Genomic DNA, 56,400 nt, shown 5'->3' with positions numbered 1-56,400 from the left:
AGCGCGCTGGCGTTGCCGTCGATGATGTGCTCGTGCTGCGCGGCGCCGCTCGCGGTCGGGCTGCGCCGGCGCGCCGCGGGGCTCACCGCGACCCTCGCCTACTGGCTCGGGAACCCGGCGCTGAACCCGGTGGTGCTCGCGTTCTGCGCGTTCGTGCTGCCGTGGCAGTGGACGGTGCTGCGGGCTGCGTCCGGGGTGGCGGTCGTCGTCGCGGCGGTGGCCCTGGGCCGGTGGTGGGCGCGGCGGTCGCCGCCGGGTGCCGGGTTCTCCGAGGTGGCCGTCGAGGACGAGCCGGTGGACGACCGGCCGCTGCTCGTGCGCTTCCTCGCGGCGCTGGGCGGGCTGTCGGTCCGGTTGCTGCCGGAATACCTGCTGCTGGTGGTCGCGCTGGGTGCGTTCCGCGGCGTGCTGTTCCCGGTCGGGGCGTCGTGGCTGACCGGCACCGCGGTCGTGCTGGGTGTCCTGGTGCTGGCCGTCGCGGGGACGTTGCTGCCGATCCCGACCGGCGCCGAGGTGGCCGTCGTCGCCGCGCTGCTCGCCGTCGGGGTGTCCGGCCCGCTCGCGGCCGCCCTCCTGATCACGTTGCCCGCGCTGAGCCTGCCGTCGCTGCTCATGGTCCGGAACGCGTTCCCGCGCCGGCTGCTGGTGTCGGTGACCGGGGTGGTCGTCGGTGTCGGGGTGCTGACGTCGATGGGGGCGTGGGCCGTCGGTCTCTGAGCGCTGTCTTGTCGCGCTGTCTTCCCGTGCAGCCCCGGAGCGCACAATGGCCCGGTGGACGACGACCCGCGGCGGCGCGTGCCGCGCACGGACACGGTGCTGGCCGACGCGCGGCTGGAGCCGGCGCTCGCGACGCTGGGCCGCGCGCGCGTCAAGGAGGTCGTCGTCGCGGCGCAGGGCCGGGCGCGGGCCGGGGAGATCACGCCGGAGGCGGTGGCGGACGAGGTGTTCGCGACCCTGCCGCCGACCGCTGCGTCCCTCCGGTCGGTCGTCAACGCCACCGGGGTGCTGCTCCACACGAACCTGGGTCGCGCGCCGCTCTCGGCGGCGGCCCGTGACGCGCTGGGCGTCGCGGCGGGGACGACGGACGTGGAGCTGGATCTCGTCTCCGGCGAGCGGGGTCGGCGGGGGGCGGGCGCTCTGGAGGCGCTGGCGGCGGCGGTTCCGGACGCCGGGGGCGTGCACGTCGCCAACAACGGGGCGGCGGCGCTGATCCTGGCGGCGACGGCGTTGGCGGGCGGAGACAGTCAGGAGAGCACGCCGACCGGGGAGCGGAGCTGGACCGGTCGGGGCGGCAAGGAGATCGTCATCGCGCGCGGCGAGATGGTCGAGATCGGCGACGGCTTCCGGCTGCCCGACCTGCTCGAGTCGACCGGCGCGCGGCTGCGCGAGGTCGGCACCACCAACCGCGTGCACCGGGCGGACTACGCGGACGCGATCGGGCCCCAGACCGGGATGATCCTCAAGGTCCACCCCTCGAACTTCGTCGTCACCGGGTTCACGTCGACGGTGCCGGTGTCCACGCTGACGGACCTCGGCGTCCCGGTCGTGAGCGACATCGGCTCCGGGCTGCTCGCGCCGCACCCGCTGCTGCCCGACGAGCCCGACGCGACGAGCGAACTGCGCGCCGGGGCGTCGCTGGTCACGGCGTCGGGCGACAAGCTGCTCGGGGGCCCGCAGGCCGGGCTGCTGCTCGGGGACGCCGACCTCGTGCACGGGCTGCGTCGCCACCCCCTGGCGCGGGCGCTGCGCGTCGACAAGCTGACGTTGGCCGCGCTCGAGGCGACACTGCGCGGCCCGGTGCCGCCGGTGCGTGCTCTGCTCGAGGCTCCGGTGGCGTCGTTGCGTGCCCGGGCCGCCGACGTGGCGACGCGGATCGGGCCGCCGGCGGAGGCCGTCGACTGCGTGGCCCAGGTCGGCGGGGGCGGCGCGCCCGGGGTGGAGCTGCCCAGTGCCGGGGTGGCGCTGCCGTCGGCGCTGGCCGCGGCGTTGCGTCTCGAGGCCGACCCCGTGGTGGCGCGCGTCGAGCAGGGCCGGTGCGTCCTGGACCTGCGCTCGGTGCCGCCGGAAGCCGACGCGCAGCTGGTGTCGGCGGTACGGGCGGCGCTGGCGTGAGGGTCGTCGCCACCGCGGGGCACGTCGACCACGGGAAGTCGACGCTGGTCCGCGCGCTGACCGGGATGGAGCCCGACCGCTGGGCCGAGGAGCGCCGGCGGGGCATGACGATCGACCTCGGGTTCGCGTGGACGACGCTGCCCGGGGACGACGAGCCGGTCGCGTTCGTCGACGTCCCCGGGCACGAACGGTTCGTCACGCAGATGCTCGCCGGCGTGGGCCCGGTGCCGGCGACGATGTTCGTGGTCGCGGCCGACTCGGGCTGGATGCCGCAGTCGACCGAGCACCTCGACGCGCTCGACGCGCTCGGGGTGCGCGACGGTCTGCTCGTCGTCACCCGCAGCGACCTCGCCGATCCGGAGCTCGCGCGGGACGAGGCGCTGGAACATCTCGGGGAGTCGTCGCTGGGACGGCTGCCGGCGGTGTGCGTGTCGGGGGCGACGGGCTCCGGTCTCGATTCCCTGCGGACGGCCCTGCTCGAGCTGGTGCGCGGTCTCCCCCGTCCCGACGTGGACGCGGACGTGCGGCTGTGGGTCGACCGCGCGTTCACGGTGCGGGGTGCGGGCACGGTCGTCACCGGCACCCTCGGGGCCGGGACCGTGCGGGTGGGCGACGAGCTGGCGCTCGGCTCGCGGGTCGTGTCCGTGCGCGGGTTGCAGGCGCTGGGCGAGTCGGTGGACCCGGTGCGCGCGGTGGCGAGGGTGGCGCTGAACCTGCGGGGGGTCGGGCTCGACGAGGTGGGGCGCGGGGACGCGCTGACCACGCCGGGCCGATGGCTGCGCAGCGACGTCGTCGACGTCCGGGTGGGGCCGCCGCGGGGTTCGTCGGCGGCGGTGGATCTTCCGCGGCAGGTGATGCTGCACGTCGGGTCGGCGGCGGTGGCGGCGCGGGTGCGGCCGTTGTCGCGCTCGGACGTGCCCGATTCGGACGTCACCCGGACCGTGCGGCTGACCTTGCGCGAACCGTTGCCGCTGCGTCCCGGTGACCACGCGCTGCTGCGCGACCCGGGCGCGCACCGGGTGCTGGGCGGGGTGACGGTGCTCGACGTCCGCCCGCCCGCGCTGCGGCGGCGGGGCGCGGCGCGCGTGCGCGCCGAGGAGCTGTCGGCCACGGACGGGGCCCCGGACGCGCACGGGGAGCTCGCGCGCCGGCGGCTGATGAAGCGCGAGGAGCTGGTGGCGCTGGGCGTCGACGTCCCCGACGACCTCCCCTCGGTGGCGGGGTGGTTGGTGGACCCGTCCTGGTTGTCGACGTCGGCGCCGCGTCTCGTGGAGGCCGTGACCGCGCACGCCGCGGAGCAGCCGCTGGACGCCGGGCTGCCGGCGAAGGCGGCCGCGCAGGCCCTCGGCCTGCCCGAGCCGCGCCTGCTCGACCTCGTGCTCGCCGAGTCCGGGGCCTCGTCGCTGGTGGCCGCCGACGGGCGGATCCGGCCGCGCGAGGCCGGCGGGCTGCCCGACGCCGTGCGCGCGGCGGTGGCGACGGTGCGCTCCGACCTGTCCGACGCGCCGTTCGCAGCCCCCGAGGCGGGTCGGCTCGCGGAGCTGGGCCTGCGGACCCGCGAGCTGGGCGCGGCGGTGAAGGCCGGGGCGCTGCTCAAGGTCGGCGACGGGATCTACCTCGGGCCGGATGCCGTGGAGGTCGCCGTCGCCCGGCTGGCGGACCTGCCCTCGCCGTTCTCGCTCTCCGAGGCGCGCCAGGCGCTGGGCACCACGCGCCGCGTCGCGGTCCCGCTGCTCGAGTACCTCGCGCGCCAGGGCCGCACCCGCCGCGACGACGAGGGCCGGCACGCGCTGCGGTAGTGCGAGCGCTGCGGTAGTGCGAGCGCTGCGGTAGTGCGAGCGCTGCTGCGGTCGTGCGAGCGCTGCTGCGGTAGTGCGAGCGATGCGGCATCGCTGGCGTCTGACGCCAGGATCGCCACAGCCTCGCTCGCGCGACACGCCGACTGAGGTGTCTCAGCGTGGCGGCCACGCTGACGAGTCCAAGACAGCACGCCGAGAGGGTCAGGAAATCCGCCCCGATCACGAGGGTCCCCTCGCTACCGGTGAGCGGGCCAGGATCGGGTGATGGACCTGCGGCGCGACGTCAGGCTGGGCATGCGCCTGGCCGTCGCGCGCGCCGGCGGGTTTGGCGACGGCGCTGGCCGGCGCGACCCCGTCCTGCGTCTGCTCTGCCGGCCCTGGCTCGACGACCCGCGGCCCGTCCAGCGACAGCTGCGCGAGCCGCACCGGCGTCCTCGTCGTCGCCACCCACGCGATGTGCCGCGACCTCGTCCGCGACCGCCACCTCAGTGCGGACCCGCAGCGGCGGCTCGCTCGGCGGCGCTGTCGAGGGCGAGCGGGACCGCTGCTCGAGCCCGTCGACCTGTCCTTCCTCGGGATGGACTCGCCCGAGCACACGCGCCTGCGGCGCCTCGTACCAAGCTACTTCGCCCCGGCCCGCGTCATCGGCTACGAGCGCTGGTCGTCGCGCTCTCGGAACGGCTGGCCGACGACGCTGCCCGGCGGGGGCGGTTCGACGTCGTCGCCGACGTCGCCAGTCGCCGTCATCGCCGTCATCCTCGGGGGGCCGGACGCCGACGCGGGGGCGTTCGCCCAGTGGGGCCGCGCCGTGGCCGCCGGTCTCGGCGGGGTGCGCTCCCTGCGCGCACTGCACGGACTCGAGGTCGCGATCGGCGAGCTCCGGACGCTGCTCGGCGACCATCTGGAGAAGCGCCGCCACGACCCGGCCGACGACCTCGTCAGCCACCTCGTCGCCGAGGACGCCGACGCGCAGGAGACGATCAGCCTCGCGGCTCTGCTGCTGCTCGCCGGGTTCGAGACGCCGAGCACACTGCTGCCCAACGCCGTCGCCGCGTTGACCGACGCGCGCGACCCGTGGGCACACCTGTCCGCCGATCCGGGCCGCACCGCCGACGCCGTCGAGGAGAGCCTGCGGTTCGACGCACCGATCCAGTTCACCGCGCGGACGCCGCACGAGACGCTGCGCCTCGGTGACCGCGCCGTCGCGCCGGACACGGTCGTCATGGCCATGCTGGGTGCCGCCGGCCGCGACCCGGCCGTGCACGCCGACCCCGACGTCGTCGACCTCGACCGCCCGACGCGCGGCGAACACCTGGCGTTCTCCGGCGGCATCCACTACTGCCTCGGCGCGCCGCTGGCCCGGCTCGAGGGGCGGATGGCACCGGCGGCGCTCGCGGAGCGGATGCCGACGCTGCACCGGGAGGACGGCGCGGTGCGCCGGCGCTCGCTGCTGCTGAGCTACCAGCGGCTACCGGTCGCCGTGTGAGGGTGCCTCGGCGTGTCGCGCCGGCGAGCATGTGGCGATCCTGGCGTCAGACGCCAGCAACGCCGCATCGCTCGAAACAGCCGCCTACGCAGTCGGCGGGTCCGAGAGGTCGGCGCGCAGGGTCGCGAGGGTCCGGGTGAGCAGGCGCGAGACGTGCATCTGCGACACACCGACGCGTTCGGCGATCTGGGTCTGCGTCATGCCGCCGAAGAACCGGAGCATGACGATCGTGCGCTCGCGTTCCGGGAGCTTGCGCAGGGCGGGCTGCACGGTCTCCCGGTGCTCGACCTGCTCCAGTTCCGCGTCCGCGGAGCCCAGGACGTCGGCGAGGCGCCCGCTCGACGGGTCGTCGACGAGCATGTCGTCCAGCGAGCTCGACCGGTACGCGTTCGCGGCCTCGAGAGCCTCGAGCACCTCCTCGCGGCTGCGCTGGAGGTGCTCGGCGAGCTCGCCGGCGGTGGGCGCGCGGTTGAGCTCCTGCGAGAGCAGCGGCATCGCCGACCCGATGGCCAGGCGCAGGTCCTTGAGCCGCCGGGGCACGCGCGTCGACCAGGCCTTGTCCCGGAAGTAGCGCCGCACCTCGCCGGTGATCGTCGGGACCGCGTAGGACAGGAAGTCCGAGCCCCGCTCCGGCGAGAACCGGTCGACGGCGTGGATGAGCCCGACGGTCGCGACCTGCTCGAGGTCCTCCTGCGGCTCGCCCCGCTGGGCGAACCGGCGCGCGATGTGCCGCGCGAGCGGCAGGTAGCCCTCCACGAGACGGTCGCGCAGGACCTCGCGGCGCGGGTCGTCGGTGGCCAGCCCGGCGTGCTCGGTGAGCATCGGGACGAGGTGATCGTACGAGTCCTCGTTGCGGGACCGCCGCGACGACGACTCGTCCGGCGACACGTCCTGCGGCATGTCCTGCGATGTGCCCTGCGACGTCTCCTCGGCGGCGTCCGACAGCGCGCGCGCCGGCTCGCTCACGGGTCGAGCCGTTGCTTGCGCAGGTGGATGCCGAGCCAGTCCGGGTCGGCGTCGAGCACCTGCGCGTCGTCGGTGAGCGTGGTGAGCACCCGCCACCCGAAGGTGTCCTGGCGCAGGGCGGCCTCGCCCGTCACCGGGACGCGGCAGATGACGTCGATGCGGCCCTCGGAGACCGCGAAACCGCAGCGCAGCTGGCCACCCTCGCGGGCGAGCGGGACCAGGGCCGAGCAGGCCTCGTCGACCGCCATCCGCAGGTCGGACACGGCGTCGAGGTCGAAGTCGGCCCGCGCGGCGAGATCGGCCGCCACAGCACGCACCGACGGGATCAGCGCGGGATCGGCGTGCACACGGACCTCGACCGGGGTCGGGGTCTCGGCGAGCCCGTGCGGTCCGGCGCCCGGATCGGTGGCGGTGGACGAACGATCACGCTGCTGCGGTTCCGGCGTCTGCACGGCTGCTGATCTCCGTTTCGCGGCAGGTGAGGAGGACGGTGGTACGACCACCGTATCGGCGCAGGCGACGCGGACGGCAGGGCCCCGCGCCGGTCATCCGGCCAGGGCGGCCTCGACCGACGGGTAGAGCGCGAACAGGTCGGTGAGGCCCGTGGCCTGCAGCGGTCGGCTCACCGGCCGCGAGTTCGCCACGAGGCGCAGCGCCACGTCGCGGTTGCGGGACTCGTCGAGCGCCTCGACGAGCAGCGCGAGGCCGCTCGAGCCGAGGAACTCGACCGAGAGCATGTCGAGAACGAGCACCGTGGGCTTGCCCTGGAGCTCCTCGTTCACCTTGGCGCGCAGCGCCGGCGTCGTCAGCATGTCGATCTCGCCGGCCAGCCGGATCACCGACGCGCCGTCCGATCGCTGGACGTCGACGCCGAGCGGGTCCTCCGCGGTGAGGTCGTCATCGGTGGCCACGGCGTCTGGTCCCCCTCCGGTCAGGTCGGGCGTGCGCTCGAGTGTGTCGCGAGCAGTCCCTGTCAGTCCCCCGGCAACGTACTTGCCGTCCCGCCGAGCCTACTCGTCACCCCCCGTGGGCACCTGTTCACGGCGCGGGCGGCACGTCACAGTCGTGCGCAGGCCGAAGACCCCTCGATCGAGCGTCGGACTGGGCCGTTCAGGGGCGTTTGCCGTCTCGGTCGGGAGGGGATACCGCCGTCGTCACTCCGATTCCGGGGAAACCAACTCCCCCGGTCGGACGCCCCGACTGGGAGGACCGCCATGGCCGACATCCGACTCCTGCCCGGCCCCATCATCGACGAGTGGGACTGGCAGCTCCACGGGTCGTGCCGCGGGATGGACTCGAGCTTCTTCTTCCACCCCGACGGCGAGCGCGGACCCCGTCGTGAGCACCGGGCGGCGGAGGCCAAGAAGGTGTGCGCCTCCTGCCCGGTCATCGAGCCGTGCCGGCGCCACGCCCTGGCGACGCGCGAACCCTACGGCGTCTGGGGCGGACTGACCGAGGACGAGCGGCGGGTGGCGCTGCGCACCGGCGGCCGCGCCACCGGCACGGTCGTCTACGAGGCGCGCTGACGATCTAGAGGTACTGACCGCTCCCGTCACCGCTCGGCGCGGGCCGCCCCCGCCCCTGCCGCATCTGCTCGAGCTGCCCTCGCGCGGCCATCTGCTGCGCGAGCACGGCGCTCTGGATGCCGTGGAACAGCCCCTCGAGCCACCCCAGCAGCTGCGCCTGCGCGATCCGCAGCTCGGCCTGCGACGGCGTCGCGTCGGAGGAGAACGGCAGCGTGATGCGCCGCAGCTCCTCGCGCAGTTCCGGCGCGAGCCCCTGCTCCAGCTCCCGGATCGACCGCTCGTGGATGTCCGCGAGCCGCGAGCGCCCGGCCTCGTCCAGCGGCGCCGCCCGAACCTCCTCGACGAGTTTGCCGACCATCCCCGCGACCCGCATGACCGCGCCCGGCGAGGCCACCAGGTCACCGGTCCCGGCGCCCTCCCCCGCCCCTGACGCCGCCGCGGCGGCCAGTGCGGACGAGGGCCGTTCGTCCTGATCGCTCATGGCTCCATCATGGCGCCCCGGCGACCGCCCGGCGCGTCCGGCGATCCGACCGACGAAGCGCGCATGGGGGCACCGGGGCGGGGGTAAACACCGGCCCGAGGTGAGTCGTGGACACAAGGATCGAGCTGCCCCTCGAGAACACGGGGGGCGGCGGGACCGGCACGTCGCCGGAGGCTGCGCAGACATCGGAGCGGGCCCTCGGCCCGCCGGTCGTCGTCACGCTGAGCGGACCACTGTCCGTGACGAACGCCCACCCTCTCGTGGAGCGGCTCACCGGTCTGCTGCGTGAGCACGGCGCCGTGGTCGCCGACGTGTCCGGCATCGAGCTCACCCATTCCGGCGCGGTCCACGCGTTCACCGAGGCGGCGTCGCGCGCCGGCGAGTGGCCCGAGGTCCGGCTCGCCGTGGCCGCGCCCGACCTGACGACGGCCGCGGTGCTCGTGAGCTCCCGGGTCGCCGAGCGGGTCCCGGTGCACCCCGACGTCCCCACCGCGCTGTCGCACCTCGACGAGCGCCCGGAGCTGGTGCGCGGATGGTGGCGCTTCGGCATCGACCCGCGCGCCCCCGGTGACGCCCGGCTGCACGTCCGCCGCGTCTGCGGGCGCTGGGCCGTGGACGAGGACACCCGGGAGGCCGCCGAGATCGTCGTCACCGAGCTCGTCACCAACGCGGTCGAGCACGCGGTGAGCGCCTCGGTGGTCGAGATCGAGCGCCGGGCGCACTCGCTGCGCCTGACCGTGCGCGACTTCGACCTCGCACCCCTGCCCGAGGCCCGCCTGCCCGAGCCGACGTCACCGCGCGGCCGAGGCCTCGCGATGGTCGCCGCCGTCGCGACCCGCTGGGGGGTCGACACCCACCGCGACGGCAAGACCGTCTGGGCGGAGATGACGACGGTCTGAGGCGCTACGCCGGGCGGACAGGTCCGTCGCCCGCTGCTCGAGCAGCGCCAGCACGGCGCGCTCGCCGTGTCGGCGCATCGCGTGGCCGGCGGTCCGGGAGAAACACCTGCTCGCCCCGGTGTGATCGTCACGTTTCGCGGGGGGCGGCGCGACCGATCCCGACGGTGACGACCTCCACGAAAGGTGACCGTGCTCCGCGAACCCAGCACTTCTCCCCTGGCCCCGCCGGCCGCCGTCCCCGCGTCCCCGACCACCCCCGAGGAGCGTCCGGCGGTGCCGTCGGATCTGCGCACGCTCGCGCGCCGTGCCCGCCGCGACACCGTCGCCGCGCGGGAGCTCGCCGCCACGCTGCTCGTCCGCGGCTGGAGTGCCCGACGCGCGGCCGCCCTGACCGGGCTGGCCGTGAGCTCGGTGGCCGCCCTCGCCGGGGTCCGCCGTCCCGGGACGGCCGCGCGCTCGGTCGCCGACGACGTCGCGGCCCGCGCCCGGCGGCGCGCGGAGGGCACCGAGGAGCTTCCGCCCGCGCCGCGCCGCCCGTCGGCCTGACATCCTGCGCGTCCCTCCCCCTGTCCTTCGAGACCGTCCCAGGAGACGCCGGTGATCGAGTCCGAGCTCGCCGAGCTCGCCACCGCCCACGGCGTCGCGGTGCGCTACCGCGACAGCAGCGAGCAGGAGGTCGAGGTCGACCGCGGCGTCGTCCTCGACGTCCTGACCGCCCTGGGCGTGGACGCGACCACCCCGGAGGCGCTGGCGGCGGCGGTGGAGGCGGTGCGGGCGGTCGATCCGGAGACGCTGCCGGCCACGGTCGTCGTGGACGTGGGTTCCGTTCGTCCGCTGCCCGCCCCGGGGGTGGTGACCCTCGAGGACGGCACCGAGCGCTCCGTCTCGGAGGTGCCGGGCGACCTGCCCGTCGGCTACCACCGGCTGGCGTGCCGCGGCCAGGACGTCGCGCTGGTCGTCGCGCCGCCGCGGCTGGAGGCGCCGCCGCCCACGTGGGGCTGGACGGCGCAGCTCTACGCGGTGCGGTCCGACGAGTCGTGGGGGTGCGGGGACTACGGGGACCTGGGGGCGCTGCTGTCCGGGAGCGCCGCGCAGGGTGCGGGGGCGTTGCTGGTCAACCCGCTGCACGCGCTCGCGCTGGCGCCGGAGGTCGAGCCGTCGCCGTACTCGCCGTCGAGCAGGCGGTTCCTGCATCCGTTGTATGTGCGGGTGTCGTCCCTGGCGGCGTACGCGGCGGCCCCCGAGGCGGTCCGGGCGGCGGTGGACTCCTTGCGGCCGCCCGAGGGCGACCTCGTCGACCACGACGCGGTGTGGGCGGCGAAGCGCGCGGCGCTGGAGCTGCTGCGGCCGTACGACGCCGCCGCACCGACCGACGTGGACGCGCTCGAGCCGGAACTGCGCGACGTCGCGACCTGGTACGCGCTGGCGGAACGGCACGGGAGCGATCTGCGGTCGTGGCCGGCCGGGTTGGGGCACGTGGGGGACTCCTCGGTGGTGTCGGCGCGCCGGGAGCTGGCCGACCGGGTGCTCTTCCACGCGTGGTGCCTCCAGCTGGCCGACGCGCAGCTGGCGGACGCGCACGCGCAGGCCTCCGGGATGGCGGTGGGGCTCATCGCCGACCTGGCCGTCGGGTGCTCGGCGGGCGGTGCGGACGCGTGGACGCTCGCGGACGCGCTGGCGCCGGGGGTGTCGGTCGGCGCGCCGCCCGACGACTTCAACCAGCAGGGCCAGGACTGGGCGCTGCCGCCGTGGCGCCCGGACGCGCTCGCGGCGTCGGGGTACGCGCCGCTGCGCTCGATGATCCGCGGGGTGCTGCGCCACGCCGACGGGCTGCGCGTCGACCACGTCGCGGGGCTGTGGCGGCTGTGGTGGATCCCGCCGGGGCGCGGGGCGCGCGAGGGCGCGTACGTGCACTACGACGCGCGGGCGATGCTGGCGGTCGTGGCGATCGAGGCGTCGCGGGCCGGTGCGGTCGTGGTCGGCGAGGACCTGGGGACGGTGGAGCGGTCGGTCACCGAGGGGCTCGCGGAGCACGGGATGCTCGGGTGCGCGGTGCTCTGGTTCCAGCGGGACGCCGACGGGGCGTTGCTGCCGCCGCGGCGCTGGCACCCGGAGACGTTGGCGAGCGTCTCGACCCACGATCTGCCGACGGCGGCGGGGTTCCTCGCCGACGAGCACGTGCGCGCGCGGGCCGAGGCCGGGGTGCTGACCGATGTCGACGCCGCGTACGCCGATGCCGAGCGGGACCGCGCCGAGCTGCTGCACCTCCTGCGCGCCGAGGGCTTCGAGGACACCGACGACGTGGTGCTCGCCATGCATCGACTCCTGGCGACCGCCCGCTCGCGCATCGTGCTCGCGGCGTTCACCGACGTGCTGGGCGACGTGCGGCAGCCGAACCTGCCCGGAACGATCGAGGCCTACCCGAACTGGCGCATCCCCCTCTCCCGCCCCCTCGACGCCCTCCTCACCGACCCTCGCGTCCTCGCGGTCGCCTCGGCGCTCCGCGACCGGCCGCGGTGAGCGACGTTCCCGGCGATCGCCGCGAACGTCGCTCACGAAGGGCGTCGACGGCGGAGATGCCGCGGTCGGGGAGGGCGGTCGGCGACTCCTGGTGGTACGCGCCGGGCGGGAGGATGCCCGCCGCGCCCGACCGCGCCATGACCTGCTGCTGCGAGTACACGTCCTCGCCGTGCGCGTCCTCGGGCACGTCACGCCAGAACTCGAACCCGCCGGCCTCGACCAGCCGGGCCCGGTCGAACAGCACGCACCCCGCGACCCAAGCCACCTTGTAGGGCACGTAGCGCTCGGGCGGCGGCGTCGGGGCCCCCGGCCCGTCGAGACCCACCGACTCCGCGAGGTGCAGCCCGTTCGCCGCGTTGTGCAGGCGCCAGCGGTCCCAGCCGGGCCCGTCCTTGACCAACGTCTCGGGTCCCACCGGCCCGGACCACGGGACGAACGACTCCACCTCGGCGGGCCGCCGGTCGTCGGCGTGCCCGAGCGCCTGCATCGCCGCGCCGACCATCCCGCACCCCAGCTCGCCCAGCGCCCGGTGCAGGCGCGCGAGCGCGCCGGGCTCGAGCCACACGTCGTCGTCGAGGTAGAGCACCGCCGGCGCCGTCGCGCACGACAGCAGGAACGCGCGCTGCTCGGCCATCCCCCGCGGCGGCAGGTGCCGGTGCAGCGCCACCTCGACGCCGCGGCGGCGCAGCCACCGGATCACCGTCCACGCCGACGGCGTCTCCCACGAGGCGTCGCCGTCGGACTGGTCGGAGATCGTCAGCGAGAAGTCCACCCCGGTCTGCGCGGCGAGCCCGGCGAGCGTCGTCGCCAGCTCGACCGGCCGGCTCCGGGTGGGCACGAGCACGTCGATCACGAGGGACCACCCCGGATCCGCTCGACGATCGCGCTCGTCGACCGGTCGGGCAGGTAGTCGAGGATGACCACGCGTCCGCCGTACGCGCCGACCGTCGCCGACTCGCGCAGCATCTCGGGCGTGTAGTCGCCGCCCTTCGCGTACACGTCGGGCGCCAGCAGCTCGAGCAGCTCGGCGGGGGTGTCGTCGTCGAACACCGTGACGTGGTCGACGCAGCTCAGCGCGCCGATCACCGCCGCCCGGTCGGCGAGCGAGTTCACCGGTCGCGACGGGCCCTTGAGCCGGGCCACCGAGTCGTCGGAGTTCAGCGCCACGATCAGCACATCGCCGAGGCGCTTGGCCTGGTTCAGCGAGGCGACGTGCCCGCGGTGCACGACGTCGAAGCAGCCGTTGGTGAACACCACCCGCCGGCCCGCGACGCGCTGCTCGTCGACGATCGCGGCCAACGAGGCCGCGTCGAGCAGCGGGCCCTCCGCCGCCGCGACCCGCTCGGCGAGCTCGCCGGTGCCGCACACCGAGGTCCCGGGCCGGCCCACCACGACGTCCGCGGCGGCCTGCGCCAGCTCGGCGGCGGTGGCGGCCGGGGTACCCGCGGCCAGCGCGAGCACCAGCGCGGCCGTGAACGTGTCGCCCGCGCCGCAGGTGTTGGCCTCCGACGCCGGGCGCGCGAACGTCCGGTGCGCCGGGGCAGGGCGATCACCGACATCGGGCAGCAGCAGCGCCCCGTCCCGGTCCAGGGTGACGACGACGGCGCCGGCCCCGGACCGTTCCCGCAGCTCGGCGCCCGCGGCCTCGGCGGCGGCCACCCGGTCGGGCCCGCCGAGGTCGCGGCCCAGCATGGTCGCCGCCTCCCCCGCGTTCGGGGTGACGACGTCGGGGCGCGCCGGCGCCCAGCGCGCGGGGTCGTGGGCGTCGACGACGAGCCGGAAGGTCCGCTCCCCCGGGCGTCCCAGGAGGTCGACGACACCGTCGAGCGCGCCGCCGTCGTAGTCGCAGACCACGACCGCGTCGGCCCCGTCGACGGCCCGGCGCAGCGCCGCGTGCAGCGCGTCGCGGGTCTCACGACCCAGCGGCGCGCGCGACGACGTGTCGAAGCGCGCGACCAGCGCGTCGTCCGCGAGCACCCGGCGCTTGGCCGCGGTCGGTCGGGTCGGGTCGGTGACCACGCCGTCGGTGTCGACGCCGTGGGCCGCGAGCAGCTCGCGCACGGTGGCGGCGTCGGCGTCGTCACCCAGGACCGACACCAGCTCGGTCCGCGCCCCGAGCGCGGCGAGGTTGGCGGCGGTGTTGGCGGCGGCGCCCGGCGAGCCGCGGGTGTGGTCCACCTCCACGACCGGCACGGGCGCCTCGCGCGAGAGCCGCCGCGACGGGCCGGTCAGCCACTGGTCGAGCACGGTGTCGCCGAGCACGACCACGCGCGGGGCCGCGGCGGCCAGCCGGGCGGGGAGATCCGCGGCGAGCGGGGCGGCGTCGAGCGGCGCGGCCGAAGGACGCTCGACCTCGGGCGCGGCCATCAACCGTCCGCCCTTCCGGGGGAACCCGCACGGGTGCGATCGGCGGCACGCGTTCCCGCCGCACGGCGCTGCAGCAGCGACCTCGGTACTGTCGCTCCCCGCCCCGTCACCGACGGGGTGACCCGTGCTTCCCGGGAGTGCCGATGGCCGACGAGCAGCTCACGCCCGACTCCGCCGACGTCTCGGCGAGCCTGGTCAGTCCGGAGATCGCGGTGGTGCGCCCGGTCGGCGACGTCGACACGGCCACCGCGACGCCCCTGCGCGTGGCGATCCAGGAGCAGGTCACGGCGGGTGCGCGGCACGTGGTGCTGGACCTCTCGGGCGTCGAGTTCATGGGCTCGGCGGGGCTGGCGCTGCTGATCGCCGAGCGCGAGGCCGCGATCGCTCGCGAGGGTGAGCTGCGTCTGGCCGGCGTGCCGCGCACCGCGGGCCGGGCGCTGAGCCTCACCGGGCTCACCGAGCTGTTCGACACCTATCCGGACGCGGACGCGGCGGCGGCCGGCCTGCGCTGACGTCGAGCGGCTCACGGGTACGAGCCCTCCTCCGACGAGGTCACCACGAGCTCCCGCACCTCGCTGCCCGCGGGCCGGGTCAGCGCGTAGAGCACGGCGTCGGCGGTCTGGACGGGGTCGTTGAGCTGGGCGTCGGCGCCCGGCTTGTACTGGTCGGGGCGGTCGTCGAAGAAGTGGGTCCACATGCCGCCGGGGACCAGCAGCGTCACCCCCACGCGGCCGGCGGTCTCGGCGGCGAGCGCGCGGGTGAAGCCGACGACCCCGAACTTCGACGCGCAGTACGCGGTCGCGTCGGACACCGCCTTGACCCCGAGGGTCGAGGAGACGGTGACGACCTTGCCGTGCCGCCGCTCGAGCTCCGGCAGTGCGGCGCGGACGACGGCGGCGGTGCCGAGCAGGTTCACCGCGACGACACGGTCCCACTCGCCGGGGTCGACCTCGACGAGCTTGCCGCAACGGTCGATGCCGGCGGCGGTGACGACGGCGTCGAGCCCGCCGACCTGCTCGCTCGCGCGGGCGACGGCGCCCTCGGCGGCGCGGGGGTCGGCGAGGTCGACCTCGACGAAGGCGTGCCCGGCGTCGGGTGTCTTGAGGTCGAGCACGACGGGGGTGCCACCCGCGGCGACGACGGCGTCGGCGACCGCGGCGCCGAGGCCGGACGAGCCGCCGGTGACGAGGACGGTGCCGGGGTTGCTGGTCATGAGGTCCCTCCAGGGGTGACGGGGTCGTCCAGGCGCGCCAGCAGCCGTGTCGACGAACGGCCGGCGTGGTACGGGACGGCGACGACCTCGCCGCCCCAGCTGCGCACCAGCGGGGTCTCGAGCAGCTCGTCTCCTGCGTAGTCGCCGCCCTTGACCCAGACGTCGGGGCGCAGGCGGTCGAGCACGGCGCGCGGGTCGTCCTCGGCGAACACCTCTACGGCGTCGACGGAGGCGAGGGCGGCGAGCATCTCGGCGCGGTCGGCCTCGGCGACCACGGGCCGGCCGGGCCCCTTGAGTCGGCGCACCGAGGCGTCGGAGTTGAGGCAGACGACGAGCACACCGTCCTCGCCGGCGAGCTGTCGCGCGGCGGCGAGGGTGCGGGCGTGCCCGGCGTGCAGGAGGTCGAAGCAGCCCCCGGTGGCGACGACGGTGGCGCCCCGGGCGCGGGCGGCGACGACGGGGTCGTCCGCGATCGGTGCCGCGTCGTCCAGTCCGGCTGCTCCCCCGGCGGCGACGAACGCGGCGGCGTCCGCGACGCCCCGGCGCACCGCGTCGTCGACGGCGGAGCCCTCGGCGAGAGCGACCGCGACGCTCGCGGCGAACCGGTCGCCCGCGCCGCAGGGGTCGCCGCCGGCGGCGGGGGCGGCGGGGGTGACCGACGTGCCCGTGGCGCTGCGCAGGACCGCGCCGGCGCTCCCGGCGGTCACGGCCACGGCGTCGGCACCCCAGTGCTCGCGCAGCGCGTCCCCCAGCTCGGCCGGCTCGCCGGGGAACCCCTGTGAGCGAGCGTCCCGGCGAGAGCCGGGAAGCTCGCTCACAGAGCCCCGGGCCTCGGCGAGGTTCGGGGTGACGAGGGTGGCGCCGGGGACGGGCGGCGCGCCGTGGGGGTGCGGATCCCAGACGACCGGGACGCGCGCCGCCGCCTCGGTCAGCGCCGCGCGGATCGCCGGGTCGGCGGTCATCCCGCGCCCGTAGTCCGACACCAGCACCAGGCCGGCCCCGGCGATGGCGTCGACCATCGGCGACGACGCCCTGAACGACCCCAGCCCGCCGGAATCCACGCGCAGCAGCACTCGGTCGTCGGCGAGCATGCGGGTCTTGGTCGGCGTACTGCCCTCGGCGGTCACGGCGACGACATCGACGCCGGGCACCAGGGCGCGCGGCCCGTCCGAGGGACCCAGCGCCGTCACCAGCCGCACCGGGTGCGGCGTGCTCCGGGACGCGAGCAGGGCGGTCAGGCCCGCCCCGCCGGGACGTTCCCGACGGGAGGACTCCGACAGCACCGGCGCCGGCGCGTCCGGGCACAGCCGCTCCACGGCGCCGACCACGTCGACGTCGCGCAGGCAGTCGCCGACCACCACGATCGGGGCGCGCGTCCGCGGGCTCACGGGACGAGCTCCTCGGCTCCGGTCGAGAACCGCGGCGCCGGCGCCAGCACCCGGTCGACGACCTCGCACAGCAGGTGCACGGTCACGAGATGCGCCTCCTGCACCGACGGCGTCTCGCCGGGCAGGCACAGCGCCTCGGTCGCCGCGACCGCGAGCGGGTTGGGGCCCGGGCCGGTCAGCGCCCAGACGGTCAGCCCGAGCGCGCGGGCGGCCTCGGCCGCGGCGACGAGGTTGGGGCTGCGCCCGCTGGTCGAGAGCAGCACGAGGACGTCGCCGGGCCGCCCGTGCGCGCGCACCTGGCGCGCGAAGACCTCGTCGTAACCGTAGTCGTTGCCCAGCGCGGTGACCGCGGAGGTGTCGGCGTGCAGCGCGATCGCCGAGAGCGGCTCTCGCTCCCCGCGGTAGCGCCCGACGAGCTCGGCGGTGAGGTGCTGCGCCTCCGCGGCGCTGCCCCCGTTGCCGGCGGCGAGCAGTCGCGAGCCGTGACGCAGCCGGGTGGCGAGCTCGACGCCCCAGCGCTCGAGGCGCTCGGACTCGCCGGCGAGACCCTCGAGCGTGCCCCGCAGCCCCCCGAGGTGGCGGTGGACGATCTCGTGGCTCATGCGGGGCTCCCCGTCGTCAGGGCCGGGAGGACGGGCGTCACCTCGCCGTAGACGCGCTCGTGCGCGCCGGCCACGTGGTCCCAGCCGTACTCGGTCTCGGCGCGTCGGCGCCCGGCGCGGCCCAGACGGCGGGCGCGGCCCGGGTCGGCGCGCAGCCCCTCCAGCGCCGCGGCCACCGCGCCCGGGTCACCGGCGGGCACCTGGTGGCCGGTGACGCCGTCGACGACGGTGTCGGCGAGCCCCCCGACGGCGGCCGCGACCACGGGGCGGGCGCAGGCCATCGCCTCGAGCGGCACCAGGCCGAACGGCTCGTAGGCGGGCACGCAGACCACGGCGTCCGCCGAGCGGTACAGCTGCGGCAGCGCGTCCTGGCCGACGGCGCCCAGGAACCGCACGCGGTCCGCGACGCCGAGCTCGGAGGCCCGCGACCGCAGCCGTGCCACCTCCGGGTCGCCGTCCAGCGACTCGGGGGAAGGACCACCGGCGACGACGAGCTCGGCGTCGCGGTCCAGGTGCGCCAGAGCCGAGATCACCGTGTCGACGCCCTTGCGCGGCACGAGCCGGCTCACCGAGAGCACGCGGAACCGGCCGCGGCGAGGAGCAGCGCCGGTCCCGACGGTCGAGCTCCGCTCCGCCGCGTCTCCTGCCGTGAAGTGCCCGACGTCCACCCCGCACGGCACGACGGTCGCGCGGTCGGCCGGGACGCCGAGCGCGACGAGCTCGTCGACCTCCTCGCGGCACGTCGCGAGCACCCGGTCGACCGATGCGCCCAGGTCGCTCTCCACCGCGACCCGGCGCGCGGGGCTCGTGTCGTCGGCGCCCTGGTGACGGCGCTTCACCGAGCCGAGCGCGTGGAAGGTCTGCACGACCGGCACCCCCAGCGCGCGCGCCGCGGGCAGCGCGGCCAGGCCCGACATCCAGAAGTGCGCGTGCACGACGTCCGGCCGTTCCAGACGCCAGCACGTCGCGAGCTCGGCCGAGAACGCGTCCATGTGGTCGACGAGCTCGTCCTTTCGCAGCTCGCACGGTGGGCCCGCGTCGACGTGGTCGACGGCGACCCCCGGCGCCATGGCGACACGCCGCGGCACCGACGGCGAGGTCCGCCGGGTGTGGACGACGATCTCGTGGCCGGCGTCGGCGAGGGCGAGCGCGAGCGCGCGCACGGCGACGTTCTGGCCGCCGGCGTCGGCGCCGCCGAGCCCGCTCGAGGCGGCCAGCGGACTGGCGTGCTCGGACACCATCGCGATCCGCATGCGCACTCCTCCCTCGGCGCGCGCGACGGCACACCGGGGTTGCTTCGATGGACGGCGCCCACGCGCCACGGAGACGAACAGAGAGGACGGGCCGGGACCGGGCCGGCCCGTGGTTTGGACCGGTCCCTCACCCCGTGGGGTTCAGACCGCGGCGGTCAGCGCAGCTCGATCGGAGGCGTCCGCGGCGCGCCCCGCGATCACGTCGGCGAGCAGCCGCTCCCAGTCGTCGAGGAAGCGGTCCACGCCGTGCCGGGTCAGCGCCGCGGCGCGGGCGGCCCTGCCCGCCTCGCGGGCGAGGCCCGGGTCGTCGCCGTAGGTGCGCAGGCCCTCGTGGAGGACCTGCCGGTCGGTGGCGACCACGCCGGCGGCGGCCGGGACGTCGACCGCGACCTCGGTCGTGGCGAGCGCGACCACCGGCATCCCGAGCATCATCGCCTCGATCAGCGACAGGCCCAGCGACGTCCACCGCACGGGGTGCAGGTAGACGCGGTGGCGCGCCATCTCGGTGTGCAGGCGGTCCTGGGGCAGGTCGCCCCCGATCCCGACGTTCGGGTGGGTGACGGCCTCGCCGAGGCGCTCGCTGCCGATCCCGTAGACGTCGAGACCGACGGTGTCGGCGAAGCCGGGCAGCAGGTCGGTGCCGGTGACGCGGTTCCGTCGCACCGGCTCGTTGACGACGACCGCGGCACGGTCGAGCTCGCCGGTGTAGCGGTCACCGGGGTCGAGCACGCCATGTTCGATCACGCGCACCGGCGCGCGGCCGGTGTCCCACATCAGCGCGTTGAAGTGGGTGACGTGGACGACGGGGATGTCGTCGCGGTCGGCCAGCGGGTGGACCGACGTCGGCACGTCGCCCTTCGGTGTGTTGTGCTCCACGAACACCGCTGGGAGATCCACACCCGGGCGCCGTCCGGTCCAGCGCTCGACGAGCTCGATCTCCTCCGGCCGCTGGAGCACGACGGCGTCGATCTCGTCGGCGCGCTCCCGCAGCTGGTCCGGGGTGGCCTCCTCGGCGTGGGCGGGCCAGTCCCAGGCCGCCGGCCGGCCCCCGCCCCACGGCCCGCCCTCCGGCAGGACCGGCAGCAGGCACGTGTGGCGACCCTGGAGGAACGCCGTCGTCCAGGAGCCGTGCACGTGCCAGTGCAGGACGGTCCGCGCCGGGGACGCGGAGGCATGAATGGTCACCGGCCAGGTATTGGTTTCCGGCTCGACCCCATAAACTCCGCCGGACGAACTACTACTCTCCGTCGACCAGCCGGGCGACGGCGTCGACGACGTCCTCGCTGCGCACGCTGTCCAGACAAGGGTGACCAGGCACGGGGCAGGTCCGGGCCCGCGTTCCCCGGCACGCAGCGCTCTGATCACCGAGAAGAATCCGTCGCACTCCGTGAGGAGCCCACCGTTCCGGGGGCACGACGGGGGCGAACAGCGAGACGACGGGCACGCCCACCGCGGCCGCCAGGTGGGCGGGTCCTGTGTTGCCCACCACCATCGCGGCCGCCCCCGCGAGGACGGCCGCGAGCGCGCCGAACCCCGTCCGACCGCCGAGATCCACGCCGTCGCGCCCGGCGACCTCCTTCGTCAGGGCCGTCTCCCCCGGCGCTCCCGTCACCACCACCCGGTGCCCGGCGTCGGCGAGCGCCGCGACGCCCTCGGCCGCGCGGTGCGGCGACCACGCGCGCGCGGGCACCGAGGCGCCGGGGTGCAGCACGACGTAGTCGCCGGTGACGTCGTGCGCCGCGAGCACGTCGGCGGCCTCCCGGCGCGCGTCGGCGTCGACGGTGACCGCGAGGCGCCCGTCGTCACCCAGCGGCAGCGGGTAGCCGGCGCGCTCGGCGATCTCCAGCGCGCGCTCGGCCTCGGGGAGGTCGTCGGGCAGGTCGACGGCGGCGTCGAGCGCCGGGTCGCCGGGGCGGAGCCGGACGTCGAGGAGGCTGCCGGGGTAGTCGACCGACGCCGCCGTGATCCGCGGGACGCCGGCCAGGCGCAGCACCAGGGCGGTCGGCAGCGGGGACTGGTGGAACGAGGTCAGCACGACGGCCTCGTCGGCGTGCAGGGCGGCGAGGGCCTCGACGAGCGCGGCGGTGTCCTCGCGCGTCACCGGCGGCGGCTCGGCGTCCACCCACGCACAGCGCCACACCGCGACGGCGTCGACACCCGGGAGCAGCCCGGCCGCCTGCCGCCCGCGCGGTCCGACGACGGCGATCACGTCGTCCGCGCCGGCGGCGACCGCGCGCACCGCGGGGCCGGCCAGCAGGACGTCGCCGTCGCTGTCGAGGCGGACGACCAGGACTCGACCCGGCGTCACGGGAGACGGAGCCTGCGGAGCTCGACCCGGCGTCACGGGAGACGGAGCCTGCGGAGCTCGACCCGGCGTCACGGGAGACGGAGCCTGCGGAGCTCGACCCGGCGTCACGGCGCGAAGCCCAGCAGCGTCACGGCGCCCAGGAGATCCTCGGCGAGGCGTCCGCGCGCGGCGGCGTCCGCGACCTCCTCGCCGCGGGTCGCCGCCGTCGGGACCAGCACCGCGCGCCCCCCGGCGGCGTCGGCGGCCCCGACGTCGGCGGCGATGTCGCCGATCACCGCGACCTCGCCCGGCGCGACGCCCAGCGCGGCGGCGGCGTCGAGCACCATCCCGGGCGCGGGCTTGCGGCGCGCGCAGCCGTCGCCGTCGCCGTGCGGGCACCACTGCCACACCGCGAACGGCCCGAGCAGCTCCTCGATCCGGGCGTTGACCGTGTCGACCTGAGCGGGGTCGAGCAGTCCGCGGGCGACGCCGGACTGGTTGCTGACCACGCCGACCGGCACGCCCGCCGCCCGGACGCGGTCCAGCGCCGCCGCGGCCGCCGGCAACGGGGCGACGGCGGCCGGGTCGCCGTTGTAGGGGACGTCGACGACGAGGGTGCCGTCGCGGTCGAACAGCACCGCGCGGGGCAGGGCGCTCACGGCAGGGCAGCACACCACGCGGACGGGACGCCCGCAGGGGCACGACCCTGACCTGGGCCTCGGTTTGTTGGTCAGGGCCCCGGGTACACGCCGGGAGACCGGAGCCTCGCCGGTCCGTCCGACGCCCACCCCGGGCGTGACCGACCAGGAGGAACCCCCGTTGATCCGCCCCCAGCCACCCGATGACCGGGGACCGGGAGCGCCGCGTGACGTCGAAGTGCGCGTCCTGCCGGTCCCGGAGGCGCTCGTCACCGTGCGCACCGTCGCCGGCGACCTCGCGGCACGTTCCGAGTTCCCGCTCGACACGGTCGACGACCTCCGGCTGGCCGTGGACGAGGCGTGCACCTGCCTCGCCGCGCTCGCCCGGCCCGGGACGACGCTGACGGTCACGTTCACCGTCGACGACGACCGGATCACGATGACCGCCTCGGTGCTGACGACCGGGCCGACGTCGCTGCCGACCGACACGTTCGCGTGGCGGGTGCTGTCCGTCCTCGCCGACGACGTGCGCGTGCTCGCCGAGGCACCGCCGGCCTCCGGCGAGGCGCACCGGCTGGCGCTGCGAGTGATCGTCGAGCGCACGACCGACGTGCCGCTCGAGGACGTGCTGCCCGAGACCGGCGCCGCCGAGTCCGTCGGCGACGGAGCCGCGGTGGCGTTGCTGGCCGACCGCCGCTCCAGGTCTGCGGGCCCGTGACGCCGCCCCCTCCCCCTGCCTCCGCTCCCGACTCCACGGATGTGAGCTCGATCCACGCCATGACCGACACCCCCGGCGCGACCGGTGACAGGGCCGCCGACGGTGCCGAGACGGCGAGGACCGACACCCACCGGGCCGACGGCGACCAGTCGGGACGCAACGGCAGGCGCTCCGGCTCGCGGGGCGAGTACGACCACCTCATGCCCAAGCTCGCCGAGCACGCCGCGCTCGAGCCCGGCTCGCCGGAGCGGCTGGCGCTGCGCGACGAGCTGGTGCGTGGGCACCTGCCGGTGGCCCAGCACATCGCACGCCGGTTCTCGCGGCGCGGGGAGCCCGAGGAGGACCTCGAGCAGGTCGCGACGCTCGGGCTGATCAACGCCGTCGACCGCTACGACCCGGAGCGCGGCGCCGACTTCCTCTCCTACGCGGTGCCGACGATCACCGGCGAGGTCCGGCGGCACTTCCGCGACCAGGCCTGGTCGATGCGGGTGCCACGCCGGCTCAAGGACCTCAACGTCACGCTGTCGGCGGCGATGTCGCAGATGTCGCAGACGCTCGGCCGTGCGCCGAACGCCGCCGAGCTCGCCGAGCACCTGGGGATCGGCAAGGAGGAGGTGCTCGAGGCCCTCGAGGCGTCGAACGCCTACCGCAGCGGCTCGCTCGACGAGATGCTCGTCGACGACCCCGACTCCGGCACGGTGTCCGACCTGCTCGGCGAGGCCGACGCGGCGCTCGAGCAGGTCGAGTACCAGCAGTCGCTGGCCCCGCTGCTCGAGAAGCTGCCGCCGCGCGAGCGCACGATCATCAAGCTGCGCTTCTTCGGCAACCTGACGCAGTCGCAGATCGCCGAGCAGGTCGGCATCTCGCAGATGCACGTCTCGCGGCTGCTCGCGAAGACGCTGGTCCAGCTCCGCGACGGGCTCGGCGACGCACGGTGAGGACGCACGGTGAGGCCGTGACCTCGCCGACCGCCGTCGTCCTGCGGGACCTCGGCCTCGGGGACCTGCTCGTCGCCGTACCGGCACTGCGCACGCTGCGCCGTGCGCTGCCGGACCACGAGATCGTCCTCGTCGCCCCGGACGCCCTCGCCCCCGTCGTCTCCCGGATCGCCGCGGTGGACCGCCATGTGAGCAGTTTCCTGCCCTATAGCGCCGGAAACCGCTCACATGGGCCGGACGTCGCGGTCAACCTCCACGGCCAGGGGCCGGCGAGCCACGCGCGGTTGGAGGCGCTCGCGCCGCGGCGCCGGATCGGGCACGCCGCGCCCGGCTGGGACGGCCCCGCCTGGGTCGACGACCCGGCCGTGCCGGAACGCCGACGGTGGTGCGACCTGCTCGTGGCCGCCGGACTCGCGGCCGGTGCCGACCCCGACGACCTCCACCTCCCCGGCCGCCGCGCGGTGACCGGTGGGCCGGTCGTCGTGCACCCCGGCGCCGCGTACGGGTCGAAACGCTGGCCCCCCGCGCGGTTCGCGGTGTGCGCGGCCGTCCTGCAGGCCCAGGGGCACGCGGTGGTCGTCACCGGCTCCGACGAGGAGCGCCACCTGACGGCCGAGGTCGTCGCCCGCGCCGGCCTGGCGCACGACGCCGACCTCGGTGGGCGCACCGACCTCGCCGGCCTGCTCGACCTCGTCGCCGCCGCGTCGCTCGTGCTCGCCGGGGACACCGGCGTCAGCCACGTCGCGACCGCGTTCGGGACCCCGTCGGTGACGCTCTTCGGTCCCGTCGCGCCGACGCGGTGGGGGCCGCCGCTCGGGGGGCCGCACGTCGTCCTCGGCGACGACACCGTCCGGCGCGGCGAGCGCTTCGCCGACGACCCGGACCCCGCCCTGCTCGCCGTCACCCCGGAGGACGTTCTCGGCGCGCTCCCCTCGCTGCTCGGCATCGTCCCCGCCTAGCATCACCCTGCGTGAGGGTGCGCTACGAGCTCCTGGGCTGCTCGCTGCACGGTCACGCGCTGGTCGGCACCGAGGCGGCCACGGTGCGTGCCCAGGACGCGCAGCTGGTGCGCCAGGACCCCGACGGCCTGCGCTGGTACCGCTGCCTGCGCTGCGACGCCTGGGAGCCCGGCCCGACGCCGGCCCATCCCATGCGCGACACCGTGCCCGGTCCCGACGAGATCGAGGTGCCGCTGCGCGGGCGCCCGCTGCGCGACCGTTTCGTGCTGCGTCTGATCGCGCTGGACCGCGCCCTGCACGTCGTCGCCCTCACCGTGCTCGGTACCGCCGTGCTGCTCTTCGCCGCCTACCGCGAGGCGTGGGGACCGGTCGCCGGGCAGATCGTCGCGGTCCTGCAGGCCGCGGTCGGCGGGCCGGTCGGGCACGGCGGTCCGACGCTGCTCGTCGAGGTCGAGCGCGCCTTCGAGGTCCCCGAGGCGACGCTCTACCAGCTCGCCGCGGGTCTCCTCGCCTACGCCGCGCTCGAGGCCGTCGAGGCCGTCGGCCTCTGGTACGCCCGCCGCTGGGCCGAGTACCTGACCTTCGTCGCCACCAGCGTGCTGCTCGTGCCCGAGGTCTGGGAGATCAGCCACGGGCCGACGCCGACGAAGGTCGTCGCCTTGGTGATCAACCTCGCCGTCGTCGTCTACCTGCTCGTCGCCAAGCGCCTGTTCGGGTTGCGCGGCGGCGGGCGCGCCGAGGCGGCCGAGCGGGCGCACGACACCGGGTGGCCGGCGGTCGAACGCGCCGGCCCGGGCGTCGACCGGCTGTCCGCCGGCTGACATCACGCGACATCACGCGACATCACGCGACATCACACTGCCGTCGCCGCCCCTGGGGTATAGGACGGAGCGGTGACGTCCTCGCCGGTCGGCGCCCCGCGCGGTCTCCCGAGAGCTCCCGACCCCGACCGGCACCGCGACGAGCACGACGCCCCCGGTCACTTCTCGGAGGCGCTCGGCCGCGTCGGTCTCGGCGCCTACGGCGTCGTCCACCTGCTGCTGGGCTGGCTCGCCGTGGCCATCGCCATGTCGGGCGAGCGCTCGCCGGTCGATCAGCGCGGCGCCGTCGCGATCGTCGCCCACGGCGGTCTCGTCGGCCGGTCCCTGCTCGCGCTGGCGACGGTGTGCCTGGTGACGTTCGCGGTCTGGCAGCTGCGCGCGTGCGCGGTCGGCTTCCGCTGGGTCGACGAGCGGGGCCTGCGCTTCCGCAAGCGCTTCGGGGCGTTCGCGAAGGCTCTCGGTGTCGGCGGCGTCGCCTACTTCGCCGTGCGGGTGATCGTGTCGCCCGTCGACAACGCCTCGGAGCTGCAGGTCGTCGCGCACGAGACCTTCGCGCTGCCGTACGGGCGGCTGCTCGTGCTCCTCGCCGCGGTGGTCGTGCTCGTCACCGCGATCTCCACCGCCTTCACCGGCGTCGCCGCGACCTTCCTCGGCGACCTCGTCCCCGAGAAGCTCACCCCGCACCTGCGTCTGGCCGCCCGCTGGCTCGGCGGGGTCGGCAACCTCACCCGCGCGGTCGTCTTCGGCGCCATCGGCGTGCTCGCGCTCGAGGCCGTCGTCGACGACGACCCGGCCGAGGTCGGGGGCCTCGACGTCGCACTGCGCGCGCTCGCCGACCACACCCTGGGCACCTGCGTCCTGGTCGTCGCCGGCGTCGGCTTCGCCGCCTACGGGCTGTACTGCCTCGTCGACGCGTACGCGCGGCATCCCTGAGCGTCCGGCGCGCACGGCGGGCGGGTCACGCGGGCACCGCGCCGCCCACCGGCCGGGGTGCCGGCACAAACGCCCCCGCGACGGCCCCGGCGGCGACGATCGCGGTGCACACCCAGATCGCCGGCACGAACCCCGCCAAGAAGTCCGCCGGGCTCGCGTAGCCACCGTGCGGCACGAACACCGCGACCAGCACCGCGAGCCCGAGGACGCCACCGAGCTCGCGCAGGGTGCTGTTGACGCCCGCTGCCTTCCCGACGTCATCCGGCGCGAGCCCGCCGAGCACGGCGTTCGCCGCGGCCGGCATCGCCAGCGAGCCGCCGATGCTGGCGACGACGAACCCGGGCACCAGCTCGGCGTACGACAGTGCCGGCGCCGCGGTCGCCACCCACGCCGTCCCCACCGCCGTCAGCCCCAGCCCACCGGCGAGCGGGAGCCGGTTGCCGATCCGGTCGGCGAGCATCCCGCCGAGCGGGCCGAGCACGACCAGCGACGACGTCCACGCCATCAGCCCGAGCCCGGTCTGCAGCGGGGAGAACCCGAGCCCGACCGCGAGCAGCTGGCTGAAGAAGAACAGCCCGCCGAACACCGAGACGAACAGCGCGGCGGTGGCGAGGTTGCCCGCGACGAACCCGGGCGCGCGCACGAGGCGCCCGGGCAGCAGCGGGGTCCGCGCCCGGCGCTGACGTCCCACGAACGCGACGGCCAGCGCCGCCGACAAGGCGAACGACCCCAGCACCTCGACCGACACCCAGCCCGCGACATTGCCGACCGTCAGCGCCCACACGACGCCCAGCGCGGCGCCGGCGAGCAGCGCGACCCCGGGGGTGTCCAGGGTCGCGTCACCGCCCCGCGACTCCGGGATGACCGCCAGCGACAGCGGCACGACGACCAGCCCGATCGGCACGTTCAGCCAGAACACGAACTCCCAGCCGACGAGATCGGTGACGACGCCGCCGAGCCCGGGGCCGGCAAGCACCGCCAGCCCCGCGACGCCCTCGAGGATCCCGAGCGCCCGGCCGCGCTGCTCGGGCGGATAGGCGGCGGCGACCAGCGTCAGCGCGAGCGCCGTCACCGCCGCGGCACCGACGCCCTGGACGGCGCGGGCGACCACGAGCGTTCCGACGTCCGGAGCGAGCGCGCACGCCGCCGAGGCGATGGTGAAGATCACGAGGCCGACGACGAAGCCCCGCCGCCGCCCGAAGCGGTCGCCGAGCGCGGCGGCCGGCACGAGCAGGACGGCCAGGGTGAGGTTGTAGGCGTTGACCGTCCACTCCAGCGACTCGATGCTCGCGCCGAGGTCGTGGCGGATGGTGGTCAGCGCGGTGGACACGACGAGCGTGTCCAGCGCCCCCATCAGCGAGGTCACCGACGCGAGGAGGAGCACGGCGGTGCGCTGTCGCGAGTTCACGAAGCCTCCCGACGACGTGGCGGGGCCTCTCCCCGCCCTCGTCAGGTAGGACTCGGTTGCATCATAGAACTCATCGGTCCTACATAAGAATCTTTCGGCGTCACTGTTCCCGGACCACGTCGGCGGGGTCCTTGTCGATGCGCAGGCCCTGGTAGCGGGGGTGGCGCAGGCGCCCGTCGGTCGTCCACTCGCCGAAGCCGACCGCGCACACGAGCTCCGGGCGCACCCAGTGCTGACCCTTCTCGCGCACGACGTCGGCGAAGGGACTCTCGTCGGCCGCGAGCCCGTCGAGACGGTCGCGCAGCATCGTCAGCGTCGCCGCGTCGTAGCCCGTCCCGACCTTCCCGGCGTACCGCAGCTCCCCCGCGGACCAGTACCCGACGAGCAGCGCCCCGAGCCCGCGCCGCGAGCCGGACGGGTCGGTCCAGCCGCCGATGACGAACTCCTGGTCGCGGACGCACTTGAGCTTGAGCCAGTCGCGGCTGCGCCCGCCGACGACGTACGGGGCGTCGCTGCGCTTGGCGATCAGCCCCTCCCAGCCGTCGCCGCACGCCTCGGCGAGCAGGTCCGAGGGGTCGCCCTCGAGCACGGGGCTGCGGAACAGCGGCGCGTCGAACGACACCACCGCGTCGAGGATCCGGTGCCGGGTCGACTGCGGCAGCCGAGTCACGTCGATCTCGTCGAGCACCAGGATGTCGAACAGGTGCGCCTCGATCTCGACGCCCGTGCGGCGCGCACGGTTCGGGTCCTGGAGGTGCATGCGCGCCTGGAGGCTCGAGAACGTCCCGTCGACGGCGGTGATCTCGCCGTCCAGGACGAACCGGTCGGGCCCCTGGTCGCCGAGCGCCTCGACGATCTCCGGGTAGCTCCCGTCCATCGACTTCTGGTTGCGCGACCACAGCCGCGGCGTCGTGCCCCGCTCCCGCGTGGCGATGACGCGGACGCCGTCGAGCTTGCGCTCGAACACCCACCCGGCGCTGCCGAGCTCACCCACCCGCCCGAGCTCCTTCGACAGCGTCGCGAGCATCGGCGCGCGGAACCTGACACCGTCGGCCTTGCGCAGCGCGCGCCGCTGCTCGTCGGGGAGGTCCCACACGTCGTCCGGCACGTCGTCCTCCTACCCGAACACAGCCCGCGAGGATGCGGGTCTCCTGACGTTCGACCTCAGCGTGGCCCCCACGCTGACGAGAGGCCCGGCGGGTCGCGCGACCGAGGATGTGGCGATCCTGGCCCTATCGGCGTGCTGTACTGGATTTGCCAGCGATGCCGCATCGCTCGCACTCCCCTACCGTCGTCGGGCATGAGCGAGCAGCGCAACGAGGCGGCGGACATCGAGCAGCGCTACGTCGCGGAGTACAACGACGAGGAGGAGCTGGTCGAGGGTCTCGATCCGGCGAAGCCGCGCGAGAAGAAGACCACCGACCAGGTGAAGGCCGCCGGCGACGACGTCGAGGAGCAGGTCGACGAGATGGCGGATCCCGAGCGGTGACCCGCCCGTAGGCGGCCACCCGTGGCCTGTGCCACGATCCAGCGCCATGCGGTATCTGGTGACCGGCGGTACCGGGTTCTTGGGCCGGATGGTCCTGACGAGGCTGCTCGCCCGCGACGACTGCGACGCGGTCCACGCGCTCGTGCGCGCGGGCTCACGCGACCGGCTCCTGCGCCGCCTGGCCGACACCCCGGGCCACGAGAAGGTCGTGCCCGTCGTCGGCGACCTGACCCAACCGAGGCTCGGCCTGCACGACGCCGAGATCGACGGGCTGCGGGGCCGCGTCGACCATGTCCTGCACCTCGGCGCCGTCTACGACATCACCGCCGACGACGACACCAACCGCGCCGCCAACGTGGACGGCACCCGCGGCGTGGTGGAGCTGGCGGCCCGCCTCGACGCGAAGCACCTCCACCACGTCTCCTCGGTCGCCGTCGCCGGCGAGTACGAGGGCAGGTTCACCGAGGACGACCTCGACGTCGGGCAGCGCTTCGGCAACCCGTACCACCGCACCAAGTACGAGGCCGAGCGCATCGTCCGCGAGGAGTCGACCACCCCGTGGCGCGTCTACCGCCCCGCCGTGGTCGTCGGCGACTCGCACACCGGCGAGATGGACAAGGTCGACGGCCCCTACTACCTGCTCACGGCGATCTCGCTGCTCGGTCGACTCGCCCCGAACCGTTGGCTGAGCGCGCTGCGGTTCGCCGTCCCCGAGCTGGGCGCCACCAACGTCGTCCCGGTCGACTTCGTCGCCGACGCGATGGTGCACCTCGTCCACGAGCCCGGCCTCGACGGCCGCGCGTTCCACCTCGTGCACCCGCGCCCGCAGCCGCTCTCCGAGGTCTACAACGCGCTGGCCCGCGCGCTCGGCGCGCCGCAGGTGCTCGCGACGATGCCGGACGCGGTCGGCGGGCTGCTGAAGAAGGCCACCCGGGCGGCCGGGACGGTCCCGGCGTTCGCCGCCACCCGCGACATCGCCCTCGCCGAGCTCGACATCCCACCCGAGATCCTGCCGCACCTCACCTTCCCCACCCGGTTCACCGCGGAGAAGACCGCGCAGGCGCTCGCCGGCACCGGCATCGCGAGCCCCGAGATCGGCGACTACGCGCCCGCGCTCGTCGCCTGGTGGCGCGAGCACCTCGACCCCAACCGCCACCGCCGTCCCCGCGAGGGCGGTGCGCTGCAGGGCCGCCGGGTCGTCATCACCGGTGCGTCGTCGGGGATCGGGCGCGAGACGGCCCTCAAGGTCGCGCGGGCCGGCGGGGTGCCGCTGCTCGTCGCGCGCCGCACCGAGGAGCTCGAGCTGGTCAAGGCCGAGATCGAGCGCGCCGGGGGCCAGGCCTGGGTGTACTCGTGCGACATCACCGACGCCGAGTCGGTGGACGCGCTGGTCAAGGCGATGCTCAATGACCACTCCGGGCCGGACACCGGCATCGACATGCTGGTCAACAACGCCGGGCGCTCGATCCGCCGTGGGGTGCGCCTCGAGCTGGAGCGCTTCCACGACTTCGAGCGCACGATGTCGATCAACTACTTCGGGGCCGTGCGGCTGACGCTCGCGCTGCTGCCGCACATGCTCGAGCGCCGGTTCGGCCACGTCGTCAACATCTCGTCGATCGGCGTCCAGACCGGCCCGCCCCGGTTTTCCGCCTACGTCGCGAGCAAGGCCGCGCTCGACGCGTGGACCTCGATCGTCGCCACCGAGACCCTCGGCGAGGGCGTCACGTTCACGACCGTCCACATGCCGCTGGTGCGCACCCCGATGATCGCCCCGACGCGCATCTACGACGCCTTCCCCACCGACTCCCCCGAGGAGGCGGCGGACAAGGTGCTGCACGCGCTGATCGACCGCCCGAAGCACGTCGGCACGCTGCTGGGCACGCTCGGCGCGGTCGCCGGAGCGCTGACGCCGCAGATCAAGGACGGTGTCATGCACGTCGCCTACCGCGTCTTCCCGGAGTCAGCGGCGGCGCGTGAGGGTAGTGCTCCCGACAGCCACGGCGACGCGCGCACGCTCGACACCGGCCCGCTCTCGCGTGGCGCCCAGGCCATGGCCCGACTTCTCCCTGGAGTGCACTGGTGAAGACCCCGTTCGGCACCCCCACCGAGCTCGCGACCGGGCTGCGGCTGCTGACCGGAGCCGGGGTCATCACCCCGGTCGCGCCGCACCGGGCCGCTCTGTTCCCGACCGCGCTCTACCGCTACGGGTTCACGCCCACCACCGCCTACGTGGTCTCGCGCTGGCGCCACCCGGACCGCCTCGCGATCATCGACGACCGCGGCACGGTGACGTTCCGCGAGATCCACGAGCGCACCGACCGGCTCGCGCGCGCCCTCGCCGACCGCCGCGTCGGACCGGGCAGCCGCGTCGCGGTGCTCTGCCGCAACCACCGCGGCCCGATCGAGACGATCCTCGCGGTGAGCAAGCTCGGCGCCGACGTCGTCCTGCTCAACACCGGGCTCTCGCCGGCCCAGATGAAGGCCGTCGCCGGAGAGCAGGAGATCTCGACGGTCGTCGTCGACTCCGACCTCGCCGACCGGCTCGACGAGGTCCCGTCCGACGTCCAGCGCCTCTACGCCTGGACCGAGGGCACCGGCTGCTGGGGCGACGACACCCTCGAGGGCCTCATCAGCGCCGACGGGTCGCAGGGCCTGCCCTCCAAGCCCCCGATCGGCAAGACGATCGTGCTGACCTCGGGCACCACCGGCACGCCCAAGGGCGCCGAGCGGCCCTCGGTCGGCGGCATCGCGCCGGTCAACGCGATCCTCTCCCGTATCCCGCTGACCGCCCGTGAGCCCGCGCTCGTGTCCGCGCCGCTGTTCCACACCTGGGGCTTCGCGGCGTTCCAGATCGGCTCGCTGATGGGTTCGACGCTGGTGCTGCGACGCAAGTTCGACCCCGAGGACGCGCTCGCCCAGATCGCCCAGCACCGCTGCACGTCGATGTTCGCGGTGCCGGTGATGCTGCAGCGCATCCTCGAGCTCGACGAGGAGGTCATCGTCCGCTACGACGTCTCCGCGCTGCGCACCGTCACGGCCACCGGGTCGGCGATGCCGCCCGCGAAGGTCACGCAGTTCCTCGAGACCTTCGGCGAGAAGCTCTACATGCTCTACGGCTCCACCGAGGTCTCGTGGGCCTCGATCGCGAAGCCCGAGGAGCTGCGCAGCGAGCCCGGCACGGCCGGCCGGCCGCCCGCCGGCACCGTCGTGAAGATCCTCGGCGAGGACGATCGCGAGGTCCCGGCCGACGAGACGGGTCGGATCTTCGTCGGGAACGAGATGCTCTTCACCGGCTACACCGGCGGCCGCGGCGAGACCGAGCTCGTCGACGGGATGCTCGGCACCGGCGACCTCGGGCACTTCGACCGCTCCGGCCTGCTGTTCATCTCCGGCCGCGCCGACGACATGATCGTCTCGGGCGGCGAGAACATCCACGCCGGCGAGGTCGAGGGCCTGCTCGCCGACATGGACGGGGTGAAGGAGGCGGCCGTCGTCGGTGTCGACGACGAGGAGTACGGCCAGCGCCTCGCCGCCTACCTCGTGCTCGAGCCGGGCGCGAAGGTCGACGCCGACAGCGTGCGCGACCACGTGAAGAACAACCTCGCCCGTTTCGCCTCGCCGCGCGACGTCGAGTTCCTCGACGAGCTGCCGCGCAACACCACCGGGAAGATCCTCAAGAAGGAGCTCGGCTCGTCGGCGTCGTGATGTTGGGCAGACTGGTCGGGTGACGACGCCGGAGACGGGCGAACCCCGCCTGCGCACGCCGGCGCACCGCGTGAGCCCGCGCGCGAAGCACTGGTGGGCGCTGCGCTCGGCGCTGGGCACGCTCGTGGCGCTCGTCCCCCAGGTCGCGGTCGCCGGGTTCTTCCCCGACTTCACGCAGCTGATGCTGGTCACGGGCGTCCTGACGGTCGTGGTCAGCGTCGCCCATCTGATCGTCGTGCCGCGGATGCGCTTCGCGCTGCACCGCTGGGAGGTCACCGACGACGCCGTCCACACGCTGACCGGTTGGCTGCGCCTGGAGTGGCGCATCGCCCCGATCTCGCGCGTCCAGACCGTCGACACCGACCGCGGGCCGCTGCAGCGCGCGTTCGGACTGTCGTCGGTGACGGTCACGACGGCGTCCTCGTCCGGTGCGCTGACGATCGACGGGCTCGCGGCCGACGACGCCGTCGCCCTCGCCGACCGGCTCACCCGCGCCACCGAGCACCTCGGCGGGGACGCGACGTGAGCAGCAGCGTGACCGGCCCCGACTGGCAGCGCCTCGACCGCCGCATGCTCGTCGTCCACCCCGTGGTCGACCTGGCGAAGCTGGTGCCGGTACTGCTCGTCATCGCGATCACGGGCGGGTCGGCCGACGACCGGTGGCGGCTCTGGGGCGGGCTCGCGCTCGCCGTCGCGGTGCTCGCGTTCGGGGTCTCGCGCTGGTTCACGACGACCTACCGCATCGGCGCCGACCGCGTCGAGCTGCGCACCGGCCTGCTGCGCCGCCACCACCACTCCGTGCACCGCGACCGCATCCGCACCGCCGACCTCACCGCCAACCCGGCGCACCGCCTCTTCGGCCTCGCGGTCGTGCGGGTCGGCACGGGCCGTCGCGAGGGCGGCGACGACGCCGAGCTGACCCTCGACGCCGTCGGGCGCGGGGAGGCCGAACACCTGCGGGCGCTGCTGCTCGGCGAAGCGGTGCCCGGCGCGCCCGAGGCCCCCGTGCTGGCGCGTCTGCGCTGGTCCTGGGTACGGTTCGCGCCGCTGACGTTCTCGGCGCTCGCCGTGGTCGGCGCGGTGTGGTTCGGCCTGCTGCGCCTGGCCGAGGAGTTCTCGCTGCGTCCGGGCCGGCAGGTCTTCGAGGAGACCGCCGGGCGCGCGCCGATCTGGCTCGGTGCCGCGGCCCTGATCGTCACCGCCGTCCTCGGCGCGGCCGTCGTGTTCGTGGAGGGCTGGTGGGGCTACCGGCTCACGCGAGCCGGCGACGGCGGGCTCGTCGTGCGCCGCGGGCTGTTCACCCGCCGCACGCTCTCGCTGGAAGGACGGCGCGTGCGCGGTGTCGAGCTCGACGAGCCGCTGCTGCTGCGCCTGGGACGCGGCGCGCGCCCGCTCGCCCTGACCACGGGCCTGCACTCCGACGGCTCCGGCGAGCACGTCGGCGCGGTCGGGCCCGCCATGCCCCGCCGCGAGGCGCATCGGGTGGCCGCGGGCGTGCTGGGGGTCGGCGAGGACGACGCCACCCGCACGCCGCTCGTGCGCCACCCGCGCGCCGCGGTGCGGCGCCGCATCACCCGCGCACTCGGACCGGTGCTCGTCGTCGCCGCCGTCCTGGTCGCGCTGCCCCAGGCGCCGGCCGACGGGCTCGTCATCACGATCCTGCTCGTCGGCGCCGCGCTGCTCGCGCTCGACCGGGTCCGCTCGCTGGGCCACGCGCTCACCGGCGCGCACCTCGTCTCCCGGCAGGGCGCGTGGGTGCGCCGGACCGTGGTGCTGCGCCGGGGCGGGGTGATCGGGTGGCGCCTCGAACAGACGCTGACGCAACGGCGCGCGGGGCTGGTGACGCTGCACGCGGTCACCGCCGCCGGTCGCGGCCGCTACGAGGTGCTCGACGTCGACGTCGCCCGCGCGCTCGAGCTCGTCGACGACGTCACCCCGGGGCTGTTGCGGCCGTTCGTGATCGACGGTCGGAGCGCCCGTTCGTTGGTTCGCCGTTAAGGTCGGGTGCGTGAGTGCACGGCTGGTGTGGATCGACTGCGAGATGACCGGCCTCGATCTGCGGAACGACGCGCTGATCGAGATCGCTGCCCTGGTGACCGACGCGGACCTCGTCCCGTTCGGCGAAGGGGTGGACGTCGTCATCCACGCGCCCGACGAGTCCCTCGACAACATGCCGGACGTCGTGCGCGACATGCACGCCAAGTCGGGCCTGACCGACGAGGTCCGCCGCTCGACGGTGACGATGGCCGAGGCCGAGAAGCTGGTGCTCGACTACGTCCGCGAGCACGTCCCCGAGAGCCGCTCGGCTCCGCTGTGCGGCAACTCGATCGCCACCGACCGCGGCTTCATCGCCCGCGACATGCCCGAGCTCGACGGCTACCTGCACTACCGCATGGTCGACGTCAGCTCGATCAAGGAGCTGTGCCGGCGCTGGTACCCGCGCATCTACTACGCGCAGCCGGAGAAGGGCCTCGCGCACCGCGCGCTCGCCGACGTCCGCGAGTCGATCCGCGAGCTCGAGTACTACCGGCGCACGGCGTTCGTGCCGATGCCGGGCCCGACCAGCGACGAGGCCCAGAACGCGGCGGCGTCGGTGATCGCCGACGATCGCGCGGGCGTCGTCGCGGCGCAGGCCACCGAGACAGGCCCCGCCGGCGGTCAGGCGCCCCCGCCCGCGGGCTGATCGCGCAGCACGTCGTACACGTCGCTCACGAGGACGCCGCCGTGAGCTCGGCGTCGCCGGTCTCCACGCGCTTCTCGGTCGGCGACCCGGTGTCCTCGATCCGCTGCTCGCCGACCCGCCCGTACGTGGCCTCGGCCGTGTCGTCGTCGGCGTCGGTCGCCCAGTGGTGCAGCACCCCGCGCCGTATCTGGACCTCGTGACGTGGCCCAGCGGCTTGATGAGCTCGGGGATCGTCGGGTCCGCGCCCGGGGAGCCGACCTTGCTCATGCCGGTGCGGTAGAGACTCTGGCCGGCGATGAGCGCGGCCCGGCCGGCGCACCACATCCCCAGCGGGTGAGACGCCCGGTCGCAACCGGCTCGCGACCGGCTTGTAGGCTTGTCGACGGCTCACCGGGGAGGCCCGGGGAGTTGCCATGGTGGGTGTAGCTCAGTTGGCAGAGCACTGGGTTGTGATCCCAGGTGTCGCGGGTTCAAGTCCCGTCACTCACCCGGACGACAGAGGGGCAACCCGCTGTCCGATCGGTTCCGGAGCTTTGCTATGGTTTCCGATCACGCGCCGTTAGCTCAATGGGCAGAGCAAGTGACTCTTAATCACTGGGTTCGGGGTTCGAGTCCCTGACGGCGCACTCTTTCCGCAGGTCACGGCTCCGCGGAGCGATCTTCGAAGGTGACGCCATTACTGTCGGGGCCCGCCTACTCGGCCGATCACCGCTCGTGGAGATCATCCACCGGAAGGCGTCCGCGATCTTGAACAGCCCCAGAGGCGCCCGCAGGGGCGAACTCTCACGTGCACTCAGGGGCCACCGCGAGTCCGATGCGGAGCCGCCGATACGTCGTGTGCCCCTCAGAACTCGATGACGGCCTTGCCCCGTTCCTGCTTGTCGAACACGCGGTAGGCCTCGTCGGCCTGGTCGATGCTCCAGCGGTCGGTGAAGAGCTTGTCGACGTCGATGCCGTGGTCGGCGACGAACCGGGCGCACTCCGCGAGCCCGACGTTGGAGAACGTGTACGTGCCGTAGATCGTGATCTGCTTGATCACGATGTCGGGGGCGACGTCGAGGGTGAGCTCGCCGCCGAGGCCGACCATCGCGGAGCGGCCCCACACGGCGAGGCACCGCACCGCCGCCGCCCGGGCGGGCGGCGCGCCGGAGCACTCGATCGACACGGTGGCCCCACGGCCGCCGGTCAGCTCCTTGATCGCCGCGACGGCGTCGGTCTGCGCGGAGTTCACCACGTGGTGGGCGCCGAACTCGCCGGCCCGCTCCAGCTTGGCGTCGGCGACGTCGACGGCGATGACCGTCGCGCCCATCGCCGTCGCGAACTGCACACACGACTGGCCGATCGGCCCGATCCCGAACACGGCCACGGTGTCGGCGGCCGTGACCTCGGTGCGGCGCAGCGCGCCGTAGGCCGTGCCGGTCCCGCAGGCGATGGCCGCGCCGGCCGAGAAGCTGATCGCCTCGGGCAGGTGCACGAGGGTGCGGGCCGGGGCGAGCATGTGGTGCGCGTGGCCGCCGTGCGCGGTGGCTCCGTAGATCGTCGCGCCCTGCGGGCACATCTGCGTCCAGCCGCTGCGGCACAGGTCGCAGTGCCCGCAGCCGTCGTAGTGGAACTGCATGACACGGTCGCCGACCTTGAAGGCGCGCGGGTCGACATCCGCACCGACCTCGGCGACGACACCGCACGGCTCGTGGCCGGCGATGATCGACGGCACGCCCTCGACCCCGCGCTCGTCGAAGCTCTTGAAGCCCAGCGCCTTCAGCGCGGCACCGGGCGGGTCGCGGTAGAACTTCAGATCGCTGCCGCACAGGCCCGACGCCTTGATGTCGATCACGACGTCGTCCGGGCCCGGCTTCGGGTCGGGGAAGTCCATGACCTCCAGCTGCTTGTCGCCGGCGAAGACGACGCCCCTCATCGGGTGCCCGCCATCATGGTCGCGACGATCAGGACCGGCTCGTCGGTGCGGTTGCTCCAGATGTGCTTCACCCCGCGGGTCACGAACGTGTCGCCCTCGCGCAGCAGCGTCTCGCCCGTCTCCATCACGGCGTAGAGCTCGCCCTTGATGACGGTCACGACGTCGACGGTGTCCGTCTCGTGCCACACCCCGGCCGCGCCGTCCTCGGCACCGCCGTGGGAGTCGCCACCACCGAAGTCGTCCAGGGAGGCGGCGTAGGCGGCCGCGTCGAACTCGCTGTCGGGCGGGAAGCTCGCCAGCCGGACGACCAGGCCGCTCTTGGGCGGGTCGATGACCGGGTTCTCGCCGAGTGTGGACGCCGCGGCGACCTCGGCGGGGACCGCGTCGACCTGCCAGGTGTCCATCACCGTGAACCCGGGGGCGGCGATCCGGGTGGCGGTGTTCCCGTCACTGACGATGGTCGACTTCCCGCTCTCGTCGAGTCCCGAGACGACGACGCGCGCCTGGGCTTCGAGGTGCTTGCCTGCCATGTCGGTCTCCTTCAGCTGCTCAGGATCAGGTCTCGCGGGAGACCCACGGACTTGAGCTCGACGTACGCGTCGAACCCTTCGGGACCGGCCTCCCGGCCGATCCCGCTGGACTTGAAGCCGCCGATGGGCGCGTGGAAGCCCACCGGGCTGCCGTTGACCTCGACGGTGCCGGTGCGCAGGCGGGACGCGACGGCGACGCCGCGGCCGGGGTCGGCGGTGAACACCGACCCGTTGAGCCCGTAGCTGGAGTCGTTCGCGATCGCGACGGCCTGGTCCTCGTCGTCGTAGGCCAGGACCGAGACCACGGGCCCGAAGATCTCTTCCTGGGAGATCGTCATCTCCGTGGCGACGTCGGCGAAGATCGTGGGCTCGACGAAGAACCCGTCGTCGAGTCCGGCGGGCCGCCCGCCGCCGGTCACGAGCCGTGCACCCTGGTCACGACCTGCTGCGATGTAGCCCTCGACGCGGGTGCGCTGGCGCTCGCTCACCATCGGGCCGATCTGGGTGGCCGGGTCCATCGGGTCGCCGACGGGCATGCTCGCCACGACCGCCCCGAAGGCGTCGAGGAACTCGTCCTGGCGCGACCGCGGCACGACGACGCGGGTCTTGAGGCTGCACACCTGGCCGCTGTTGCGGAAGGAGCCGATGCGCAGCGACTCCGCCGCGGCGGCGACGTCGGCGTCGTCGAGCAGCACTGCGGCCGACTTGCCGCCGAGTTCGAGCGTCACGCGCTTGAGGTCGTGCCCGCAGAGCGAGGCGATGCGGCGCCCGGCGGCGGTCGAGCCCGTGAACGCCACCTTGTCGACCCCCGGGTGCGTCACGAGGTGCTCGCTGACCTCGCGGTCGGCCGGGACGACGTTGACGACCCCCTCGGGCAGCCCGGCCTCGGCCAGCAGCTCGGCGAGGAGGTAGGCGTCGAGCGGGGTCTCCGGGGCCGGCTTGAGCACGACGGTGCACCCCGCCAGCAGGGCCGGGGCGAGCTTCATGACCGAGATGAGCAGCGGCGCGTTCCAGGGCACGACCGCGGCCACGACGCCGACGGCCTCGCGCAGCACGAGCGCGCGGCCGGTGACGGCCTCGCGCTCGGAGCGCCAGGGGTAGTCCGGCGCGAGCTCGAGGAAGCTGTCGAGGAGCACCTTCGGCCCGGCGGCCTGCATCGAGCGCGACAGCGTGATCGGGCAGCCCATCTCGCTCGTCACGAGGCCGGCGATCTCGTCGGCGCGCTTGCCGAGGAGCTCACTGAGACGACCGAGAACCTCGGCCCGCTCGTCCACCGTGCGGCGTGGCCAGTCCCCGAGATCGAACGCCCGCCGGGCGGCCGCGACGGCGTCGTCGACGTCCGCGGCGGACGCCGCCGGCACGCGCGCGATCACCTCACCGGTGAACGGCGAGGTGACCGCGAGCAGGTCGCTCCCCTGCGGCTCGACCCACCGTCCCCCGATGAAGAACGTCGAGTAATCCTGCACCGGCTCATCCCTTCGCTGTGACCCGAACCACTGACGGCAACGTATCGTATAAAATACTTTGCGTCTAGGCATGGAGGTCCCGGCTCCGTGGAACTCCGTGCACGACCCACGTCAGACGACATCGAGGAGTGACCAGCCGTGGACGCCGTCACGTTCGCCAACGGACCGATCACGATGGCCGGCAACCTGTTCCGGCCGGACGCGTACGAGCACGGACACCGGTACCCGGCGCTCGTCACCGTCCACCCCGGAGGTGGGGTCAAGGAGCAGACGGCCGGCCTCTACGCGGAGAAGATGGCTGCGCAGGGGTTCGTGACCCTGGCGTTCGACGCCTCCTACCAGGGCGAGTCGGGCGGCGAACCGCACTTCCTGGAGGACCCCGCCGCCCGGGTGGAGGACGTCCGCGCGGCGGTGGACTACCTGCAGTCCCGTGACGACGTCGACCCCGAACGCATCGGCGTCCTGGGCGTCTGCGCCGGGGGCGCCTACGGCGCGAACGCCACCATGACCGACCACCGCGTCAAGGCCCTCGCGACCGTGAGCGCCCTGAACATCGGCACGGCGTGGCGGCAGGGCTGGTTCGGTGCCGACCCCGCGACCGCGGCCGTCCCTGCCCTCGACGCGATCGCCCAGCAGCGCACCGCCGAGTGCGCCCACGGCGCCGAGGTCGCCACCAGCGCGTACGTCCCCGCGGAGCCGGACGAGAACACTCCGTACGACATGGTCCAGGCCAGCGAGTACTACCTGACGCCGCGCGCACAGCACCCGAATGCGAAGAACACCTACCTGGCGACCAAGAGCATTCCGAAGATCATGGCGTGGGACGGGTTCTATCTCGTCGAGGATCTGCTGACCCAGCCCGTGCTCATGGTCGCCGGGTCCGACGCGGGGTCGTTGTGGCACACCACCGAGCTGCACGCCCGCCTGCGCGGCGAGAAGAAGCTCGTGATCGTCGACGGCGGAACGCACATGGACTTCTACGACGTCCCGAAGTACGTCGACCGCGCGGTGGCCGAGGCGACCCCGTTCTTCACCGAGCACCTCGCACCGCAGAACGCAGGAGAGTGACACCCATGAGCACGGTCGAGACCGCGACGTTTCCCGGCCCGGTCGGGGAGATCGCCGCCGACGTCCACCTCCCACCCGGCTTCGACGCCTCGCGGAGCTACCCCGCAATCGTCGCCACGCATCCGATCGGCAGCTGCAAGGAGCAGACGGCGGGCACGGTCTACGGCACGGCGCTGGCCGACGAGGGCTACGTGGTCATCGCCTTCGACGCCAGCTACCAGGGCGCGAGCGGCGGGGAACCGCGGTTCGTCGAGGACCCGACGATCCGCGTCAAGGACATCAGCCACGTCATCGACCACCTCGTGACGTTGCCCTACGTCGACGCCGACCGCATCGGTGCGCTCGGCGTCTGCGGCGGCGGCGGGTACTCGATCAACGCCACGATGACCGACCGCCGCATCAGGGCCGTCGGCAGCGTGACCGGGGTGAACCTCGGCCGGCTCATGCACGAGTCGTTCTCCGGCTACGACCCCGTCGCCGCCCTCGACGCCATGGCCACCCAGCGGACCGCCGAGGCGCGCGGGGAGGAGCGGCGGGTCGACGACCTGCTGCCGGCCTCGCCGCAGGCCGCGTCCGACGCCGGCGTCACCGAGATCGATGTCGTGGAGGCCACCGACTACTACAAGACCGACCGCGGGCGCCGGCCCCACGGCGCGACCAGCGCGGTGTTCTCCCACCAGACCACGGCCATCGCGTGGGACGCGTTCCACCGCGCGGAGGTGCTGCTGACCCGGCCACTCATGGTCGTGGTCGGCGACAAGCCGGGCGCGTTCGGCGCCTACCGGGACGGGCTGGAGATCTACCGGCGGGCCCGTTCGGAGGACAAGCAGCTCGTCGTCCTCGAGGGCTTCTCGCACTACGACCTGTACGACCGGCCCGAACCGACGTCGCGGGCACTCCGCGAGCTGGTCCCGTTCTTCGGCAAGCACCTGTGAGCTGGGCGGACGAGGACCTCGCGCGTCTCGCGTCCTCCGAGGAGCTGCAGATCACCAGCTACCGCGACGACGGATCGGTGCGGCGCTGGACCCCGATCTGGGTGGTCCGGGTCAGCGACGACCTCTACATCCGGTCGGCGTACGGGAGCGAGGGCGGCTGGTTCCGTCGCGCCATGTCCCGTGGCGTGGCCCGGGTCCGCGCGGGCGGGGTCGAGACCGACGTGACGCTCGAGCCGGTCGCCGACGAGGCGGTCCGGGAACAGGTCGGCGAGGCCTACCGGTCCAAGTACGCCGGCCAGCCCGGCGCGCTGCGACCGATGCTCGACGACCCCGCGACGGGCTCGACCACCCGCCTCGTCCAGGGGTGAGGCGGTGAGCGCGGACGTCCGCACGGTCGACGAGCTGCGCGTCGAGGGCGTGGCCGGGATCGACCTGGCCGCCACGCGGTGGAACCCGCCCGGCGCGCCGCGGGGCACCGTGCTGTTCCTGCACGGCGGCGGGCAGACACGGCACTCGTGGCGGCGCGCCGGCCGGGCGCTCGCCGCCGGCGGCTGGACGACCGTGGCCGTCGACGCGCGGGGTCACGGCGACAGCGACTGGGCCCCCGACGGCGACTACGGGCTCGGCGTGCTCGCCGACGACCTGCGCGCCGTCGTCGCGGCGCTCGGGGTCCGGCCGGTCCTGGTCGGGGCCTCGCTGGGCGGACGGACCGCGCTCCTCGCCGAGGGCGAGGGCCCGAGCCTGGCCGCCGGGCTCGTGCTGGTCGACGTGACGCCGCGCGTCGACCGGACCGGCGTGGACCGGATTCTCGACTTCATGCGCAGCGGCCTCGACGGCTTCGCGACGCTGGAAGAGGCGGCCGACGCGATCGCCGCCTACGACCCGTCCCGCCCGCGCCCGGCACGTCCCGACGGTCTGCGGCGCAACCTCCGGTGGCGCGACGGGCGCTGGTTCTGGCACTGGGACCCGCGCTTCGTCGCCGGTGACGCGCCCACGCCCGAACGGCCCGGCCGCGCCGACCCCGAGCGGGCGTGCGCGGCCGCGGCCCGCGTCACCGTCCCCACGCTGCTCGTCCGCGGCGTGCAGTCGGAGGTCGTGAGCCCGGAGGCGGCGGCCGAGCTGCGAGAGCTGATCCCGCACGCCGAGCAGATCGACGTCGACGGCGCGGGGCACATGGTCACCGGCGACGACAACGACGTCTTCACCACCGGCCTTCGGGCATTCCTCCAAGGCACGGCGGATCAGTCGTAGACGACGACCCCGCGGACGTTGAGCCCGGCGTGCAGGTCCCGGTACCCCTGGGCGATGTCGTCGAGCGCGTAGGTGCGGGTGACCATCTCGTCGAGCTTCAGCTTCCCCGCGCGGTACAGGCCGAGCAGGCGCGGCACGTCCCAACCGCCGTTGGTCGACCCGAACAGCGACCCTTGGATGCACTTCTGCGACAGGGTGAGGTCGAAGAGCTCCAGCGGGGTCTGGCTGACCGCGTGCTGCCCGACGGCCGTCACCACCACGGTCCCCGCCCGGCGGATCGCCGCGAGCGCCTGACCGATGTGTTCGGGCTCCAGTACCCCGACGGTGATGATCGCGGCGTCGGCGCCCTGGCCGTTCGTGCCCTGCTTCGCAAGGTCGGTGGCCTCCTCGATCGACGCGGCGGTGTGCGTCGCGCCGAACTCGAGCGCCTTCTCCCGCTTCAGGGCAACGGGGTCGACGGCGATGATCGTTCCCGCTCCCCCGTGCGCCGCACCCTGGATCGCGCTCGCCCCGATGCCGCCCACACCCATGACGATCACCGTGTCGCCGGGCCGCACGTCGGCGGAGTTGACCGCCGAGCCCCACCCCGTGCTGACCGCGCAGCCGATCAGGCAGGCCTTCTCCAGCGGGATGTCGTCGTCGATCTTCACGACCGACGCCAGCGAGACCGTGGTGGTCGCGGTGAACGTCGAGATGCCGCACATCTGCCCGACCGGTCTGCCGTCCTCGACCTGGTGCAACCGGTAGGAGCCGTCGGTCCAGCGCGGGCCGGCAAGGATGCCCTTGGCGAGGTCGCAGAGGTTCTGCCGTCCGGTGGAGCAGAAGCGGCAGTGCCCGCACGACGGGATCGCGGAGAAGACGACGTGGTCTCCTTCGCGGATGCCCTTGTCGTTGTCGAAGACCTCGGTGACGACCCCGGCTCCCTCGTGCCCGAGGGCGAACGGGTAGGTCCCGACCGGCAGGTCACCGGTGACGTGGTGGTCGTCGGAGTGGCAGAGGCCCGAGGCGACCATCCGCACCTGGACCTCGTCGCGGCGCGTGGCGTCGAGCTCGAGGTCGACCACCTCCAGTTCCCCGGGCACCCGCCGGATCACCGCTCCGCGTGTCAGCACAGGGCCCACGCGCGCAGGAGGTCGGCGAGCTCGACAGTGGCCGGGGACGGCGCGGTCGGTGCCCTGCACCCGGTCGTGTCGAAGCGGGGCGCGGGCATCGGGTGCGGGACGCCGTCGACGTCGCGGAAGACCTCGCGCTCGGCGTTGTGCGGGTGCCCGGCCGCCTCGTCGAAGGTCAGCACGGGGCTCACGCACGCGTCGGTCCCGGCGTAGACCGCCGCCCACTCGTCACGGGTCCGCGTCGCCAGGGCGTCGGCGACGAGCAGCCGCAGCCGCGGCCACGCCGCGCGGTCCTCCTGTTCGGGCCACCCGTCGGTGTCCACGCCGAGGCCCTTGACGAACTCGGCGTAGAAGTCCGGCTCGAGGGCCCCGACCGCCACGTAGCGGCCGTCGGCGCACCGGTAGGTGTCGTAGAACGGCGCCCCGGAGTCGAGGTCGTTCGTCCCGGGCTCGTCGGAGTAGAGGCCCGCGGCGCGCAGCCCCTGGATCTTGGTGGTCAGGACGGCGACCCCGTCGAGCATCGCGGCGTCCAGGACCTGGCCCTGCCCGGTCGCCCGGGCGGCGAGGACGGCCGAGACGATGCCGAAGGCCGCCATGAGTCCGCCGCCGGCGTAGTCACCGAGCAGGTTGATCGGCGGGGTCGGTGCCTCGCCCCGCCGGGCCATCGCGTGCAGCGCCCCGGACTGGGCGAGGTAGTTGATGTCGTGGCCGGCCTGGTGGGCCAGGGGGCCGGACTGGCCGTAGCCGGTGAGCCGCGCGTACACCAGCGCCGGACACCGTCGGCGCAGCTCGTCGGGCCCCAGCCCCAGGCGCTCCGCCACACCCGGCCGGTAGCCCTCGACGAACACGTCGGCGGCGTCCACGAGGCAGCGGACCCCTTCGACGCCGTCGGGCGACTTGAGGTCGACGGCCGTGGACGTGACACCGCGGTTGGCGAGGTCGTGCTCCGGGGCCATCCCGTCGGTCTGGGTGAGCGCGCGGGTGCGTCGGTTCGGGGGACGGACGACGCGGACGACGTCGGCCCCGAGGTCGGCGAGCAGCATGCAGGCGAACGGCGTCGGCCCCATGCCGTGCAGGGCGACGACGCGCACCCCGGCGAGTGGTCCCGTCACAGGCCGCGTCCTCCGGTCACCTCGATCACCGCGCCGGTGACGTAGGAGGCCAGCGGCGAGGCGAGGTAGACCACCGTGCCGGCGACCTCCTCCGGCGTCCCGGCGCGCCCGAGCGGCACCTCGGCCTCCTTGGCCGCGAAGATCGCCGGCTTCATCGCCTCGGTCATCGCGGTGCGGATCAGACCGGGCTGGACGGCGTTGACCCGCGCCCCGGACGGGCCGAGCTCCTTGGCCGCGGCCTTGGTCAGCCCGACCAGCCCGGCCTTGGCCGCGCTGTAGTTGGTCTGGCCGGGGTTGCCGACCTTCCCCGACAGCGACGAGATGTTCACGATCGCACCCCCCTGCTGGCGCCGGAACAGCGGCGCCACGGCGCGGGTGCCCAGCCATGCTCCCTTGAGGCTGGTGTCCACCACCAGATCGAAGTCGGACTCGGCGAGCTTGGCGATGTAGCCGTCCCGGGTGACGCCGGCGTTGTTCACGAGCAGGTCGAGGCGCCCGAAGCGCTCCAGGGCCACGTCGACCATTGCTGCCTGGTCGGCCTCGGACGTGACGTCGCAGGCGGTCGCGTCGGCCCCGTCGCCGAGCGAGTCTGCCGCCTCCTTTGCCGCGCCGGCGTCCAGGTCGGCCACGAGCACGCGCCCGCCGGCTTCGACGATGGCGGCGGCGATGGCCAGGCCGATGCCCTGTGCGGCACCCGTGACGACGGCGACCTGACCGTCGAGGAGTCCCATCAGTAGGCCCGCGGCAGCTTGAGGACCTGGTTCGACACGTAGTTCAGCACCATCTCCTGGGAGAACGGGGCGTTGCGCAGCAGCCGGACCTCCCGCCACAGCCGCTCCACGTGGTACTCCTTCGCGTAGGCGTAGCCGCCGAAGGTCGACAGGGCCCGGTCGCAGGCCTCGAAACCGGCCTCGGCGCCGAGGAACTTCGCCGCGGCGGACTCCGGCCCGCACGCCTTGTTCTCGTCGAAGAGCCGGGCCGCGTTCATCGCGACCATCTCGGCGGCCTCCAGGCGGATCCAGGAGTCGGCGAGCGGGTGGGCGACGGCCTGGTTCTGGCCGATGGGCCGGTCGAACACCCGACGGTCCTTGGCGTACTGGCTCGCCAGGTCGAGCGCGGCACGGCCCAGGCCGACGCCTTCGAGCCCGACGACGGTGCGCTCCGGGTTGAGCCCGTCGACCAGGTAGTAGAAGCCTTTGTCGACCTCACCGACGACGTCGGCGTCGGCGACCTCGAGGCCGTCGATGAACAGCTCGTTCGAGTCGATCGCGGCCCGGCCGAGCTTGTCGATCTCGCGGATCGTGATCTTCAAGCGGTCCATGTCCGCATAGAACAGCGTCATGCCGTGCAACGGCTTCTCCTCGGTGCGCGGAGAGGTGCGCGCCAGGAGCAGGATCTTGTGGGCGTTCTGCGCGTTGGTGATCCAGACCTTCTGCCCGTTGATCACCCAGCCGCCGTCGATCTTCGTGGCCTTCGTCGTGATCCGCGAGGTGTCGACCCCCGCGGTCGGCTCGGTGACCCCGAAGGCCATGAGCAGCTCACCGGAGGCGATCTTCGGCAGCACGCGCTGCTTCATCTCCTCAGAGCCGTGCCGCACGATCGGCGCGGGCGGGAAGACGTAGAAGTGGATCGCCGAGCCGCCGCTCATCCCGGCGCCGGAGCCGGCGATCTCCTGCATCATCACCCCGGCCTCGGTGAGCCCGAGCCCGATCCCGCCGTACTCCTCCGGGATCATCGCGCCGAGCCACCCACCGTCGGCGAACGCCTTGACGAACTCCCACGGGTACTCGTGCTTCTTGTCCTTCTCCCGCCAGTACTCCCAGTCGTACTTGCGGGAGAGCTCGCGGACGGTCTTGCGGATGAGCTCGAGGTCGCCCTCATCGGTGGCGCTCACGATGTTGCCTCCTCCAGGGTCGGGATGTCGTCGAGGGACGTCGAGGCGTCCAGCGAGGAGAGGTCGCCGGGCGGCGTGCCCAGGTGCCGGGCGCGGATGGCGCGGCGCATGATCTTGCCGTTGGTGGTCTTGGGCAGGCCGCGGACGACGTGCAGCGCGGGGGCGAACGAGCGACCGACGTTCGTCACGGCCGTGGCGGCCACGTCGTCCTGATCGGTGGTGTCGCCTCGCAGCACGACGAAGGCGACGACCCGCTGACCGCGCGCGTCGTCGGGCACCCCGATGGCCGCGGCCTCGGCGATCCGCGGATCGACCAGCAGGGCGGCCTCGATCTCGGCCGGGCCCACGCGCCGCCCCGAGACCTTGATGGTGTCGTCGGAGCGGCCGTGGATTCGCCACACGCTCTCGTGATCGACGCTCGCGAGGTCGCCGTGCTGCCAGATGCCGTCCCAGCGATCCCAGTAGGTGGCGAGGTAGCGCTCGCGGTCGCCCCAGAAGGCGTGGGTCATCCCGGGGAAGGTGGTGCGGACGACGAGCTCCCCCACCTCGTCGATCACGGGCCGGCCGTCGGTGTCGACCACCGCGGCATCGACCCCCGGCAGCGCGGCGGTGAAGGTCGCCGCGTCCATCGGCAGGAACGGGTAGCTGATGAGCATTCCGCCGCCGACCTCGGTGCCGCCGGAGAAGTTGATGATCGGACGGCGTGAGCGGCCGACCGTGCCGAACAGCCAGTGCCACGTCGGTTCGTCCCAGGCCTCGCCTGTGGAGACGAACGCCCTCAGGGTCGCGAGGTCGGTCCTGGGCGCGCCGTCCGCGGCGAGGATCGCCCGTGCCGCGGTCGGGGCGATGCCCTGCACCGTGACGCCGTTGCGCTCGACGATCTCCCACATCCGGGTCGGTCGCGGGTGGGTGGGCACCCCTTCGGTGAACACCACCGTCGCGCCGAGCTGCAGCGGCCCGACGATGAGCATGGGCCCGACCAGCCAGCCGAGGTCGGCGATCCAGGCCACGACGTCGTCGCCGCGGACGTCGAACCCGTAGGCGAAGTCGACCGCCGTCTTGACCGCGAACCCGGCGTGGGAGTGGACGATGCCCTTGGGCAGACCGGTCGTGCCCGAGGTGTAGACGATGCAGAGCGGATCGTTCGACCCGGTGTCGGCCATCGCGACCGGCGCAGGCGACGCGGGCATCTCGTCCCAGGGGACGTCGCGGCCGGGATGCATGGCGACGTCGTCGCCGAGATGGCGGACCACCACGACGTGGCGCAGCTCCGGCGCTGCTGCGGCCGCGGCGTCGGCGATCTCCTTGAGCGGGACGCGCTTACCGCGGCGGGTCGTGGCGTCGGCGGTGACCAGGGCGACGGCACCGGACTCCCGCAGCCGGGTCCCGAGCGCGTCGGGCCCGTAGCCGGTGAACGCGGGTACCGACACTGCCCCGAGGTAGGCGATCGCCAGGAAGGCCACCGTGGCCTCGGGCACGACGGGCAGGTAGAGCACCACACGGTCACCGCGGGCGACCCCGAGCGCGGCGAGGTTCGCCGCGCACCGCCGGACCTCGCCGTCGAGCTCGGCGTAGGTCAGGCTGCGTCGCTGGCCGGCATCGCCCTCGTAGACGACCGCCTCCTTGCCGCCCGAGGGACCGTCGACGTGGCGGCCGGCGCAGAGGTGGGCCACGTTGATCCGGCCGCCGGGGAACCAGCGCGGGAAGGGCTTGCCCTCGGACTCGTCGAGCACCCGGTCGAACGGCTCGGAGAAGGCGATGTCGAGGTCGTCGACGACCTCGCGCCAGTAGCGTTCGGGATCGGTGACCGACGTCCGGTGCAGGTCGTCGAGGTCGTCGTAGCCGTACCGTGCCACGGCGTCGAGCAGGCGGCTGCGCTCCCGCTGCGCGGCGGTAGGAACCCACGCGGGCTCGGTGTTGACCATGGTTCAGGCCTGCGCGCCGGCGGTCTGCTGCTCGGCCGCCGAGCGCTTCTGCATCAGGCCCATCCGGGTCGCGTCACAGACGATCTCGTCGCGCTGGTTGATCCCGAGGTGGCGGAAGGTGACGATCCCCGAGTCGGGTCGGCTCTTGGACTCGCGCCGATCCACGATCTCGGTCCGCACGTGGACGGTGTCGCCGTGGAAGACCGGCTTCGGGAACTTGACCTCACCGAAACCGAGGTTGCCCAGCGTCGTGCCCTGGGTCGTCTCCGGAACGGTGATACCCGAGACGAGGCCGAGGATGAACAGGCTGTTCACCAGCCGCTGACCGTAGATCGACCCCTTGCTGTACTCCTCGTCGAGGTGCAGGGGCGCGAGGTTGAGCGTCAGGCTCGAGAAGAGCACGTTGTCCATCTCGGTGACCGTCCGGCGCGTCGGGTGGTCGACCACGAGACCGGGCTCGAGCTCCTCGAAGTACAGACCGGGCATGGCTCGCGCTCCTTCGTCGAACGGGTTCCAACGAGATGCACAATATATTATCTTCGTAGGGCACGCCAGGGACGACGGAAGCGAGGGACACCCCGATGACCGACGAGACCCCACCCGTGGAGGCCGCTCTCGCGCACCTCGTCGCGACCCTCGACGCGGACGTGCTCTCCCCCGCGGTGCTCGACGGCGCACGACGCCTCATGCAGGACCAGCTCGGGCTGCAGGTCGGGTGCGAGGCGCTCCCGTGGAGCCGCGCCGTGGTCGACCTGGCGCGGGGGAACCACACCCCGGGGAGCTCGCGCGTGGTCGTCAGCGGCGACGTCATGGGCGCGGGCGACGCGGCGTTCGTCAACGCCACGCTCGGGCACAGCTTCGAGTACGACGACGCGCACCGCGCCAGCTCGAGTCACCCCGGCAGCTGCGTGGTGTCGACCGCGCTGGCGATCGGCGAAGAGGACGGCGCCTCGCTGCGCGAGGTCCTCCTCGGCATCGTCGCCGGCTACGAGGCGTACACCCGCATCGGCGTGCTGGCCGCGCCGGACCTGCTCGAACGCGGGTTCCACCCGCACGCCCTGCTGTCGCCCTTCGGTGCGGCCGCGGTCGTCGCGGCCATGCGGGGCTACGACGTCGAGCAGACCACGCACGCCCTCGCCATCGCGATGAGCCACTGCGCGGGCACGACCGAGTACACCTCGTCGGGCGGGTCGGTGAAGCGGTTGCACGCCGGGATCGGCACCCGCAACGGGATCCGCGCGGCCGAGATGGCCGCCGCCGGGATCACCGGCCCGCGGGCCTACCTGACCGGCTCCAAGGGCTTCTTCCCGGTCTACAAGGGCCGGGAGATCGCGGCCGACGCCGCCGCCCGGTTCGCGCCCGACCGGCCCTTCGAGATCACGAAGGTCTGGATCAAGCCGTACTGCTGCTGCGGCTGCTGCCACGGCTTCGTGGACGGGGCGCGGACGCTCACCGACCGGGCCGTGGAGATCGACGGCGTCGAGCTGCGCATCCAGTCCGGCGGCGACGTCGTCGTCGGCAACCGGAACGCGAACGCCTACGCCCCGCACTCCATCGAGAGCCTGCAGTACAGCCTGCCCTTCCAGTTCGCCCTGGCGGCGACCGGTCACGGCAACGGCTTCACGACCCACCACGACTACCTCGAGGGTCGGCTGAAGCTCACCGACGACAGCGAGGTCGCCCAGCTCGCCCGCCGGGTCCGGATCACGCCCGACCCCGAGCTCGACGCCGGCTATCCCGGCAAGTGGGTCGCCGACATCGACGTGGGCTTCACCGACGGCACGCGCACCCACCTGTTCGTCGAGGACTCGGCGGGCACGGCCGAGAACCCGATCTCTCGGGCGGACCTCGACGCGAAGTTCCGGGACCTGACGGTGGGGCGGCTCGGGACCGAGCGCAGCGAGGAGCTGCTCGCGACCATCACCGGCGGCGACCTCGACGCCCCGGTCTCCCTCCTCGCCGACCAGCTGGTGGTCCGGTGAGCCGCGTCCCGCAGAAGCCGCTGGCCGGCATCCGCGTCCTGGAGGTCGGCGGCTACATCTCGATGCCCATGGGCGGCGCGCTGCTCAGCGCGCTCGGCGCCGACGTCATCAAGGTGGAGTCGACCGCGGGCGACGACTTCCGCCGCAAGGACAACGACCGCAGCCCCTACTTCGCGCAGGTCAACGCCGGCAAGCGCAGCCTCGCCGTCGACCTCAAGACCCCCGAGGGTCTCGAGCTCGTCAAGGAGCTCCTCCCGACGACCGACGTCCTGTTCGAGAACATGCGGCCGGGCAAGCTCGCCGCGCTGGGGCTGGGGCCCGACGTGTGCACCGCACTGGCACCCGACCTGGTGTTCGCGTCGGTCAACGGCTTCGGCGACGGCGGACCCCTGCGGGACCGCCCGGCGTACGACACCATCGGGCAGGCCTACGGCGGCATCTACTCGCTGCTCGGCGAGCCCGGTCAGGCACAGCTCTCCGGCACGATCTTCGCCGACGTCATCACCGGGCTGACCAGCGCGGCCGGCATCCTCGCCGCGCTCGTCGGACGCGGCGCCACCGGCGCGGGCGTCCGGGTCGACACGTCGCTGTACGAGGCCGTGAGCGTCCTGACGACCGACGCCCTGAGCCAGTACGTCGACACCGGCGCGGATCCCAGCCGCACGACCCGGCACCCGCAGGCCCAGAACTTCTGCGCGCCCACGGCGTCCGGCGAGAACATCGCGGTCCACCTGTCGTCCTCGGAGAAGTTCTGGCGCAACCTCTGCGCGGCCATGGAGCGCCCGGAGCTCACCCGGGACCCGCGGTTCACCCCGTACCGGCACCGCGAGGCGAACTACTTCGAGCTCGTCCCGATCGTCGAGGCCGAGTTCGCCCGGCGGTCGCTGGACGAGTGGGAGGAGCGCCTGACCCGCTTCGACGTCCCGTTCGCCCCGGTGCAGACCATGGCCTCCTACGTCGCGCACCCACAGACCGAGTGGCTGGAGCTGTTCGAGCCCGGCAGCAACGACACGACGCTGCTGCGCCCGCCGTGGCGGTTCGACGGCGCCCGCCCCGACCGCGGCCGCCCGACCCCGCGGATCGGCCAGCACACCCGCGAGATCGCTGGCGAGGTCTACGACGACGAGCAGGTCGAGAAGCTGATCGCCACCGGCGTGCTCGGCGCCGAATCCTGATCCCCTCCCCCACGAGAAGGTGTCACGTCCGTGAACGCACCCACGTCGCGGGCGGCGAGGACCAGCGCCCCCACCCGCATGACCGCGCAGGGGCTCGGCGTCGTCGTCCTCTGCATGTTCCTGAACATGACCGACGGCTACGACCTGTTCATCGTCGGCTTCGCCGTCCCGCACCTCCCACCAGGCTTCGCGAGTCCCGGCGAGAAGGGCCTGCTCATCAGCTCCGCGTTGGTCGGCATGGGGGTCGGCGCCATCGTGCTGGCCCGCCTCGCGGACCGGATCGGTCGCCGGGCCACCGTTCTCGCCGGTCTCGCGGTCAACATCGCCGGGCTGTCGCTCTCCGCGCTCTCGCCGAACCTCGAGCTGCTCATGGCCTCGCGTTTCGTCACCGGGCTGGCCGTCGGCACGATCAGCGTCGTCATCGTCGTGATCGCCCAGGAAGCGTCCCCGGACTCCCGGAAGAACTCCTCGACCGGGATCGTGATGATCGGCTTCCCACTCGGGAGCACGGTCGCCGGCTTCGGCGGCGCGTGGGCGCTGAGCCTGTCCGGGGGCGCGTGGCAGTCGTTGTTCTGGCTGGGCGCCGCGCTGGCCGTGCTGGGGTTGGTCGTCGCCGTCGCCGCGGTTCCGGAGTCCGAGGCGTTCCTCGCCGACCGCGACGGCACCCAGGCGGAGGCCGCCGCGCGAGAGAGTGAGGGCGCGGAGGACGCCGACGTTGTCCCCCACCTGCTCGGTACCCTCTTGCGCGCGCGCACGCTGCTGCTCGCCACCGGCTACGGGATGCTCTCGGCGGCGTACTACTTCGTGGGGACCTGGACCCCGCAGCTCATCACCGACGCGACACGGGACGCGGGCAGCGGCGCCACGACCGGGATCGTCGTCAGCGTGGGGACACTCGCCGGGGCGGTGTGCTTCGCGCTGCTCGGGCTCCGCTTCGCCGCCACCACGGTCACGGCGTGGTTGCTCGGCCTGTCGATCGTGTCCCTGCTGGGGTTCTCCGTCCTGCTGCCCGGCGGCGCGTCGTACATCTTCGCCGGCCTGCTCGGCCTCGGCGTGTTCGCCTCGATGGTCGGTTACACGGCCCTGGTGCCGATCGCCTACCCCGTGCTCGCCCGGGCCAAGGGCTACGGCGTGATGCTGGGCGTCGGGCGGGTCGGCGCCATCGTCGCGCCGGTGATCGCCGGGTACGCGCTGGCCGTCATGTCACCGAACGCGCTCTACCTCGCCGCGGTCGTGCCCCTGGCCGTCGCGGCGGTGACGACGGCGGTGCTGCTGCGCCTCCCGTCCCCGCGACACCGCACGCCCTGACCACGACCGCGGAGGGAGGCCCGGCATGCCCGGGTTCCAGATCGAGGGGTCCGAGGACCCGATGAGCACGCTGTGCCGCATGGTGGTGCAGACCGGCTTCGACGACCTCCCGGCGGAGGTCCTCCGGCACGCCAAGCACACCCTGCTCGACGGGATGGGCGTGACGATCGGTGGTTCCGGGATGGACGGCATCGCCGAGATCGTCGGCCTGGTCGTGGACCGGGGCGGCAAGCCGGAGTCGCTGCTGCCGTTCCACGGCGGCCGGGTCCCGGCGGCCGAGGCGGCCCTCGCGATCGGTCCGATGCCGCGGGCCATGGACTGCGGCGACCTCCACGAGGAGGCCGGACACATCAGCGAGTACGTCGTGGCGAGCCTGCTCGCGGCGACGGGGCTGCGGGCGAACGTCACCGGCGAGGAGTTCCTCACCGCCCTCGTGGTCGGGCAGGAGGTGCTGGTGCGCGCCGGGTCGGCCTACCGGGTCATCAGCCAGGCGGTGCCGGCGGGCGACTGCGGCGGCCACTACGTCTTCGGAGCCGTCGCCGCGGTCGGGAAGCTCCTCGGGTTCTCCCAGGAGCAGCTGGAGAACGCCCAGGGCATCGCGCGGACGATGACGCAGCCGCACACGATGGCGATCTACGCGCCCGCGACCCTCATGGTCCGGGTGCACCACGGGCTGGTCTGCCAGACCGCGATCACCGCCTGCCAGCTCGCGGAGCGAGGCATCACGGGTCCTCGCCAGGAGGTCCTGGCCGGCCCGAACGGGTTCCTGAGCACGGCACGGTGGGAGACCGACCCGGAAGCTCTGACACGGGGGCTGGGTGAGCACTGGGCCATGACCCGGATCACCACCAAGCGCCACAGCGCCTGCTACTTCTCGCACTCGTCGATCGACGGCGCCCTCGCGCAGATGGACACCCACGGCTTCGCGGCCCCCGACATCGGTTCGGTCCACGTCGCCGTGTCGACCTCCGGCTGGCGCGCGGTGTGCGAGCCGACCGACCGCAAGTGGGAGCCCCGGACGGTCCCGGAGTGCCAGTTCAGCCTGCCCTATGCGATCGCCACGGCGATCCACGACGGGAGGGTGTTCGTGCAGTCCTACTCGCCGGAGGCGCGGGGACGCGCCGACGTCCGCGAGCTCATGACGCGGGTCACCGCTGAAGAGGACCCCTCGATCCCGGCCTGGGGAGCGCGGTTGACCACCACGCTGCGCGACGGTCGGACGATCACCGGTGAGTACGTGTACGTGAAGGGGCACCCGGACAACCCGCTCAGCGAGGACGAGGTCGCCGACAAGTTCCGTTCCTGTGTGCCGTTCTCCGTGCTGCCGCTCGACGCCGGGACGGTGGACCGGATGATCGACGACATCCTCGCGTTCGAGAAGGTCGACGACGTCGTCGCGTCGCTGTTGCGCCCGCTCACCCCCGCGGAGTGAGTGAGCGCGGGGCCCCGGCGCGCAGGGCGTCACGATGGTCCGGGTGCGCGATCGCCACGAGGCGCTCGAGCCGTTCCGAGACCGTGCACGCCCGGAGGTCGGCGGCCCCCCACTCGGTGACCACGACGTCGACGTCGCTCTTCGACGAGGTCACGACACCGCTGGAGACGCGGGCGACGATGCGGCTCGCGCCGGTCGGCGTGACCGACGGGAGGGCCACCACCGCGGCGCTCGCGTCGCCGCCGCGGTGCGCCGCCCGGAAGAAGTCGACCTGGCCGCCGACGCCGCCGACCAGCCGGTCACCGACGAACTCCGCCCCGACCTGGCCGAGGAGGTCGACCTCGAGCGCGGAGTTCACCGAGACGAACGGCGAGCACCTGTCGACGGCGCTCGCGTCGGCGCCCGGCGCGAACTCCACGCCGTCGTGGCCGTCGAGGAAGGCGTAGAGCTCGGGCGAGCCGAGAGCCATGCCGGCCACCACCGTGCCCGGACCCTCGGCGAGGGCGCCTGCGCGCGCGAGCTCGAGCAGCCAGTCCCCCACCAGGCCCGAGCGCACGCGCAGGCCCCGCCGACCTCTCAGCCCGGACGCGACGGCGTCGGGGAGCCCACCGATGCCCATCTGGATCACCGCGTGGTCGGGCACGAGGTCGACGACGGCGGCCGCGACCGCCCGGTCCGTCGCGCTCGGCGGACGGGCGGCGGCGCTCGGCAGGGGCCGTCGCGACGGCACGGCCTCGGTGATACGGGACCGGTGGAGACGGGACCGCGAGCGCGTGCGCGGCATGTCCTCGTGGATCTCGACGAGCACCACGCGGGCCCGCTGCGCGGCGGCGGCGACGTAGTCGACCGCGGCACCCAGGTCGTGGTAGCCATCGGCGTCGGCCGGACCCACCTGCAGCAGGACGACGTCGACCGGCAACTGGCCGGACGTGACGTGGTCCTCGATGCGGCTCAGGTGCACCGGCAGGTAGTCGAGGACGCCGGGGGCGAGCGTGCGCACGGCACCGGCCGCGGCGTAGCCGACCACGCGGGGGTGCCCCGGGGTCGCCCGCCGCCACGCGTCGCTCGTGACGTACCCGCACACCGCCGTGACGCCCTCGACGGTCCGGGCGGCGTCGACGAGCTCGTCCACCAGCACCGGTGGCTCGGCGACGGTCTGGCCGACGACGACCGTGTCGCCAGGACGGAGGTGCTCGGCGACGGTCACGGCGCCCAGCTGGCGAGCACGTGGTCGAGCGGGATCGGGTCGGCCATCGGCGCGGGGAGGGCGGGCGGCGTCGCCGAGAAGCGCGGGGCGGGCCCGGCCTGGTGGGCGCCGTGCGCGTGGACGATGCTGCCCCGTGCCGCGATCTGCGGGTGGTGCGGCGCCTCGCTCCAGGACAGCACCGGCGTCGTGCAGGCGTCGAGGTCGGCGAACACGGCCTCCCACTCCGGCCTGGTCCGCGTGGCGAACACCTCCTCGAAGCGCGCGGCGAGCCGTCCCCAGGCGTGGCGGTCGTCGCGGTCGGGGACGTCGGTGGGGTCGAGTCCGAGTCCGTCGAGGAGCTGGGCGTAGAACTTCCGCTCGATGGCGGCCACCGCCATGAACCCGCCGTCGGCGCAGCGGTAGGTCCGGTAGTACGGGGCGTGCCCGTCGATGACGTTGGACTCCCGGGCGTCGACCCAGCGGTCCTGCGCGAGCAGCGACCACACCTTCTGGGAGAGCCCGACGACACCGTCGATCATCGCGGCGTCGACGACCTGTCCGCGCCCGGTGCGGGCCGCGTGCCACAGCCCGGCCAGGACGCCGGTGAGCAGCAGCATCGAACCGCCGCCGTAGTCGCCGACCATGTTCAGCGGCGGGGGCGGGCACGCGTCGGCGGCGCCGAGAGCGTGCAGCGCCCCGGTCAGCGAGAGGTAGTTGAGGTCGTGGCCGCCACGGTCGGCCAGCGGGCCCTCGCGCCCCCACCCGGTCGCGCGGGCGTAGACCAACCGTGGGTTGACCGCCAGGAGCTCGTCCGGCCCGACGCCGAGGCGCTCGACGACCCCGGGACGGTAGCCCTCGAGCACCACGTCGGCGTGCTCGACCAGGGCGCGCAGCGTGGCCCGGCCCTCGTCGGTCTTG

56 protein-coding genes and 2 tRNA genes (2 of these 58 running past the window's edge) are annotated in these 56,400 nt (G+C 74.1%); 30 read left to right on the top strand and 28 right to left on the bottom strand.

Going from position 1 to position 56,400, the window contains the following annotated elements:
- The 3 genes in view from AC2A1K_RS06285 to selB are tightly spaced (at most 54 nt apart) and all read left to right on the top strand, a layout consistent with a single transcriptional unit that may run on beyond the window.
- Positions 1–717: the 3' portion of a permease gene (locus tag AC2A1K_RS06285; RefSeq protein ID WP_483895454.1), read on the top strand. Its footprint begins 357 nt before the window's first position; 717 of the gene's 1,074 nt are visible here — the last part of the coding sequence; its start codon lies beyond the left edge, outside the window; it ends in the stop codon at positions 715–717.
- 54 nt (positions 718–771) lie between these two features.
- Positions 772–2,112, top strand: a complete 1,341-nt coding sequence (gene selA, locus AC2A1K_RS06280) for an L-seryl-tRNA(Sec) selenium transferase (RefSeq protein WP_483895453.1) — start codon at positions 772–774, stop codon at positions 2,110–2,112.
- Entirely contained in the window at positions 2,109–3,911 is a 1,803-nt protein-coding gene (gene selB, locus AC2A1K_RS06275; protein ID WP_483895452.1) for a selenocysteine-specific translation elongation factor, read from the top strand. Before selA ends, selB begins: the two co-directional genes overlap by 4 nt.
- Positions 3,912–4,130: 219 nt before the next feature.
- Here selB and AC2A1K_RS06270 read toward each other — a convergent pair whose 3' ends face one another.
- A complete protein-coding gene (locus AC2A1K_RS06270) occupies positions 4,131–4,337 on the bottom strand; it encodes a hypothetical protein (RefSeq protein ID WP_483895451.1) in 207 nt (68 codons plus the stop codon).
- 151 nt (positions 4,338–4,488) lie between these two features.
- Between AC2A1K_RS06270 and AC2A1K_RS06265 the strand changes: the two genes are divergently transcribed.
- The gene (locus AC2A1K_RS06265) at positions 4,489–5,397 is read left to right on the top strand and encodes a cytochrome P450 (protein ID WP_483895450.1); all 909 of its coding nucleotides are present in this window, start codon (positions 4,489–4,491) and stop codon (positions 5,395–5,397) included.
- Positions 5,398–5,481: 84 nt separating this feature from the next.
- Here AC2A1K_RS06265 and AC2A1K_RS06260 read toward each other — a convergent pair whose 3' ends face one another.
- The 3 genes from AC2A1K_RS06260 to AC2A1K_RS06250 all read right to left on the bottom strand — a co-directional run bounded on the left by AC2A1K_RS06260 (position 5,482) and on the right by AC2A1K_RS06250 (position 7,274).
- The gene (locus AC2A1K_RS06260) at positions 5,482–6,297 is read right to left on the bottom strand and encodes an RNA polymerase sigma factor SigF (RefSeq protein WP_483895488.1); all 816 of its coding nucleotides are present in this window, start codon (positions 6,295–6,297) and stop codon (positions 5,482–5,484) included.
- 62 nt (positions 6,298–6,359) lie between these two features.
- Positions 6,360–6,815, bottom strand: a complete 456-nt coding sequence (locus tag AC2A1K_RS06255) for an ATP-binding protein (RefSeq protein WP_483895449.1) — start codon at positions 6,813–6,815, stop codon at positions 6,360–6,362.
- Between the two features lie 93 nt (positions 6,816–6,908).
- Entirely contained in the window at positions 6,909–7,274 is a 366-nt protein-coding gene (locus AC2A1K_RS06250; RefSeq protein ID WP_483895448.1) for an anti-sigma factor antagonist, read from the bottom strand.
- A 303-nt stretch (positions 7,275–7,577) separates the two neighbouring features.
- Between AC2A1K_RS06250 and AC2A1K_RS06245 the strand changes: the two genes are divergently transcribed.
- Positions 7,578–7,889: a WhiB family transcriptional regulator gene (locus AC2A1K_RS06245; RefSeq protein ID WP_483895447.1), complete on the top strand. Its 312-nt coding sequence runs from the start codon at positions 7,578–7,580 to the stop codon at positions 7,887–7,889.
- A gap of 4 nt (positions 7,890–7,893) precedes the next feature.
- Here AC2A1K_RS06245 and AC2A1K_RS06240 read toward each other — a convergent pair whose 3' ends face one another.
- Positions 7,894–8,370, bottom strand: a complete 477-nt coding sequence (locus AC2A1K_RS06240) for a bacterial proteasome activator family protein (protein ID WP_483895446.1) — start codon at positions 8,368–8,370, stop codon at positions 7,894–7,896.
- A 107-nt stretch (positions 8,371–8,477) separates the two neighbouring features.
- Here AC2A1K_RS06240 and AC2A1K_RS06235 point away from each other — a divergent pair, with 107 nt between their 5' ends.
- From AC2A1K_RS06235 to AC2A1K_RS06225, 3 genes are all read left to right on the top strand, one after another.
- Positions 8,478–9,269, top strand: coding sequence for an ATP-binding protein (locus tag AC2A1K_RS06235; protein ID WP_483895445.1), 792 nt, complete (start codon positions 8,478–8,480; stop codon positions 9,267–9,269).
- A 189-nt stretch (positions 9,270–9,458) separates the two neighbouring features.
- Positions 9,459–9,815: a hypothetical protein gene (locus AC2A1K_RS06230; RefSeq protein ID WP_483895444.1), complete on the top strand. Its 357-nt coding sequence runs from the start codon at positions 9,459–9,461 to the stop codon at positions 9,813–9,815.
- A 51-nt stretch (positions 9,816–9,866) separates the two neighbouring features.
- Positions 9,867–11,789: a 4-alpha-glucanotransferase gene (locus tag AC2A1K_RS06225; RefSeq protein WP_483895443.1), complete on the top strand. Its 1,923-nt coding sequence runs from the start codon at positions 9,867–9,869 to the stop codon at positions 11,787–11,789.
- On the opposite strand, the gene AC2A1K_RS06220 is transcribed toward AC2A1K_RS06225, so the two are convergent.
- Together AC2A1K_RS06220 and rfaE2 are read right to left on the bottom strand one after the other, a co-directional pair.
- Positions 11,734–12,642, bottom strand: coding sequence for a glycosyltransferase family 2 protein (locus AC2A1K_RS06220; protein ID WP_483895442.1), 909 nt, complete (start codon positions 12,640–12,642; stop codon positions 11,734–11,736). The genes AC2A1K_RS06225 and AC2A1K_RS06220 overlap by 56 nt on opposite strands.
- Entirely contained in the window at positions 12,639–14,156 is a 1,518-nt protein-coding gene (rfaE2, locus tag AC2A1K_RS06215) for a D-glycero-beta-D-manno-heptose 1-phosphate adenylyltransferase (protein WP_483895441.1), read from the bottom strand. Before rfaE2 ends, AC2A1K_RS06220 begins: the two co-directional genes overlap by 4 nt.
- A 143-nt stretch (positions 14,157–14,299) precedes the next feature.
- Here rfaE2 and AC2A1K_RS06210 point away from each other — a divergent pair, with 143 nt between their 5' ends.
- A complete protein-coding gene (locus AC2A1K_RS06210) occupies positions 14,300–14,668 on the top strand; it encodes an STAS domain-containing protein (RefSeq protein ID WP_483895440.1) in 369 nt (122 codons plus the stop codon).
- A gap of 11 nt (positions 14,669–14,679) precedes the next feature.
- On the opposite strand, the gene AC2A1K_RS06205 is transcribed toward AC2A1K_RS06210, so the two are convergent.
- The 7 genes from AC2A1K_RS06205 to AC2A1K_RS06175 all read right to left on the bottom strand — a co-directional run bounded on the left by AC2A1K_RS06205 (position 14,680) and on the right by AC2A1K_RS06175 (position 21,558).
- Positions 14,680–15,369 carry an SDR family oxidoreductase gene (locus AC2A1K_RS06205; RefSeq protein ID WP_483895439.1) on the bottom strand — a complete coding sequence of 230 codons (690 nt, stop codon included), beginning with the start codon at positions 15,367–15,369 and terminating at the stop codon, positions 14,680–14,682.
- Positions 15,366–16,757 (bottom strand): PfkB family carbohydrate kinase, encoded by a 1,392-nt coding sequence (locus AC2A1K_RS06200; RefSeq protein WP_483895438.1) that lies wholly within the window; start codon positions 16,755–16,757, stop codon positions 15,366–15,368. Before AC2A1K_RS06200 ends, AC2A1K_RS06205 begins: the two co-directional genes overlap by 4 nt.
- Entirely contained in the window at positions 16,754–17,359 is a 606-nt protein-coding gene (locus tag AC2A1K_RS06195; RefSeq protein ID WP_483895437.1) for a D-sedoheptulose-7-phosphate isomerase, read from the bottom strand. The genes AC2A1K_RS06200 and AC2A1K_RS06195 overlap by 4 nt, the downstream gene beginning before the upstream one ends.
- Positions 17,356–18,612 (bottom strand): glycosyltransferase, encoded by a 1,257-nt coding sequence (locus AC2A1K_RS06190; RefSeq protein WP_483895436.1) that lies wholly within the window; start codon positions 18,610–18,612, stop codon positions 17,356–17,358. The genes AC2A1K_RS06195 and AC2A1K_RS06190 overlap by 4 nt, the downstream gene beginning before the upstream one ends.
- 141 nt (positions 18,613–18,753) lie before the next feature.
- Positions 18,754–19,797 carry a glycosyltransferase gene (locus AC2A1K_RS06185; RefSeq protein WP_483895435.1) on the bottom strand — a complete coding sequence of 348 codons (1,044 nt, stop codon included), beginning with the start codon at positions 19,795–19,797 and terminating at the stop codon, positions 18,754–18,756.
- A 52-nt stretch (positions 19,798–19,849) separates the two neighbouring features.
- Complete coding sequence (locus tag AC2A1K_RS06180) at positions 19,850–20,920, bottom strand: glycosyltransferase family 9 protein (RefSeq protein WP_483895434.1); 1,071 nt, start codon at positions 20,918–20,920, stop codon at positions 19,850–19,852.
- 104 nt (positions 20,921–21,024) lie between these two features.
- Positions 21,025–21,558 carry an HAD-IIIA family hydrolase gene (locus AC2A1K_RS06175; RefSeq protein ID WP_483895433.1) on the bottom strand — a complete coding sequence of 178 codons (534 nt, stop codon included), beginning with the start codon at positions 21,556–21,558 and terminating at the stop codon, positions 21,025–21,027.
- A 217-nt stretch (positions 21,559–21,775) separates the two neighbouring features.
- Between AC2A1K_RS06175 and AC2A1K_RS06170 the strand changes: the two genes are divergently transcribed.
- The 5 genes from AC2A1K_RS06170 (at position 21,776) to AC2A1K_RS06150 (ending at position 25,906) form a co-directional block, all read left to right on the top strand.
- Positions 21,776–22,255, top strand: a complete 480-nt coding sequence (locus AC2A1K_RS06170; RefSeq protein ID WP_483895432.1) for an ATP-binding protein — start codon at positions 21,776–21,778, stop codon at positions 22,253–22,255.
- A gap of 200 nt (positions 22,256–22,455) precedes the next feature.
- Positions 22,456–23,193: an RNA polymerase sigma factor SigF gene (locus tag AC2A1K_RS06165; RefSeq protein ID WP_483895487.1), complete on the top strand. Its 738-nt coding sequence runs from the start codon at positions 22,456–22,458 to the stop codon at positions 23,191–23,193.
- A gap of 17 nt (positions 23,194–23,210) precedes the next feature.
- The gene (locus tag AC2A1K_RS06160) at positions 23,211–24,152 is read left to right on the top strand and encodes a glycosyltransferase family 9 protein (RefSeq protein ID WP_483895431.1); all 942 of its coding nucleotides are present in this window, start codon (positions 23,211–23,213) and stop codon (positions 24,150–24,152) included.
- A gap of 11 nt (positions 24,153–24,163) precedes the next feature.
- Positions 24,164–24,973: a DUF2127 domain-containing protein gene (locus tag AC2A1K_RS06155; RefSeq protein WP_483895430.1), complete on the top strand. Its 810-nt coding sequence runs from the start codon at positions 24,164–24,166 to the stop codon at positions 24,971–24,973.
- A gap of 72 nt (positions 24,974–25,045) precedes the next feature.
- Positions 25,046–25,906: a DUF1206 domain-containing protein gene (locus AC2A1K_RS06150; RefSeq protein ID WP_483895429.1), complete on the top strand. Its 861-nt coding sequence runs from the start codon at positions 25,046–25,048 to the stop codon at positions 25,904–25,906.
- 25 nt (positions 25,907–25,931) lie between these two features.
- Here the strand turns inward: AC2A1K_RS06150 and AC2A1K_RS06145 are convergent, their stop codons facing one another.
- Both AC2A1K_RS06145 and ligD read right to left on the bottom strand, forming a co-directional pair.
- Positions 25,932–27,314 carry an MFS transporter gene (locus AC2A1K_RS06145; RefSeq protein ID WP_483895428.1) on the bottom strand — a complete coding sequence of 461 codons (1,383 nt, stop codon included), beginning with the start codon at positions 27,312–27,314 and terminating at the stop codon, positions 25,932–25,934.
- A gap of 100 nt (positions 27,315–27,414) precedes the next feature.
- Positions 27,415–28,422 (bottom strand): non-homologous end-joining DNA ligase, encoded by a 1,008-nt coding sequence (gene ligD, locus AC2A1K_RS06140; RefSeq protein ID WP_483895427.1) that lies wholly within the window; start codon positions 28,420–28,422, stop codon positions 27,415–27,417.
- Between the two features lie 192 nt (positions 28,423–28,614).
- Between ligD and AC2A1K_RS06135 the strand changes: the two genes are divergently transcribed.
- The 6 genes from AC2A1K_RS06135 to orn are packed head-to-tail and all read left to right on the top strand — an operon-like array spanning position 28,615 to position 35,191.
- Entirely contained in the window at positions 28,615–28,803 is a 189-nt protein-coding gene (locus AC2A1K_RS06135; RefSeq protein ID WP_483895426.1) for a hypothetical protein, read from the top strand.
- Positions 28,804–28,849: 46 nt separating this feature from the next.
- A complete protein-coding gene (locus tag AC2A1K_RS06130; protein ID WP_483895425.1) occupies positions 28,850–30,886 on the top strand; it encodes an SDR family oxidoreductase in 2,037 nt (678 codons plus the stop codon).
- Positions 30,883–32,508, top strand: coding sequence for an AMP-binding protein (locus tag AC2A1K_RS06125; protein WP_483895424.1), 1,626 nt, complete (start codon positions 30,883–30,885; stop codon positions 32,506–32,508). The genes AC2A1K_RS06130 and AC2A1K_RS06125 overlap by 4 nt, the downstream gene beginning before the upstream one ends.
- A 19-nt stretch (positions 32,509–32,527) precedes the next feature.
- Positions 32,528–33,034: a PH domain-containing protein gene (locus AC2A1K_RS06120; RefSeq protein WP_483895423.1), complete on the top strand. Its 507-nt coding sequence runs from the start codon at positions 32,528–32,530 to the stop codon at positions 33,032–33,034.
- Entirely contained in the window at positions 33,031–34,506 is a 1,476-nt protein-coding gene (locus AC2A1K_RS06115; protein ID WP_483895422.1) for a PH domain-containing protein, read from the top strand. Before AC2A1K_RS06120 ends, AC2A1K_RS06115 begins: the two co-directional genes overlap by 4 nt.
- 10 nt (positions 34,507–34,516) lie before the next feature.
- Positions 34,517–35,191 carry an oligoribonuclease gene (gene orn / locus AC2A1K_RS06110; protein ID WP_483895421.1) on the top strand — a complete coding sequence of 225 codons (675 nt, stop codon included), beginning with the start codon at positions 34,517–34,519 and terminating at the stop codon, positions 35,189–35,191.
- A gap of 25 nt (positions 35,192–35,216) precedes the next feature.
- On the opposite strand, the gene AC2A1K_RS06105 is transcribed toward orn, so the two are convergent.
- On the bottom strand, positions 35,217–35,366 hold the full coding sequence (locus AC2A1K_RS06105) for a hypothetical protein (protein ID WP_483895420.1): 150 nt from the start codon (positions 35,364–35,366) through the stop codon (positions 35,217–35,219).
- A gap of 241 nt (positions 35,367–35,607) precedes the next feature.
- On the opposite strand from AC2A1K_RS06105, the gene AC2A1K_RS06100 reads away from it, so the two are divergent.
- Both AC2A1K_RS06100 and AC2A1K_RS06095 read left to right on the top strand, forming a co-directional pair.
- Positions 35,608–35,680: transfer RNA gene (locus AC2A1K_RS06100), tRNA-His, on the top strand.
- Positions 35,681–35,744: 64 nt separating this feature from the next.
- A tRNA-Lys gene (locus AC2A1K_RS06095) sits at positions 35,745–35,817 on the top strand.
- A 218-nt stretch (positions 35,818–36,035) separates the two neighbouring features.
- Here AC2A1K_RS06095 and AC2A1K_RS06090 read toward each other — a convergent pair.
- The 3 genes from AC2A1K_RS06090 to AC2A1K_RS06080 are packed head-to-tail and all read right to left on the bottom strand — an operon-like array spanning position 36,036 to position 39,102.
- On the bottom strand, positions 36,036–37,106 hold the full coding sequence (locus tag AC2A1K_RS06090; RefSeq protein ID WP_460383682.1) for a zinc-dependent alcohol dehydrogenase family protein: 1,071 nt from the start codon (positions 37,104–37,106) through the stop codon (positions 36,036–36,038).
- Entirely contained in the window at positions 37,103–37,636 is a 534-nt protein-coding gene (locus tag AC2A1K_RS06085; RefSeq protein ID WP_460383684.1) for a cupin domain-containing protein, read from the bottom strand. Before AC2A1K_RS06085 ends, AC2A1K_RS06090 begins: the two co-directional genes overlap by 4 nt.
- A gap of 11 nt (positions 37,637–37,647) precedes the next feature.
- Positions 37,648–39,102 (bottom strand): aldehyde dehydrogenase, encoded by a 1,455-nt coding sequence (locus AC2A1K_RS06080; RefSeq protein ID WP_483895419.1) that lies wholly within the window; start codon positions 39,100–39,102, stop codon positions 37,648–37,650.
- A gap of 138 nt (positions 39,103–39,240) precedes the next feature.
- Between AC2A1K_RS06080 and AC2A1K_RS06075 the strand changes: the two genes are divergently transcribed.
- The 4 genes from AC2A1K_RS06075 to AC2A1K_RS06060 are packed head-to-tail and all read left to right on the top strand — an operon-like array spanning position 39,241 to position 42,356.
- Positions 39,241–40,170, top strand: coding sequence for an alpha/beta hydrolase (locus AC2A1K_RS06075; RefSeq protein ID WP_483895418.1), 930 nt, complete (start codon positions 39,241–39,243; stop codon positions 40,168–40,170).
- 5 nt (positions 40,171–40,175) lie between these two features.
- Positions 40,176–41,105 carry an alpha/beta hydrolase gene (locus AC2A1K_RS06070; RefSeq protein ID WP_483895417.1) on the top strand — a complete coding sequence of 310 codons (930 nt, stop codon included), beginning with the start codon at positions 40,176–40,178 and terminating at the stop codon, positions 41,103–41,105.
- Positions 41,102–41,473 (top strand): DUF2255 family protein, encoded by a 372-nt coding sequence (locus AC2A1K_RS06065; protein ID WP_483895416.1) that lies wholly within the window; start codon positions 41,102–41,104, stop codon positions 41,471–41,473. The genes AC2A1K_RS06070 and AC2A1K_RS06065 overlap by 4 nt, the downstream gene beginning before the upstream one ends.
- A 4-nt stretch (positions 41,474–41,477) precedes the next feature.
- Positions 41,478–42,356: an alpha/beta fold hydrolase gene (locus tag AC2A1K_RS06060; protein ID WP_483895415.1), complete on the top strand. Its 879-nt coding sequence runs from the start codon at positions 41,478–41,480 to the stop codon at positions 42,354–42,356.
- On the opposite strand, the gene AC2A1K_RS06055 is transcribed toward AC2A1K_RS06060, so the two are convergent.
- The 6 genes from AC2A1K_RS06055 to AC2A1K_RS06030 are packed head-to-tail and all read right to left on the bottom strand — an operon-like array spanning position 42,347 to position 48,885.
- Positions 42,347–43,438, bottom strand: coding sequence for an NDMA-dependent alcohol dehydrogenase (locus tag AC2A1K_RS06055; protein ID WP_483895414.1), 1,092 nt, complete (start codon positions 43,436–43,438; stop codon positions 42,347–42,349). The genes AC2A1K_RS06060 and AC2A1K_RS06055 overlap by 10 nt on opposite strands.
- 23 nt (positions 43,439–43,461) lie before the next feature.
- Positions 43,462–44,580 (bottom strand): CaiB/BaiF CoA transferase family protein, encoded by a 1,119-nt coding sequence (locus AC2A1K_RS06050; protein ID WP_483895413.1) that lies wholly within the window; start codon positions 44,578–44,580, stop codon positions 43,462–43,464.
- Entirely contained in the window at positions 44,577–45,311 is a 735-nt protein-coding gene (fabG, locus tag AC2A1K_RS06045) for a 3-oxoacyl-ACP reductase FabG (protein WP_483895412.1), read from the bottom strand. Before fabG ends, AC2A1K_RS06050 begins: the two co-directional genes overlap by 4 nt.
- Positions 45,311–46,474 carry an acyl-CoA dehydrogenase family protein gene (locus AC2A1K_RS06040; protein WP_483895411.1) on the bottom strand — a complete coding sequence of 388 codons (1,164 nt, stop codon included), beginning with the start codon at positions 46,472–46,474 and terminating at the stop codon, positions 45,311–45,313. Before AC2A1K_RS06040 ends, fabG begins: the two co-directional genes overlap by 1 nt.
- A complete protein-coding gene (locus AC2A1K_RS06035) occupies positions 46,471–48,399 on the bottom strand; it encodes an AMP-binding protein (protein ID WP_483895410.1) in 1,929 nt (642 codons plus the stop codon). Before AC2A1K_RS06035 ends, AC2A1K_RS06040 begins: the two co-directional genes overlap by 4 nt.
- A gap of 3 nt (positions 48,400–48,402) precedes the next feature.
- Positions 48,403–48,885, bottom strand: coding sequence for a MaoC family dehydratase (locus tag AC2A1K_RS06030; protein ID WP_337718509.1), 483 nt, complete (start codon positions 48,883–48,885; stop codon positions 48,403–48,405).
- Between the two features lie 95 nt (positions 48,886–48,980).
- Here AC2A1K_RS06030 and AC2A1K_RS06025 point away from each other — a divergent pair, with 95 nt between their 5' ends.
- From AC2A1K_RS06025 to AC2A1K_RS06010, 4 genes are read left to right on the top strand one after another with little or no spacing between them, the layout of a single operon-like run.
- Complete coding sequence (locus AC2A1K_RS06025) at positions 48,981–50,381, top strand: MmgE/PrpD family protein (protein ID WP_483895409.1); 1,401 nt, start codon at positions 48,981–48,983, stop codon at positions 50,379–50,381.
- Entirely contained in the window at positions 50,378–51,556 is a 1,179-nt protein-coding gene (locus AC2A1K_RS06020; protein WP_483895408.1) for a CaiB/BaiF CoA transferase family protein, read from the top strand. Before AC2A1K_RS06025 ends, AC2A1K_RS06020 begins: the two co-directional genes overlap by 4 nt.
- Before the next feature lie 30 nt (positions 51,557–51,586).
- On the top strand, positions 51,587–52,864 hold the full coding sequence (locus tag AC2A1K_RS06015; protein WP_483895407.1) for an MFS transporter: 1,278 nt from the start codon (positions 51,587–51,589) through the stop codon (positions 52,862–52,864).
- A gap of 25 nt (positions 52,865–52,889) precedes the next feature.
- Complete coding sequence (locus tag AC2A1K_RS06010; RefSeq protein ID WP_483895406.1) at positions 52,890–54,296, top strand: MmgE/PrpD family protein; 1,407 nt, start codon at positions 52,890–52,892, stop codon at positions 54,294–54,296.
- Here AC2A1K_RS06010 and AC2A1K_RS06005 read toward each other — a convergent pair.
- Together AC2A1K_RS06005 and AC2A1K_RS06000 are read right to left on the bottom strand one after the other, a co-directional pair.
- Positions 54,280–55,503 (bottom strand): acetyl-CoA hydrolase/transferase C-terminal domain-containing protein, encoded by a 1,224-nt coding sequence (locus tag AC2A1K_RS06005; protein WP_483895405.1) that lies wholly within the window; start codon positions 55,501–55,503, stop codon positions 54,280–54,282. The genes AC2A1K_RS06010 and AC2A1K_RS06005 overlap by 17 nt on opposite strands.
- Positions 55,500–56,400, bottom strand: partial view of a CaiB/BaiF CoA transferase family protein gene (locus AC2A1K_RS06000; RefSeq protein WP_483895404.1) — the 3' portion only. 188 nt of this gene lie beyond the right edge of the window; 901 of the gene's 1,089 nt are visible here — the last part of the coding sequence; its start codon lies off the right edge, out of view; it ends in the stop codon at positions 55,500–55,502. The genes AC2A1K_RS06005 and AC2A1K_RS06000 overlap by 4 nt, the downstream gene beginning before the upstream one ends.

It is taken from the genome of Actinomycetospora sp. 2LY8.5 (assembly GCF_057180585.1).
The sequence above is the reverse complement of the archived record's forward strand: the minus strand, read 5'-3'. Positions and strand labels throughout refer to the sequence as shown.

What these genes read in the sequence shown, in the direction of transcription:
- AC2A1K_RS06265 (WP_483895450.1), top strand. Translation starts at nt 4,489, where the DNA reads ATGGACTCGCCCGAGCACACGCGCCTGCGGCGCCTCGTACCAAGCTAC.
- AC2A1K_RS06260 (WP_483895488.1), bottom strand. Translation starts at nt 6,297, where the DNA reads ATGCCGCAGGACGTGTCGCCGGACGAGTCGTCGTCGCGGCGGTCCCGC.
- AC2A1K_RS06245 (WP_483895447.1), top strand. Translation starts at nt 7,578, where the DNA reads ATGGCCGACATCCGACTCCTGCCCGGCCCCATCATCGACGAGTGGGAC.
- AC2A1K_RS06240 (WP_483895446.1), bottom strand. Translation starts at nt 8,370, where the DNA reads ATGAGCGATCAGGACGAACGGCCCTCGTCCGCACTGGCCGCCGCGGCG.
- rfaE2 (WP_483895441.1), bottom strand. Translation starts at nt 14,156, where the DNA reads ATGGCCGCGCCCGAGGTCGAGCGTCCTTCGGCCGCGCCGCTCGACGCC.
- AC2A1K_RS06210 (WP_483895440.1), top strand. Translation starts at nt 14,300, where the DNA reads ATGGCCGACGAGCAGCTCACGCCCGACTCCGCCGACGTCTCGGCGAGC.
- AC2A1K_RS06205 (WP_483895439.1), bottom strand. Translation starts at nt 15,369, where the DNA reads ATGACCAGCAACCCCGGCACCGTCCTCGTCACCGGCGGCTCGTCCGGC.
- AC2A1K_RS06195 (WP_483895437.1), bottom strand. Translation starts at nt 17,359, where the DNA reads ATGAGCCACGAGATCGTCCACCGCCACCTCGGGGGGCTGCGGGGCACG.
- AC2A1K_RS06190 (WP_483895436.1), bottom strand. Translation starts at nt 18,612, where the DNA reads ATGCGGATCGCGATGGTGTCCGAGCACGCCAGTCCGCTGGCCGCCTCG.
- AC2A1K_RS06165 (WP_483895487.1), top strand. Translation starts at nt 22,456, where the DNA reads ATGCCCAAGCTCGCCGAGCACGCCGCGCTCGAGCCCGGCTCGCCGGAG.
- AC2A1K_RS06135 (WP_483895426.1), top strand. Translation starts at nt 28,615, where the DNA reads ATGAGCGAGCAGCGCAACGAGGCGGCGGACATCGAGCAGCGCTACGTC.
- AC2A1K_RS06130 (WP_483895425.1), top strand. Translation starts at nt 28,850, where the DNA reads ATGCGGTATCTGGTGACCGGCGGTACCGGGTTCTTGGGCCGGATGGTC.
- AC2A1K_RS06090 (WP_460383682.1), bottom strand. Translation starts at nt 37,106, where the DNA reads ATGAGGGGCGTCGTCTTCGCCGGCGACAAGCAGCTGGAGGTCATGGAC.
- AC2A1K_RS06085 (WP_460383684.1), bottom strand. Translation starts at nt 37,636, where the DNA reads ATGGCAGGCAAGCACCTCGAAGCCCAGGCGCGCGTCGTCGTCTCGGGA.
- AC2A1K_RS06070 (WP_483895417.1), top strand. Translation starts at nt 40,176, where the DNA reads ATGAGCACGGTCGAGACCGCGACGTTTCCCGGCCCGGTCGGGGAGATC.
- fabG (WP_483895412.1), bottom strand. Translation starts at nt 45,311, where the DNA reads ATGGGACTCCTCGACGGTCAGGTCGCCGTCGTCACGGGTGCCGCACAG.
- AC2A1K_RS06035 (WP_483895410.1), bottom strand. Translation starts at nt 48,399, where the DNA reads ATGGTCAACACCGAGCCCGCGTGGGTTCCTACCGCCGCGCAGCGGGAG.
- AC2A1K_RS06030 (WP_337718509.1), bottom strand. Translation starts at nt 48,885, where the DNA reads ATGCCCGGTCTGTACTTCGAGGAGCTCGAGCCCGGTCTCGTGGTCGAC.
- AC2A1K_RS06025 (WP_483895409.1), top strand. Translation starts at nt 48,981, where the DNA reads ATGACCGACGAGACCCCACCCGTGGAGGCCGCTCTCGCGCACCTCGTC.
- AC2A1K_RS06010 (WP_483895406.1), top strand. Translation starts at nt 52,890, where the DNA reads ATGCCCGGGTTCCAGATCGAGGGGTCCGAGGACCCGATGAGCACGCTG.